Source organism: Chromobacterium sp. LK11 (assembly GCF_001043705.1).
Taxonomy (GTDB): Bacteria; Pseudomonadota; Gammaproteobacteria; order Burkholderiales; family Chromobacteriaceae; genus Chromobacterium; species Chromobacterium alkanivorans.
In genome coordinates, this window is sequence record NZ_LDUR01000040.1 from 1 (window position 1) to 55247 (window position 55247).

Sequence of the window (55247 nt, forward strand, 5' to 3'; positions counted from 1 at the left end):
AAGGCGAGACAAGGCGAAAACGGCTAAGAAAGCGGAATGTACACACGGTACATGAGCATTTCGAAGGCGTTTTCAACGCCGTATCGCCAACGCGCAGCAGATCGTAAACAGGTTCTTCATTCCGGCACCGAGGACAGCGGCAGTTTCATCGTCTGTTTGATCGCGTTCAAGGCGATGGTGGATTTGACGCTGCGCACCAGGGACAGCCGCATCAGCCGGTTCATCACGAAGGTGGACAGCGAGGGCAGGTCCGGCACCACGATGCGCAGCAGATAGTCCGCCTCGCCGGCGGCGGCGTAGCATTCCAGCACCTCCGGCAGCTCGTTGATGGCCTGGGCGAATTCCTGCAAGGCGCTTTCGCTGTGGCGCTCCAGGCTGACGTGGGCGAAAGCCATCACCGACAGTCCCACCTGTTCCGGCTTCAGCGCCACCTGATAGCCCTGGATCACGCCGACGTCCTCCATGCGCTGGATGCGGCGGCCGATCTGCGACGCGGACAAGGCCACTTGCTGCGCCAACTTCTGATGGGTGCTGCGGGCGTCGTGCTGCAGCGCGTCCAGAATCTGGTAATCGAAGCGGTCCAATTCAATTTTGCGCATGATGAGCATTCGGATGGGTTTATATGCGGCAAGTGTGCAAAAAAAATCGCTGACAGGCAAATTTTGCGGTCTTCCCGCATGGCTACGGGCCTAAACTAGAGTTACCCACCTAAATATCCGGACCCACCGCCATGAACGACCGAGCCGATTTCGTCGTGCCCGACATCACCACCCGCAAGAATGTCGGACTCAGCCACGACAGCGCGGACTTCACCCTGCCGCAGCCGCTGGAACGCTACACCGCCGCCGACCACGCCACCTGGGCCACGCTGTACCGCCGCCAGAGCGAGATGCTGCCGGGCCGCGCCTGCGACGAGTTCCTGGAAGGCCTGGAGCGCCTGGGCGTGGACGCGGACCGGGTGCCGGACTTCGCTAAGCTGAACGAACAGCTGATGGCCGCCACCGACTGGAAAATCGTGGCGGTGCCGGGCCTGATTCCGGACGACGTGTTCTTCGAACACCTGGCCAACCGCCGCTTCCCGGTCACCTGGTGGCTGCGCGAGCCGCATCAGCTGGACTATCTGCAAGAGCCGGACGTGTTCCATGATCTGTTCGGCCACGTGCCGCTGCTGATCAATCCGGTGTTCGCCGACTACCTGGAGGCTTACGGCAAGGGCGGCATGAAGGCCAAGGCGCTGGGCGCCTTGCCGATGCTGGCGCGTCTGTACTGGTACACGGTGGAGTTCGGCCTGATCGACACTCCGAAGGGCATGCGCATCTACGGCGCCGGCATCGTGTCCAGCAAGGGCGAGTCGGTGTACTGCCTGGACAGCGCCAGCCCCAACCGCGTCGGTTTCGATCTGGAGCGCATCATGCGCACCCGCTACCGCATCGACACCTTCCAGAAAACCTATTTCGTCATCGACAGCTTCCAGCAGCTGTTCGACGCCACCGCGCCGGACTTCGCGCCCATCTACGCGCGGCTGGCGGCGGCGCCGACGCTGGGCGCCGGCGACGTGGCCCCGGACGACAAGGTGTTCAATGTCGGCGACCGCAGCGGCTGGGGCGATTCCGAGGATGTGTGAGGCCTGGGCGCGGTAGCGCCTGGATGCAGCAAGTGGACCCGCCGCGGCGGGTCTTTTTATTTGTTCCGATTAAAACAAAAATGTGAGCGTTTGCTAGATTGATAAGCATTCTCATTTTTGTTAGAGTCCGTTTACGATCTCGCGAGCAAGAGCGAGACAAGGCGAAAACGGCTGAGAAAGCGGAATGTACACACGGTACATGAGCATTTCGAAGCCGTACTCACCGTGTGATGCTCCACGCAGCGCAGCAGATCGTAAACAGGTTCTTAGATTGAGACTCCGATTCTGATCGCTCACCCAACAGGGGACACACCTTGAAAACGCACCTGATGCTTGCCGCCGTCCTGGCGGGTTTCGCCGGCCACGCCATGGCGGAAGACGTAGTGGTTTACAGCGCGCGCGCCGAGCAACTGCTCAAGCCCATCATCGAGGTTTACAAGAAGGAAACCGGCGTCAACATCAAGCTGGTGTCGGACAAGGAAGGTCCGCTGATGGAGCGCCTGCGCGCCGAGGGCAGCAACAGCCCGGCCGATCTGCTGCTGACCGTGGACGCCGGCAATCTGTGGCAGGCGGCCAAGATGGGCCTGTTCAAGCCGGTGAAGTCGCCGTTGCTGGACGCCAACATCCCGTCCTATCTGCGCGACCCGGGCAATGAGTGGTACGGCCTGTCCATCCGCGCGCGCACCATTTTCTACAACACCCAGAAAGTGAAGCCGGGCCAGCTGTCCAGCTACGCCGACCTGGCCGATCCCAAGTGGAAGGGCAAGCTGTGTCTGCGCACCTCTAAGAAGGTCTACAACCAGTCGCTGGTGGCGATGATGTTGTCCGATCTGGGCCCGGTGAAGACCGAGAAAGTGGTCAAGGGCTGGGTGGATAATCTGGCCACCCGCGAATTCCCGGACGACACCAAGATGCTGGAGGCCATCGCCGCCGGCCAGTGCGAGGTGGGCATCGCCAACACCTATTACTACGGCCGGCTGATGGAAAAATCGCCGAACCTGCCGGTGGGCATTTTCTGGGCGGATCAGGCGGGCAAGGGCACCCATGTGAACATTTCCGGCGCCGGCGTGGTCAAGCACGCCAAGAACGAGAAGGGCGCGCTGAAGTTCCTGGAATGGCTGTCCAGCGCCAAGGCGCAGAATATGTTCGCCGACGTGAACATGGAATTCCCGGTCAACCCCAAGGTCAAGCCTGACGCGCGCGTGGCCGCCTGGGGCGATTTCAAGCACAGCTACATCAATGTGGCCAACGCCGGTTCGCGCCAGGCGGAGGCGGTGAAGCTGATGGACCGCGTCGGTTACAAATAAACCGCGACGGGCCGGCGACGGCCCGCATTTTTTTACAGCCTGTCGGGCACCAAAGCCCCGGCAGGCTGTCTTTGCTTGTTTCCCCGCGTTTTTGACATGGTTTCTCCGCCGATGATCCGTTCTCTGTCGCCCTGGCGCGGCCTGGCCTTTGGCGTCAGCCTGCTGACCGTCGCGCCCTTGCTGGTGATTTTGTGGTCGCTGCTGGCGCCGGACTGGGAGGTGTGGCGGCATCTGTACGATTACACGCTGCCGGAGCTGCTGCTCAACACCGCGTATCTGACGCTGGGCGTCGGCGCCGGCGTGCTGCTGCTGGGCGTGCCGCTGGCCTGGCTGACCGCGGTGCACGACTTTCCCGGCCGCCGCTTCTTCCACTGGGCGCTGATGCTGCCGCTGGCGATGCCGGCCTATGTGCTGGCGTTTTCGCAACTGGGCCTGTTCGACTTCACCGGGCCGGTGCAGACCTGGCTGCGCGAGCGCTTCGGCGATTCGTCCTGGGTGCCCAATATCCGCTCCACGCCGGGCGTGATCCTGGTGATGTCGCTGGCCTTCTATCCCTATGTCTATCTGCTGGCGCGCAACGCCTTCGCCACCATGGGCCGGCGCGCGCTGGAAGTGGGGCAGTCGCTGGGCCTGTCGCGCTGGCAGGGCTTCCGCCGCGTGGCCTTGCCGATGGCGCGGCCGTGGATCGCCGGCGGCCTGATGCTGGCGCTGATGGAGACGCTGGCGGATTTCGGCACCGTGGCCATTTTCAATTTCGACGCCTTCACCTCGGCCATCTACAAGGCCTGGTTCAGCCTGTTCTCCTTGCCGGCGGCCAAACAGCTGGCGTCCTTGCTGGTGTTGATGGTGCTGCTGCTGCTGTGGCTGGAGCAGCGCTCGCGCGGCCGCCGCGCCTATACCCAGGCCGGCAAGGCGGCGCCGCAGCCGCGCTTGCAGCTGGGCGGAGCGGCCGGCTGGCTGGCCGCCGCCGCCTGCTCGCTGGTGCTGATCCTGGCCTTCGCGCTGCCCTTCGGCCAGCTGCTGGTCTGGGCCGGCGCGCACCTGGCCGAGGACCTGGACGCGGATTTCCTCGGCCATGTGGCCAACTCGCTGCTGCTGGCCTCGCTGGCCGCCGTGCTGGTGGCCTTGACCGCCTTGCTGCTCAGCTACGCGACGCGGCGCGACCCGACGCGCTGGACCCGGCTGTGGAGCCGGCTGGCGACGCTGGGCTACGCGGTGCCGGGCACGGTGCTGGCGGTGGGGGTGTTCGTGCCGGTGGCCTGGTTCGACAATCTGTTGCTGGACTGGCTGCGGCCCTGGCTGGCGCCGGACGCCAGCGCGGTGATCAAGGGCACTTTGCTGGTGCTGATGCTGGCCTATGTGGCGCGCTTCCTGGCGGTGGGCCACTCCGCGGTGGACGCGGCCATGCACCGCATCAGCCGCAGCCAGGAGGAGGCGGCGCGCAATATGGGCTATAGCGGCCTGCGGCTGCTGGCGCGGCTGCATCTGCCGCTGCTGCGCGGCGGCTTGTTCACCGCGGCGCTGATGGTGTTCGTCGACGTGATGAAGGAAATGCCGATCACGCTGATGACCCGGCCATACGGTTGGGACACGCTGGCGGTGAGGATTTTCAATTTGACCACCGAGGGCGAATGGGAGCGCGCGGCCTTGCCGGCGGTGGCCATCGTGCTGGCCGGCCTGCTGCCGGTATGGGTGTTGTCGCGGCAGAAGGATGCGGCCTGAGATGAAGCGGATGGATATGCAAGCTTTGCTGGAGTTCGACCTGGTCAGCCAGAAGTACGGCGAGACCCGCGTGGTCGACAATATGAGTTTCGAGTTGCAGGCGGGCGAGATCGCCTGCCTGTTGGGCAGCTCCGGCTGCGGCAAGACCACGGTGTTGCGCTGCATCGCCGGTTTCGAGAGTCTGCTGGGCGGCGAGATCCGGCTCAACGGCCAGGTGATCAGCTCCATTCGCGAGCAGACGCCGGCGCACCAGCGCCGCATCGGCATGGTGTTCCAGGACTACGCGCTGTTTCCGCACCTGACCGTGGCCGGCAACGTCGGCTTCGGCCTGGACGCCCTGCCCAAGGGCCAGCGCGCGGCGCGGGTGGCCGAGATGCTGGAGGTGGTGGGGCTGGCGGAGTGGGCGCGGCGTTATCCGCACGAGTTGTCCGGCGGCCAGCAGCAGCGGGTGGCGCTGGCGCGCGCGCTGGCGCCCAAGCCCAGCCTGTTGTTGCTGGACGAGCCGTTTTCCAATCTGGACGTGGATTTGCGCGAGCGCCTGTCGCGCGAGGTGCGCGAGATCCTGAAAAGCCAGGGCGCCACCGCCATCATGGTGACCCACGATCAGCACGAGGCCTTCGCTATCGCCGACCGCGTCGGGGTGATGCAGCAGGGCCGGCTATTGCAGTGGGACACGCCGTACCGGCTTTATCACGAGCCGGCCACTCGCTATATCGCCGACTTCATCGGCCAGGGCGTGTTCCTGGCCGGCAAGGTGACCGGGCCGCGCTGCGTGGCGCTGGAGATAGGCGAATTCTGCGGCATCGTGCCCCTGCAGTTCGAGACCGGGGACGAGGTGGACGTGCTGGTGCGGCCCGACGATGTGCAGCACGACGACGCCAGCCCGACGCGGGCGCTGGTCTGCGCCAAGGTGTTCCGCGGCGCGGAGTTCCATTACACGCTGGCGCTGCCGTCCGGCCAGCGGGTGCTGGCCCAGGTGCCCAGCCATCACGACCACGCGGTGGGCGAGGCGATAGGCATCCGGCTGGAGCTGGATCATTTGATCGCCTTTCCGCGTCAGGGCTAAGAACCTGTTTACGATCTTTTGTCTGTGCTTTGAAACATGGTTTTGCGCACAGGAAGCTGCGTATCCGACGCGCCCTGGGTCCCTTCAGGCCTGCCGTCGGGTGGCAGGTCCGAGGTCTTAAGCGGCTGCCTGTTCGAGCAGCGCGACGGTAGCGCGCCATCACTGAGCGAATCAAAGATTCGCACGTAGAGAGTTCAGCCGCGCCTCGGACCTGACGGGAACCGGCGGGAAGCCGTAGGCCTGGCTTGCAGGGTGGCCTTTAGGGGTGGAGGGGATATTTGGCCAAGCAAATATTCCCTCCCTGCTCGCCGGGCAGCCCCGGCAATGAAAATCATTATCCGCGCAGCGGATTCCATGGCTTGGAGCCATCACTCGGAAAGATGGTGAACACGCTCTTAGCGTTCCAGTATCGCCTTGCGGTGGCGGCGGAACACCCATTTTTCCCACAGCTGGCGGGTGGCGTCGTCGAAGGCGCAGCCGATGTCGGCGCAGATCAGGTAATTGCCGTTTTCGCCCGGCGTCACCGTGGTGATGCGGGCGGCGAGGAAGAGCAGCAGCGCGGAATCGGGATTGGGGCACAAGGCTACCAGCACCGGTTCGCTGCCGTGGTTGGCGTGGTCCGAAATCCAGGCGATGCAGTCCAGGCCCAGCCGGCACGGCGTCAGCGGCGGGCGCTCCGGATGGCGCGACAGCAGCGATACTTCCAGCGCCAGGTCCAGCTTGGCCTCCAGCCTGACCAGCATCGGGTCGGCTTCGGCCAGGGTTTCGGTAGGCGCGGCCAGCACCCGCAGCGCCAGCCGGGTTTCGCGCTCCTGGCGCGCCGGACAGATCCCGCCCGGCAGGGGCTGGACCGAGAACGGCAGTTCGGCGTCGAAGCTGGCGCTGCCCAGTTCGGGAAATAAGCTCATCGGTCGGCTCCCGCGGCGTGGCCGTTCAGTGATACAGGTTCAGGATGCGGTCCAGGCCGCCGTGGTTGACGGCGATGTCGGCCTGGGCGCGCACCACCGGCTTGGCGTGCACGGCGACGCCGACGCCGGCCTCGGCCAGCATCTGCAAATCGTTGGCGCCGTCGCCCATCGCCAGCACTTGTTCCGGCTTCAGTCCCAGCGCCTCGCGTTGCTGGATCAGCAAGCGCTTCTTGGCGGCGGCGTCGACGATGGGGCCGCGCACCCGGCCGGTCAAGGCGCCGTTTTCGATCTCCAGCTGATTGGCGTAGGCGAAGTCCAGGCCCAGCTCGGCTTTCAGCCTTTCGGTGAAGAAAGTGAAGCCGCCGGACACCAGCATGAACTTGACGCCGTGGCGCTTGCAGGCGGCCAGCAGCGCCTCGGCGCCCGGCATCAGCCTGACTCTCTCACGATAGACCTGTTCCAGCGCGCTTTCCGGCAAGCCGCGCAGCAGCGCCACCCGCTCGGCCAGCGAGGCGGCGAAATCCAGCTCGCCGCGCATCGAGCGCTCGGTGATGGCCGCCACCTGCGGCTTGAGGCCGTTCATGTCGGCGATTTCGTCTATGCACTCGATGGTGATCAGCGTGGAGTCCATGTCCGACACCAGCAGGCCGAAATCGGCGAAGCCGCGGCCGGCTTCGACATAGGCGCCGTCGTAGCCCCATTGCTCGCACAGCGCCAGCGCCGCGGTCCGTTGCGTCGGCGCCGCGCCGCGCAGCCGCGCCACGCTGGGGCTGGGATGGTCCATATGGGTGGCCTCGACGAGGTGGGCCAGTTCATGCAGATGGTGCGGGTCCAGCGCGTCGGCTTGGATCACCAGGGTGTAGGCGAGGCTCATGGCGTGGCGGGTCAATGCGTGTCGGAACCGGCATTATGCCACGCCGCGTCGGCGGCCGGCTCAGTCCCTTGCCGCGCAGCGCCGGGCCCAGCGCCGCAGCAGCGCGTCCACGGACAGCAGGCCGGGGCCGAAGGCGAGCACCACGGCGATCAGCATGCCCCAGTAGTAGTGGAATTCGCGGGTGGCCTCGGTCAGGCCGGGGTAGCTGATCACCGCCACCGCGTTGAGGATGAACAGGCCGGCGGCGGCGAAGCGCCCGCCCAGGCCCAGCGCCAGCAGCGCGGACAGGCCCAGTTCGCCGGCGGCGGCCAGGGCCGCGGCGACGGCGGGCGGCAGCAGCGGCACGTGGTATTCCTCGGTGAACAGCAGGAGGGTGGTGTCCCAGTCGTCTATCTTGGTCAGGCCGGACTTGAAGAACACATTGGCGATCCACAGCCGGAACAGCAGCAAGAGCAGCGGCTGCAGCAGGTCGCCGCCGCGGATCAGCCAGCGGTAGGGCGCGGTGAAGCGAAAGCAGGTCAAGGGGTTCATGGTGGGTGTCTCCTGTGTGTTGAGTATGGTTCAGCGGCGACGGATGGCAAATCGAGGGCGTACGGGTCCCCGCCGGGCGCGCGCCAGGCATGGAACTTGAGGGTCAGGGTCTAATAAGGGCTTAGAACGTGTTTACGATCTCGCGAGCTAAGGCGAGACAAGGCGAAAACGGCTGAGAAAGCGGAATGTACACACGGTACATGAGCATTTCGAAGGCGTTTTCAACGCCGTATCGCCGACGCGCAGCAGATCGTAAGCACGTTCTTAAAGCTCGATGTTCTGGATCAGCTTCTGCTGGAACAATCGCAGCAGGCCGGCCTGCAGGTCGAAGCCCGCTTCGGCGGCCAGCGCCTGTTCCACCGCGGCTTCCAGCGTCGCGCCGTCGCCGAAGGCCCGCAGCAGCGCGGCCAGGCCGGCGCCGACGATGTCGACCTCAACCCGGCCCTGGAGGCGGCGGACCAGCATCGCTTCCGGCTGCCGGTGCAGGTCCACGTTCAGCTCCACCGGCTGGCGCTGGTGGGCCAGCCAGATCGACGCCGCCGGCCAGGGGCTGAGCAGGGCGGCGACATCGGGCAGCGGCCGCAGCCTGAGTTCGCCCCAGCGCGCTTGCGGGAAGGCGGCCAGCGCGGCGCTGTCGGCGGGCGCGGCGTCGGCGGCGTAGTAGGCGCGGTGGACCCGCCATTCCAGCCGCACGACGTCGGCCAGATAGGGCAGTTCGCGCGCGTGTTCGAAGCCGGCGACGAAGTCGCCGAAGCCGGCGCCGTACAGGTGCAGATTGCCGCTTTGCGACGGATGGCCGCCGATGAAGACGCGGGCCAGGCCGGTGAAGAAGTCTTCGCCCACCAGTTGGCGGCAGACCGGATAGATGAAGGCCAGGGTGTCGATCAAGCCCACCCGGTAGTTGTTGCGGTAGACCGCGAGTCCGGCCGGGTCCAGCGCCACCGCCGCGCGCGCCGGGTCGGCGATCTGCTCCAGCAGCTCCGCCTGCCAATCAGACCAGTTCATGCGCGGCCTCCAGAATGGCCTGGGCCTTGGCGGCCTCGCCGCGCAGGGTGGCCAGCGGCGGAATCTCCAGGTCCCATTCGATCAGCGTGGGGCGCGGCCCCAGCCGGGCGATGGCCTCGCGGTACAGCTGCCAGACGCCGTCGTGCACCGGCTGGCTGTGGGTGTCCACCAGCATGCCTTCGCGTTCGCTATAGCCGGCCAGGTGGATTTCGCCTATCGCCGCCGCCGGCAGCGCGTCCAGCACCGCGTCGGTGTCCACGCCCAGATTGACGCGGTTGACGTAGAGATTGTTGATGTCCAGCAGGATGCCGCAGCCGGTGCGGCGCGCCAGTTCGGCCAGGAACTCGCCCTCGTGCATCTCGTTGCCGGGAAACTCCAGATAGCTGGACAGGTTTTCCAGCAAGATGGGGCGGCCCAGCGCGTCCTGGGTCTCCGCGACGTGGCCGGCGATCACCGCCAGCGATTCGCGGGTGTAGGGGATGGGCAGCAGATCGTTGACGAAACGGCGCTCGGAATGGTTGAAGGACAGGTGCTCCGACACCGCCGCCGGCTGCACCGCGTCCACCAGCCGCTTGAGCGAGGCCAGATGGGCCGGGTCCGGGCGCGCGGCCGAGCCCAGGCCCAGGCCGACGCCGTGCAGGGACAGCGGCCAACAGGCGGCCACTTCCTGCAGCATGCTCCAGGGCATGCCGCCGTCGAAGAAGTTCTCGCTGTGCACTTCCACCCAGCCCAGGTCCGGGCGGCTGTCCAGCGCTTCGCGGTAATGCGGGGCGCGCAGGCCGATGCCGCAGACCGCGGGAAGCTTGGTTTCCATCGTCATTCACCTCGGGTCGCCCGGCCGGGCTGCCCGGCGGTGCGATTAGGATTGTTTGGGCGGCGGCGCGGTGCGGCCGCCCAGTTTCTCGCAAGTGCCCTTGGGCACGTAGTGCCACTCGTTGGGATCGTTGTCCACCTTGGCCTCGCCGGCGCAGTAATGGGCGCCGTCGGCGGACGCGCAGTCGTTCTTGCCGGCCGGGGTGGCGCCATAGCATTTTTCCTTGGGCTGCGGCGCGTCTTCGGCCTGGGCCGAGGCGGCCACGCCCAGCGCGATGGCGGCGCCGACGGCGGTGGCAAGCAGTTTGCGGGTGGCGTTCATATCAGTCTCCTGTGGGATGTGCGACCGCCCTCGGACGGGCGGTTCGGCGAACCCCGCTGAGACTACATGGATTTGAAATTCGTTCTTTCAGATTTCGTTCAGACTTCAGCCGGAGCGCGACGGCGACGGCCGCGCTCCGGCCGGGTCCGGCTTACTTCTTGGGCGCGGTGCTGCCGCCCATTTTCTCGCAGCTGCCCTTGGCCACGTATTTCCAGTCGCCCGGGTCCTTGTCCATCTTGGCCTGGCCGGCGCAGGAATGGGCGCCGGTGGCGGACGCGCAGTCGTTCTTGCCGGCCTGGGCGATGCCGTAGCACTTCTCTTTGTCGGCGGCGGCCGCCGGAGCGGAGGCCAGCGCGCCGAGGGCTACGACGGCGCCGAGGGCGGAGGCGATCAGGGTTTTGCTGGTGCTCATGGTGTTTCTCCTGTTTAACGGCCGGTGGCCGAATCATGATGAGGGGGATTATAAACGAGCCAGTCTGCCGGACTTCCGCATTGCGAAAGTTTGCCGGGCCGGACATCCATTGAGTCGCGGCGGTTTCCGGCTTCTTACACTGTAGCCGCGATTTTTTTGATTGCGGCGCCGGATGTGCTCGACAGTCCTTGCTGCCCATGAGTCGGCGGCAAGGCGGCCTCATTACGGCGAGATGCGATTTTTTTTGGGGAGGGAAGAAGGGGGAGCGAGGGGGCGGATAAGGATTGGGCCCCGCGGGGCCCGGCAAGTTCAGCGGATATTGGTAACTTTATGTGTCTGCACCGATAGCCGCCAGCGCGGATGCGCCATGCAGTAGGCGATGGCGGCGCGGGTGTTGGCGGCAAGGTCCGGGCCGTCCATCGGTTGCAGATAGAAGGTGTCGAAGTCCAGCTGCTCGACGGTTTCCGGCAGCTGCGTCGCCTGCGGATAGACCAGCTTCAGCTCGTCGCCGCTGCGCAGCAGCAGCTCCGCTCCGGCCTTGGGGCTGACGCAGATCCAGTCCAGCCCCGGCGGCGCGGCCATGGTGCCGTTGGTTTCCACCGCCACTTCGAAACCGAGCCGGTGCAGCGCGGCGATCAACTCGGCGTCCAGCTGCAGCAGCGGCTCGCCGCCGGTGCACACCACATAGGGCGTGCCGCCGGCGCCGGCCGGCCATTCGGCGGCGATGCGCTCGGCCAGCGCCGCCGCGCTCTTGAATTTGCCGCCGTCCGGGCCGACGCCGACGAAGTCGGTGTCGCAGAACTGGCAGACCGCCTTGGCGCGGTCCTCCTCGCGGCCGGACCACAGATTGCAGCCGGCGAAGCGGCAGAACACCGCGGCGCGGCCGGCCTGGCGGCCCTCGCCCTGCAGCGTGTAGAAGATTTCCTTGACCGTGTAAGTCGTCACAGCGCGTTCTCTAAATGTAATGAAGGGACAGGCTTAGAACGTGTTTACGATCTCGCGAGCTAAGGCGAGACAAGGCGAAAACTAGCGAAAAAGCGGAATGTACAAGTGGTACATGAGCATTTCGAAGCCGGTTTCAACGCCGTATCGCCGACGCGCAGCAGATCGTAAACAGGTTCTTACAGCAGGGGCCAGCGCATATCGTCGCGGAACATCAGCGACACGCCGCGCTGTTCCTGCTCCATCAGATCGATGCGCGCCAGTTCCGGCACCAGCGGGGACAGGTGGGCGTGCACCCATTCCGCCACCGAGGCGCTGTCGCCGCCGCGCACGCCGCTGAGCTGGTCCAGCGGATTGTGGTCCAGTTGGCGGTAGATGGGCTTGAAGCGGTCCTTGACGTCGCCGAAGTCCAGCAGCCAGCCCATGGTCTGATCCAGTTCGCCGCTGAGCATCAGCCGCACCAGATAGCTGTGGCCGGTGTAGCCGCCCTGATCGTCGAAGGGCCGGGCGCTTTCGAAGCGCTGCTCCTTCCAGATGCGGAAGCGCCGGCCGTCGAACTGGCTGCCGGCGCTATGGGTTTCGCGCACTTCCACCCAGGCCAGGCCCGGCAGCGCGTCGGCCAGCTTCTGGTGCAGCCACTGCGCCAGCACTTCGCTGGTGGGGTTGTCCAGGCCGGCGATGTCGTTGAGGTAGCGGTGGTTGAGCGCGAGGAACAGCGGCCGCCAGGCGGCTTCCAGCTCAGGGTGGCCGCTGAGCCTGGCGTCGGCGGCCAGGCGCACGCCGAAACCGTGGCCGTGCAGACGGCCGCATTTGTGGCCAGCCGGCACATGGGGCAGTTGATGGGCGGCTTCGAACTGCACCTGTATCCAGTTGAGGGCGAGCTCGCCGTCCAGGGTCACGCCGCGCTGCGGCGAGCTTTGCAGGCTCAGCGCCGCCGGGCAGGGCAGGGCGGCGGCGAGATGGGCGGCCAGCGCCAGGTCGTCGCATTGGGCCAGTTGCCGGCTCAGGTCGGCGTAGTCCAGCGGCGCGACGGCGGCGTCCAGCGCTGTTTGCAGCCGCTCGTGGCCGGGATATTGGGCGTCGGCGCGGGCGATGACGCGGAAGCTGTGGCCGTGGGGGCGGGCGGTGAGATCGGACGCGCCGCTCACCTGCCGGGCGGCTTCGAAGCGGGCGCCGGCGATCAGGTTGGAGCTGTGCATCTCAGTCCTCCCGGCGGGTTTGGCAGCGGACGATCAGCGGGTCGGGCACGCCGGCTTCGGCGAAACCCTTGGCGCGCAACTCGCAGGACGCGCAATGGCCGCAAGGCGGCACCTGTCCGTTATAACAGGTGTGGCTCCAGGATAATGCGTCCATGGCGCCAACTTGTTGTGCCAAAGCCACGGTTTCCGCCTTGGACAAATACATCAGCGGCGCGTGCAGCTCCACCCGGCTGTCCATGCCCAGCCGCAGCGCCACTTCCAGCGCCTTGAGGGTGTTTTCGCGGCAATCGGGGTAGCCGGAATAGTCGGTCTGGGCGACGCCGGCGACCAGGTGGCGCGCGCCGCGGGTGTAGGCCAGCGCGGCGGCGAAGGTCAGGAAGATCAGGTTGCGTCCCGGCACGAAGGTGTTGGGCAGCGCGTCGTCGTCGCGGGCGCCGTCTTCCGGCGCGATGTCGGCGTCGGTCAGCGCGTTGCCGCCGATGGCGGCGAAGGTGTCGATGGGCAGCACCGTCTGGCGCACGCCCGCCAGTTGGGCGATCTTGCGCGCGCAGTCCAGCTCCACGCGGTGGCGCTGGCCGTAGTCGAAGGTCACCGCCTCGACATTGCCGCGGCCGAAGGTTTGCAAGGCCCAATACAGGCAGGTGGTGGAGTCCTGGCCGCCGGAAAGGACGACCAGAGCCTTTTCAGGAGTCTGATTCATTGTGTTCGCCATTCGATAAACAGTCGAAGGTTGTGGATGCGGAGCCGGGCGCGGCGCGGGCCTGCCGGCATGTCGCCTGCCTGGATCGGTCTCACCAAGCAGGGCAACCCGACACTTTAACCTAGAACAGGCTGTTTGATGAAGCGTGCCAAAAAACAGACAGCCGCCGATTTCGTGTCGGCAAGGGCGCTTTTCTTGATTGAAATCATGTCTTCGTCATGTAATTAATGACTTTCGCATTCGAAATATGTTTGCGATCCATTTTAATAAACACGTGATGACAAAGGGGTTGGAAGGGCTGGGACAGCCTTGCCGGGCCACAAGCGCGGCGGGACTGGCCGGTGTTTCCACCAGGAGAAGATCAATGAAAAAATTGTTGCCGATTCCGTTGTTCGTGATGGCTTTGGGGGGCGGTTTCGCCCAGGCGCATGATCTGCAAGTGAGCGTGGCCAAGCAGCAGGCCGCGGTGGCGGCGGATCAGGACGTCGAGGTGGTGCTGAATTACCGCAATACCGGCAAGGAGACGCTGCACATCTACAAGTGGTATGTGCCGGGTCAGGATTTGCAGGAACAGATTTTCGAGGTCAGCCGCGACGGCAAGCCGGTCAGCTATCTGGGGCCGCGCTACAAGCGCGCGGTGCCCACCATCAAGGACACCGTGGCGCTGGCGCCGGGGGCTTCGCTGAGCGTCAAGGTCAAGGTGTCCGACTACTACGATATGTCGAAGAGCGGCCGTTTCGACGTGCGCTTCCAGGCGGCCAGCTCCCGCGTGCTGAACCGCGCCGCGCCGCAGCTGAACGCCAAGATCGCCTCCGGCGCGGACGCCGCCGTCGCCGCCGACGAGGTGCTGAGCTCCAACACCGCCAGCGTGTCGGTGGCCGGCCGCAGCAGCAAGCTGTTGAAGCAGTCTTTGGACGCGCAGCGCGAATGGTCCATCCTCAGCCGCAAGGCCGCCGCCTCCAGCGTCACTTACGCGGCCAATTGCTCGGTGACCCAGCAAAGCCAGACCAACGGCGGCGTCAGCGCGGCCATCAATATGACCAACGATTCGGTCAGCTATCTGTCCGGCTCGCCGTCCGGCACTCCGCGCTACACCACTTGGTTCGGCAAGTACGCGCTGGCCAACTGGAACACCGCCAAATCCCACTACGTCAGCATCAAGGACGCGTTGGACACCAAGCCGATCAGCATCGATTGCGGTTGCACCCAGGCCGGCACCTACGCCTACGTCTACCCGGCGCAGCCGTACAAGATCTATCTGTGCGGCGCTTTCTGGAACGCGCCGACCAGCGGCACCGACTCCAAGGGCGGCACCCTGGTGCATGAGCTGTCCCACTTCACCGTGGTGGCGGGCACCGACGACCACGTTTATGGTCAGGCCGGCGCCAAGAACCTGGCGAAAACCAATCCCGCCCAGGCTTTGAACAACGCCGACAACCACGAATACTTCGCCGAGAACACCCCGGCGCAGCAGTGAGCGCTTCCCCTCGCCATGAGAAACGGCCGCCGGAGGGCGGCCGTTTTCTCTTCGGCGGAAGCCGGGTTTAGCGGCGTTTCCATCCATTCCGCCGACGCGCGGCAGACCTTGAACGGGTTCTCAGGCCGGCACCAGCGCCAGCGTGCCCAGCACCACAATCACCAGGCCGACGATCACCGGCACCGAGGTGCGCTTGACGATCTCGAACGGCGACACCTGGCCCATGCCGGCGCAGGCCACCACCACGCCGGACACCGGCGACACGGTGCGGCCCAGGTTGGACGCCTGCAGCATGGGGATGGCGAGGAAGGCCGGGTTGATGCCGGCTTCGGCCGCCAGCTTGGGGATCAGCTCCACGAAGGCGTAGAAGGGCGCGTTGCCGGAACCGGTGGTCAGCGCCGCCAGCGTGGTGATCGCCACCAGCACCAGCATCAGCACCATGGCGCCGGAGCCGAAGGACTGCGCCAGGCCGATCAGCTGGTTGATGAAGCCCAGCGCGGACAGGCCGTGGGCGAACACGCCGGCGGCCACGATCAGCATCACCACGCTGCTGAAGGCGTCGCCCATGCCCTTGTAGGCCACTTCCAGGCCGGCGAACACCGGCGCGGCGCGGCGATGGCGCAGGAATTCCACCACCGCGGCCAGCGCGATGCACAGGATCAGTACGGTGACGATGTGCAGTTCCGGCGCCAGCTTGCCGTTGAACACCAGCACGCCGGCGATCGGGGTGAAGGGCAGCAGGCAGTACAAGGCCGGCGCGTCGGTGACGATCTCGTGCACGTCCTGGCGCGTCAGCGGCAGGTTTTCCTTGCGGTCCAGGTAGCGCTGCCAGAAGAAGTGGGCGCAGCCGATGCCGGCGATGGCCAGCAGCGAGATGGGCAGCGTGGTCTTGAAGGCGAAGTCGATCAGCGGCATGCCCGAGGCCTGGGCGGCGATCACCACGTCGCCGGAGGTGGGCGACAGGATCAGCGCCGCCGGCGACGCGCAGATGGCCGCCGCCGCGCCGCGGCTGATGCCCATATTCACCATCAGCGGGAACAGCGTGGCCATCAGCAGCACGCCCAGGCCGGTGGCGGAGGACACCGCCAGCGACAGCAGACAGGCGACGAAATAAGCCGCCACCATCAGCACATACGGCGATTTGATGCGGCTGAGCGGCTTGGAGGCCAGTTTGACCACCATGTCGTTGGCGCCGATGTGGGTCATGTAGCCGGCGAAGCCGCACAGCGCCATCACCATCAGGCCCAGGTCCGCGGCGCGGCTGCTGAGCAGCGATTTGACGAACTCGGCGATGTCGGTGGCCGCGTGGCCGGTGGCGGCCACGTTCTTGGGCAGCACCGGCAAGCCTTGCAAGGCGGTGGCGATCAGCAGGGCCAGCCCGCCCAGCATCAGCACGCCGGTGGCGGAGTAGCCTTTGAAGATAGCCCGGCCCACCAGCAGCGTGATTATCGTGCCTATCAGTAATTCCATATCCAGCTCAATGTAAATAATGAAATTATAATTTACTAAAAAATACGAATGAGCATATTTTTAGATGAATCAAAATTGATATGGGGCAAGAACGCGGCGCGCGGCCGCGTTTGGAAAGTGGGGGGAAGGGCGCAGCGGGGAAGCCGCGCCGTCTCGCGGGCAAGAGCGCGAGCGTTTGGCTAGGCCGGCGGCTGGCCGAAGTTGATCAGCGCCACCGTCACCTGTTCCTTGGCCGAGACCAGCTCGTGGTAGGCGAGGTGCAGCATGTTCAGGCTTTCCAGCACCTGGTGGGTTTCATTGAAGCCGCAGTCCAGGCTTTGCCGCGCGACGGCCAGGAAGATGAACAGCTGCTGCATCGGCGATTGCTTGGGGTGTTGCTGGCGGTAGAGGGCGAACAGCTGGTAGAAGTCGCGCACGATCCGTTCCGCCGCGTAGCCGGGATTGTGTTCCAGGCCCAGGCCGGTCAGCGGGTCCTTGCCCATCAGCGGCAGGTCCAGCGCGCAGCTGAGCGGGTCCATCACCGCGTGGTGGAACAGGTCCAGGAATTGCTTGTCGGCGGAAAAGCGGCTGTCGGCGGCGGGTTGGACGGCGGCGGCGGCGGGCTCGCGCTGGCGGTCTTGTTTGCCGCCGCGCTCCTGATGCGAGAGCTGGTGTCCGGCGGCGCGGCCGGCCTGGGTCAGGGTAACGGGCAGGATGGGCATGACGGTCTCCTTGCGAGCGTGCCGCCGGTCTGGCTGGCGGCGTTCGGCCGGAAACGCGGTCTGTATCGGTTTCGCTTCCCCGGCCATGCCCTATTTTCGGCACGGCCGGCGGAAACTTTATTTTTAATTTATCGTTTTATGAAGTTTAAACAAAATTTGATGCAAGGGCCGATAGCCGTCAACTGGCGGCGGTGGCGGCGTCGCTCTGCTGCTGGGGCTTCATGCTGGCGACGAAATCGTCGAAGCCCTTGTTGACCAGATCTCGGGTCTTCTTGATTTCGTCGGCGATATTGCCGTTGAACACCTTGAGGCCGTTGAGGATGTCCACGGCCTCGGCATAGCCTTTTTCGAAGCCGCCGCGCACGATGTCGACGAAATTCTTGGCCTGATCTTCCTGGCTCAGCTCCGGATGCTGCTTGGCGTAGGTGCTGAAGAAGCTGAGCGCGCCGGACAGGATGCGCTGGGAGGTGCCTTCCGGTGAATTGTCCTCGCTCAACTTCTGCTGCAGGATATTGGGCGTTTGCTGCGCGCCCTGGGCGCCTTGCGCGTCGTCGGCGGCGCCGCCGCCGCTGGCGTTCAGCTGGTCGGACAGGATCTGATTGATGCTGTCGATCGCGGTGCGGTAGAGCAGGGACAGCGATTTGCCGTCGGTGTTGGTGGAGACGTCCAGATTGGCCACCAGCTGCGCGTTCAATTGATTGCGCGCGGTGACGGTGCTGCTGCCGGTTTGCGCGGCGGCGCCGCTCTGGCCGCTTTGTTTCAGCGGAAGGTCGGCGCCGACCTGGCTATTCACGGGATTGACGGACATGTTGCGCTCCTAAGCGATAAAGGGCGTGTAGGCACGGAAGCCATGCATGCTTGTGGTTGGTCGCGCCTATGGGCGCAACAATGCGGAGGGATGCCAGTCCCTCAGTATGGCCATATTTTCGGCGCGCTCGGCGGAAACTTGAGGCTTGATTCCGCGCTGGCGCGAAATGAGCGAGGAGATTGGGGTGGCGGTGACGACAAAGCATTATCAGGGGGGATGCCTGTGCGGCTGGATCCGGTTTCGGGCGGCCGCGCCGGCGGACAATCCGCATGCCTGTTCCTGCAAGAACTGCCAGCGGCACACCGGGGCGTTGAGCGCGGTCTGGCTGGAGTTCCCGCGCGATCGCGTCGAGTGGACCGGGCCGGGGGGCGCGCCCGCCGTGTATCGTTCGTCGGCGTATTCCAGCCGGGCTTTCTGCGCGCGTTGCGGCAGCTCCGTCGGCGCGATTGACGACGCGCCGACGATAGCCTTGCTGCTGGGCGGGCTGGACGATTGCCGCCCGGCCGAGCTGGCGCCGGCCGCCCATGCTTTCGCGGACGGCAAGCCGGCGTGGTGGCGGGAGCAAGTGGATGAGGCCGGCGACGGGCAAGACTAACCCGCGCCGGCCCGACGGCGGGCTTAGCGGTGCTGTTTCCGAGCGCGCAGGAAGTTCACCGCCAGGTCCGGGAAGTCGCTGAAGGCGCCGTCCACCTGGGCGCGGTTGTACACCGCGTCCAGCAGCTGGTCCATATTCTTGGCGTAGGCCGGCAGCGCGTCCTTGCGTAGGGTGTAGGGGTGGATCGCCAGGCCGCTGGCGTGCGCGGCGCGGCTCATGCCGGTGAGCTTGATCTTGCCCGGCGTCGAGGTTTTGTCTATCAGCATCGGGTACTGCGGGCCGATGCCGTCGGCGTACTTGGCGATCTCCTTCATGCCTTCCGGACGGAACATCCAGTCATAGCTGTAGTTCACCCATTGGCCGGCGGCGTTCTGCTCGAAGGTTTCCTGCCAGTCGGTGTAGGCGATCAGCTGCACCAGCTTGAGGTCCATGCCGGCCTTGGGCATCAGCTCGGTCTTGATGCGCTTCAGTTCGTTGAAGTCGAAGCATTGCAGATAGACCTTGTCGTTCTTGCCGGTGTAGCCGTAGCGCTTGAGCACTTCCAGCGCCTTCACCGTGATGTCCTTGCCTTCCTGACGGTGGAACCACGGCGCCTTGATTTCCGGGTAGATGCCGATGTCGCGGCCGGTGGAGTGGTTCAGGCCCTGGATGAATTCGATTTCCTCTTCGAAGGTGTGGATGCGGAAATCGGATTTGCCCATCGGGAAGCGGCCGGGGTAGCTCTGACGCTTGACGCCCTTGTCGATGTCGAAGCCTTCGGTGAAGCGCAGCGATTTGATCTCGGCCAGGGTGAAGTCGATCGCGTAATAGCGGCCGTCCTTGCGCGCGCGCTCGGGAAAGCGTTCGGCCACGTCGGTGACGCGGTCCAGGTAATGGTCGTGCAGCACGATCAGCCTGTCGTCCTTGCTCATCACCAGGTCCTGCTCCAGGTAGTCCGCGCCCTGAGCGTAGGCCAGCGCCTTGGACGGCAGCGTGTGTTCCGGCAGATAACCGCTGGCGCCGCGGTGGGCGATGACGATTTTGTCGGCGGCCTGGGCGGACGCGGCCAGGCCGATGGCCAGCGCGACGGCGGCGAGCAGGGGTTTGCAAGCGAATGACATGGGTTCTCCTTTTATATGAGTTCGCAACGGGCGTTGGCGTGACGCCATGATCGAATGCGCGGATGTCGGGGTGATGAAAGCCGGCCAGTTCATCGGCATCGCCATGGTTTTGTTTTGGCTGAAAGGAGTAGGACGATAGGGTATCGCCGCGCCGGCGGCAAGCCCCCCGGCGCGGTAGTTTTGACGGTGGTCTCGCTCGCGAGCCAAGAACGTGCATACGATCTCGCGAGCAAGAGCGAGACAAGGCGGAAACGAGCGAAAAAGCGGAATGTACTCGTGGTACATGAGCATTTTGAGCTCGGTTTCAACGCCGTATCGCCGAAGCGCAGCAGATCGTAAACAGGTTCTTACAACTCCACCGCCTGCCGGGTCCTCAAGGCCTCGGTAATGGCCAGGCCGATGCGGGTGGCTTCGCGGGCGTCGGCCAGGCTCAAGGCCAGCGGCTGGTCCAGGCGCGCGGCGTCGACGAAGTGCTGCAGCTCCAGCGCGAAGGCTTCGGCAAAGCGCTGGTAGAAGTCCGTCACGCACTCATTGCGCACGCCGTGGCGGTCGCTGATCTCCACCCGGTTGGCGCGCGGATTGACGCCCACGCTCAGCCGGCCCTGGGTGGCGAAGATCTCGGTCAGCGTCTCATGGCCGTGTGCCTGGGTGCGCGAGGCGTAGAAGCAGGCCAGCTTGCCGCCTTCGAACTCGCACATCGCCACGCCGTTGTCCACGTCGCCGTATTGCGCCAGCGCGCCGTGCACCGCGTTGACGCCGCTGGCCCATACCCGCACTGGACGCGGCGCGCCCAGCAGCCAGCGCGCCAGGTCGATGTCGTGGATGCTGCAATCCATGAAGATGCCGCCGCTGCTGGGCGCGAACTGCACAAAGAAGCCGCTGTCGTCGTTGAGGTCGCAAGTCTGCGAACGCACCAAATAGGGCTGACCCACCAGGCCCTGCGCCAGCTTGGCGGCGGCGTCCTGGTAGCTGGGGTCGAAACGGCGGACGAAACCCACCATGGCCTTGAGCTCCGGGCGGCGGGCGGCGGCGCGCTCCACCCGCAGGCAATCGTCCAGGTTCAGCGCCAGCGGTTTTTCGCAGAACACGTGCTTGCCGGCGTCCAGGCAGGCGATGATCTGATCGGCGTGCAGCGCGGTGGGCGTGGCCAGCAGCACCGCGTCCAGTCCCGGTTCGGCCAGCAGACTCTCCAGCGCGGCGTGGCCGGCGGCGTCGGGCAGCTCCCGCCGCGCCCAGTCCCGCTCTTCCTGTAGCGGCGAGCAGGCGGCGGTCACGCGCGCGCCGGCGATGCGGTCGCGCAGATTGAGCGCGTGGCGGCGGCCCAGCCGGCCCAGGCCGGCGACGCCGAGGTTCAATGTAGACATATAAAGCCTCCTGGCTCTGCTTGATCTAACAGCCTGTTCAAAATCTGTTCAGCTAAAGCTAGGCCCGAGGCGCGGCTGAACTCTCTACGTGCGAATCTTTGATTCGCTCAGTGATGGCGCGCTAACGTCGCGCTGCTCGAACAAGCAGCCGCTTAAGACCTCGGGCCTGCCACCCGACGGCAGTCTTGAAGGGACCCGGGGCGCATCGAATACGCGGTTTCCTTTGTATTAACGATGCTGCAACCCGCTGATAACAAGCCCGTTACAGGCTCTACCCCAATTCGACAACCTGACCCAGCCGCCAGGAGCGGGTGGCGGCGTCGGCCAGTTCCAGCGCGCGCACGCCGTCCTCCACCGTGGTGAGCGGCGCGGCGCCGTCGCGGATGACTTCCAGAAAGTGCGCCATCTCGGCGGCGTAGGCCTGGCGGTAGCGTTCGAGGAAGAAGGGCTCGGGCAGGTCGGCGGCCACCGCGCGCTCGCCGTAGGCGGTCACCTCGGTGGGGCGGTGGTTGCCCGCCTGCAGCATGCCGCGGCTGCCCAGCACTTCGAAGCGCTGGTCGTAGCCGTAGGCGGCGCGGCGGCTGGTGTTGATCTGGCACAGCCGGCCCTGGCGGGTGCGCAGCGTCACCGCCGCGCTGTCGGCGTCGCCGGCGGCGGCGATGGCCGGGTCGCTGAGCGCGCTGGCGCTGGCGTGCACGCTGAGGACTTCGTCGTCCAGAATCCAGCGGCAGATGTCGAAGTCGTGGATCAGCATGTCCTTGAAGATGCCGCCGGAGCGGCGGATATAGTCCAGCGGCGGCGCGCCGGGGTCGCGGCTGGTGACGATCAGCATTTCCGGCGCGCCGATCTCGCCGGCGGCCAGCCTGGCCTTGAGCGCGGCGAAGGTGGGGTCGTAGCGGCGCTGGAAGCCGATCAGGCACGGCACGCCGGCCGCGGCCACCGCTTGCGCGCATTGGCGCGCGCGTTCCAGCTCCAGGTCCACCGGCTTTTCGCAGAAGATGGCCTTGCCGCGCGCGGCGGCGGCCAGGATCAGTTCGGCGTGGGTGTCGGTGCTGGCGGCGATGACAACGGCGCGCACCGCCGGATCGTCCAGCGCCTGTTCCGCGGAGCAGGCTTCGGCGCCGTGGGCGGCGGCCAGCTCCCGCGCCGCCGGCGCGTGGCTGTCCACCACGTATTTGAGCCGCATGCCCGGCAGGCGGGCAAGGTTGGCGGCGTGGATCTTGCCGATGCGGCCGGCCCCGAACAGCGCTGTGTCAATCATCGTATCCTCCAGTCTCCTTGGTTTCTTCTATGTTCAGCTCCAGCCGGCAGGCCAGCGCGATGAACAGCGCCTGGCACAGACAGATGGTGCTGGTCAGCGAACGGAAGGCGAAGGCGGAGCCTTCCCTGACCGTCAATACCGCGTCGGCCCCGCGCGCCAGCGGGCTGAGCTGGCTGTCGGTGATCACCAGTTGCTTGGCCTTGTGCTGCGCCGCCACCCGCGCGCAATAGCGGCTTTCCTTGCCGTAGGGCTGGAAGCTGATGGCGATCAGCACGTCTTGTTCTCCAATGCTGCGGATCTGCTGCGGAAACATGCCGCCCAGGCCGGACAGCAGATGCACTTTCTTGGCGGTGTGCTGCAAGGCGTAGGCGATGTAGGAGGCGATGGGAAACATGCGCCGCACCCCGGCCACGTAGATGTTGTCGGCGTTCAACAGCAGCTCCACCGCCGCGTCCAGCTGCGCCTCGTCCAGCGCGGCGTCCAGCTCGTGCAGGCCGTGCTGGCAGGCGGCGATGAAGTCGCGGGTCACGCCGGCGGCGGAGCGCTGTTCGTCGCGGTTGGCGATCAGGCTCTGGATGCGCTGCCGGTAATTGGGCTGCGGCGCGCCCTGTGGCGTAAATGCGTCACGGAACACGGCCTGCATCTCGGAAAAGCCGGCGAAGCCGAAGCGCTGGGCGAAGCGGACGATGGCCGAGGGCTGCACCTCGCAGGCCTGGGCGATGTCGGTAATGCGTTGCAGCATCAGCGTGCCGCGGTGCTGCTCCACATAGCCGGCAATCACTTTCAGCTGCTTGCTCAGCGTGTCGTATTCGGCGGCGATGCGCTGCATCAATTCTTCGGCGGAGGCGGTGTTGGCCATGGACGGGCTTCCCTAAGGTTTTGGCCAGTATACGTTTTGTCCCGATATTCGAAAATAATTTTCTATTGAAAAACAATTTTGGAAAATTATTTGCAGAGTAGAGCGAAAGCTCTTAAGGTGATTTCACGCCCGGCGCCGACAGCGGCCGCGGCCGACACCATAGCGGGCTCCTCGATGGGCCGGCGGAGAATAAGGAGGAGAGAGATGCAGCAGCGATCCTGGAAGTGCAAGTGGAAGCGGGCTCTGCCCGCGGCGGCGCTGGCGCTCTGCGCGCTGGCCCAGCCGGCGCTGGCGGCCGACGCCCGTTTCGTGCTGGTCAGCCACGCGCCGGATTCCGACGCCTGGTGGAACACCATCAAGAACGCCATCAAGCAGGCCGGTGAGGATTTCAACGTGCAGGTGGATTACCGCAATCCGCCCAACGGCGATCTGGCCGACATGGCGCGGCTGATCGAGCAGGCGGCGGCGCGGCGCTACGACGGCGTGATCGCCAGCATCGCCGACTACGACGTGCTGAAGCGGCCGCTGGGCCAGGTGGTGGCCAAGAAGATTCCGCTGATCACCATCAATTCCGGCACCGTCAAGCAAAGCGAGAGCCTGGGCGCGGCCTTGCACGTCGGCCAGCCGGAGTACGACGCCGGCTTCGATTCCGGCAAGCAGGCCAAGGCCGCCGGCATCAAGACCTTTCTCTGCGTCAACCACTACGCCACCAATCCTGCCTCCTTCGAGCGCTGCAAGGGCTTCGCCGACGCCATCGGCGCCGATGTGCGCAAGTCCACGCTGGACGCCGGCGACGACCCCACCGGCATCGAAAGCAAGGTCAGCGCCTATCTGCGCAACAACCCCGGCACCCAGGCGCTGCTGACGCTGGGGCCGACTTCGGCCAGCCCCACGATCAAGGCGGTGAAGAAGATGGGCCTGGCCGGCAAGCTCTACTTCGCCACCTTCGACCTGTCCGAGGACATTTCCAAGGCGATCAAGGACGGCACCGTCAAGTTCGCCATCGACCAGCAGCCCTATCTGCAGGGCTATATCCCGGTGGCGGCGCTGGCCATCATGAAACGCGACAAGACCACGGACCCGGCCAAGGTGGAGGCCGCGCTCAAGGCCAATCCCAAATTCCAGGCCAGGCTGAAGGAGTACGGGCTGGCGCCCCTCTACAAGGGCCGCCACATCAACTCCGGCCCCGGCTTTGTCACCAAGGACAATATCGCCAAGGTGGAGAAGTACGCCGGGCAGTACCGCTAGCCGCCGTTTTCCGATGGATCTGACGCCCGGCGCGGAATTATCGGCCGCCCGGGGCGAGGAGCAGAGCAATGAGCATGAGCAAGGCCAGTCCGGGCAAGGCCGCGGGCATCCGCATGGCGCCGCCCGGCGACGATGAAAGAGTACGGCGGCTGTCGCTGTTCGACCGGCTGATGGGACGGCCGGAATTCGCCGCCGTCGCCGGCGCGGTTTTGGTGTTCGCGGTGTTCGGCGTCGGGGCCGGCGGTTCCGGCATGTTCGCGGTGGACGGCATCGTCAACTGGTCGCAGGTGGCGGCCTATCTCGGCATCATCGCCATCGGCGCCTGCCTGCTGATGATTGCCGGAGAGTTCGATCTGAGCCTGGGCTCGATGATAGGCTTCGCCGGCATGATGGTGGCGATCCCGCCGCTGTATTTCGGTTGGCCGTTCTGGCTGGCCATCCTGTTCGCCTTCGCCGGCTCGCTGGCGGTGGGCTGGCTCAACGGCTACCTGGTGCTCAAGACCCGGCTGCCGTCCTTCATCGTCACCCTGGCCTTTCTGTTCATCCTGCGCGGCCTGACGCTGGCTTTGTCCATCCTATTCGCCAACCGCACCATCGTCAGCGGCGTCGGCGACCTGGCGGCGGCGGACCCGCTGGCGCAATGGCTGTTCGTCGGCCACGTCGGCGGCGGCCTGTTCCACTGGCTGGCCGGCATCGGCGCCATCGCCTCCCTGCCGGACGGCGGCGCGGCGGCGGCCGGCGTGCCCAAGGTGCTGCTGTGGTGGCTGGCGTTGGCGGCGATCGCGGCCTTCGTGCTGGCGCGCACCCGGATCGGCAACTGGATCTTCGCCGCCGGCGGCGACGCCAACGCCGCCAAGAACGTGGGGGTGCCGGTCAAGCAGGTGAAGATAGGCCTGTTCATGTTCACCGCCTTCTGCGCCTGCCTGTTCGCGGTGCTGCAAGTGTGCGACGTAGGCTCCGCCGCCGCCGACCGCGGCCTGCAAAAGGAGTTCGAGGCCATCATCGCCGCGGTGATAGGCGGCTGTCTGCTCACCGGCGGCTACGGCTCGGTGGTGGGCGCCTGCGTCGGCGCGCTGATCTTCGGCGTGGTGCAGATCGGCATCACCTACACCAATATCAACTCCGACTGGTTCCGCGTCTTCCTCGGCCTGATGCTGCTGATGGCGGTGTTGTTCAATCACTATGTCAGACGCCGCGTCACGGAGGCCAAATGATGGTCACGACCGGCAAAATCCCTGCGGCCGCGTTGCGCCTCCTTGCCGTACTCAATGTACTGTCCGCGTCGGCGCGCCTTGCCGCAGCCGCTGCGCTGAATTTTTCCGGCCGTGACGGGCTGAGGTCGAGCTGGCAAAACGATGCGGCGGCCTTGCGCCTCCTTGCCGTACTCAATGCATTGTCCGCGTCGGCGCGTTTTGCCGCGGCCACCGCGCCGAACAAGCCCGGCCGCGGGCCGCAAGGAGTCGAATATGAAACCGTGTGACGACTACATCCTGGAGCTGGACCAGGTCAGCAAGACCTTTGGCTCGGTGATTGCCTTGCAGAAGGTGGACCTGCAACTGCGCCGCGGCGAGGTGCATTGCCTGCTGGGCGACAACGGCGCCGGCAAGTCCACGCTGATTAAGACCCTGGCCGGCGTGCACCGGCCCAGCGGCGGCGAATACCGGGTGGACGGACAGCCGGTGCGCTTCGAATCGCCGCGCCAGGCGCTGGACCTGGGCATCGCCACCGTCTACCAGGACCTGGCCCTGGTGCCGCTGATGTCGGTGGCGCGCAATTTCTTTCTGGGCCGCGAGCCGATGAAGAAATGGCTGGGCCTGCTGCCGGTGCTGGACCTGGAGCTGGCCGGCGAGGTGGCGCGTGACAAGCTGGCGGAAATGGGCATCCACATCCGCGATCCGCACCAGGCGATAGGCACGCTGTCCGGCGGCGAGAAGCAGTGTCTGGCCATCGCCCGCGCCATTTACTTCGGCGCGCGGGTGCTGATCCTGGACGAACCCACCGCCGCGCTGGGCGTCAAGCAGAGCGTCAATGTGCTCAAGCTGATTTCCAAGGCGCGCGACAAGGGCATCTCGGTGATCTTCATCACCCACAACGTCAACCACGCCTATCCGATAGGCGACCGCTTCACCTTGCTCAATCGCGGCCGTTCGCTCGGCACCTACGCCAAGGACGCGGTCAGCAAGGAGGAGGTGCTGGACATGATGGCCGGCGGCGCGGAAATGCAGAAACTGATGGCCGAGCTGGACGGCGTCCATATCTGAAAGGTAGATCTAGCATGCAAAACACCACCCGTTTCGCCAGCGGCCGCGACCGCGACCTGGTCTGCCTGGGCCGGCTGGCGGTGGACCTGTACGCGCAGCAACTGGGCGCGCCGCTGGAAGACGCGGCCAGCTTCGCCAAATATCTGGGCGGCTCCTCCGCCAACATCGCCTTCGGCGCGGCCCGGCTGGGCTTGAAGTCGGCGATGCTGTCCCGCGTCGGCGACGAGCAGATGGGCCGTTTCCTGCTCAACACCCTGCGCGCCGAAGGCTGCGACGTCAGCCAGGTGAAGGTGGACCCGGAGCGGCTGACGGGTCTGACCCTGCTGGGCATCAAGGACCGCGACAGCTTTCCCTTGCTGTTCTACCGCGAAAACTGCGCCGACATGGCGCTCAGCGCCGACGACATAGACGAGGACTTCATCGCCGGCAGCCAGGCCTTGCTGATCACCGGCACTCATCTGTCCCGGCCCGGGGTGGAGGCGGCCAGCCGCCGCGCGCTGCAATACGCGCGCCGCCACGACGCGCGCACGGTGCTGGACATCGATTACCGGCCCGTGCTGTGGGGCCTGGCCGGCCGCGGCGACGGCGAAACCCGCTACATCGCCAGCGCCGAGGTCAGCGCCCATTTGCAGAGCCTGCTCTCCGAGTTCGACCTCATCGTCGGCACCGAGGAAGAATTCCTGATCGCCGGCGGCGCGGCCGAACTGATGCCGGCGCTGGCCCGAGTGCGCGCGCTGAGCCGGGCGGTGCTGGTGGTCAAGCTGGGCCCCCTGGGTTGCGCGGTGATTCCCGGCACGGTGCCGGCGCGGATCGAGGACGCCTTCAGCGTGGCCGGCGCGGAGGTGGAGGTGATGAATGTGCTGGGCGCCGGCGACGCCTTCCTGGCCGGCTTCCTGTCCGCCTGGCTGCGCGGCGGCGACTACGCCGAATGCTGCCGCCGCGCCAATGCCTGCGGCGCGCTGGTGGTGTCGCGCCACGGCTGCGCGCCGGCGATGCCGACCCCGGCCGAACTGGAACGTTTTTTGGCCGCGCCGACGCGGCGGCCGGGCGAGGACGCGGCCCTGAGCCGGCTGCACCGGGTCAGCGCGGCGCGGCCGCGTTGGGACGAGTTGTGCGTGTTCGCCTTCGACCACCGCAGCCAGTTCTTCGAGCTGGCGCGCGAGGCGGGCGCGGACGAGGCGCGGCTGCCGCGTTTGAAACAGCTGCTGGTGCAAGCGGTGGCCGGCGTCGAGCAGCGGCTGGGCCTGCACGGGCGGGTGGGGGTGCTGATCGACGAGCGCTACGGCGCCGACGCGTTGTACGCCGCTACCGGCCGCGGCTGGTGGGTGGGCCGGCCGGTGGAGCTGCCCGGCTCCAATCCGCTGGTGTTCGAGCAGGGACGTGCGATGGCCGGCGCGCTGGCGGCCTGGCCGCGCGAGCACGTCATCAAGTGCCTGGTGCAGTACCACCCGGACGACGCGCTGGACAACCGGTTGGAGCAGGAGGCGCAAATCCGCGCGCTCTACGACGCCGCCCAGGCCAGCGGCCATGAACTGCTGCTGGAAATCATCCCGTCCAAGGATTTGCCGCGCGCGGACGACACCGTCTACCGCGCGCTCAAGCGCCTGTACAACCTGGGCATTTACCCGGATTGGTGGAAGCTGGAGCCTCCCGCCGCCGCGCAATGGCCGGCGCTGGACGCGCTGATCGCCGAGCGCGACCCCTATTGCCGCGGCGTGGTGCTGCTGGGCTTGAACGCGCCGCTGGACACGCTGCGCCGCGGTTTCGCCGCCGCGCGCGCCAGCCGCAGCTGCCGCGGCTTCATGGTGGGACGCAGCCTGTTCCAGCGGCCGGCCGAACGTTGGCTGGCTGGCGAGATCGACGACGCCGGCCTGGTGGCCGAGGCCGGCGCGCGTTTCGCCGAGCTGGTGGCGGTGTGGCGCGAGGAACGCGGCGCGGCCGGCCGCGCGCTCAGCGAGGAGGGCGCGCGATGAGCACGATTCGCTTGACCATGGCCCAGGCGCTGGTGCGCTACCTGGCCGCGCAGCGGGTGGAGCTGGACGGCGAGGAAGTACCGCTGTTCGCCGGCGTGTGGGCGATCTTCGGCCATGGCAATGTCGCCGGCCTGGGCGAGGCGCTGCAGCAGGCCGGCGACAGCCTGCCCACCTGGCGCGCCCACAATGAACAGGGCATGGCCCACGCCGCCATCGCCTACGCCAAAGCCCAGTTCCGCCGCCGCATGATGGCGGTGACCAGCTCCATCGGCCCCGGCGCCACCAATCTGGTCACCGCCGCGGCGCTGGCCCACGTCAACCGGCTGCCGCTGCTGCTCTTGCCCGGCGACGTGTTCGTGTCGCGCGCGCCGGACCCGGTGCTGCAGCAACTGGAAGCGCCGCAGGACGGCACGCTGTCGGTCAACGACTGCCTGCGGCCGGTGTCGCGCTATTTCGACCGCATCGTCCACCCGGCGCAGCTGCTCACGGCGCTGCCGCGCGCGCTGGCAGTGCTGACCGATCCGGCGCAATGTGGGCCGGCCACGCTGGCGCTGCCGCAGGACGTGCAGACCATGGCCTGGGACTATCCGGCCGACTGGTTCCGGCCGCGGCGGTGGCGCATCGCCGCGCCGCCGCCGGAAGCGGAAGCGCTGGAGCGAGCGGCCCAGGCGCTGGCCGCCGCGCGGCGGCCGTTGATCGTGGCCGGCGGCGGCGTGCTGTACAGCGCCGGCGGCGCGGCGGCGCTGCGCGCCTTCGCCGAGCGCCACGGCGCGCCGGTGGCCGAAACCCAGGCCGGCAAGAGCGCCTTGCCCTGGGACCACCCGCTGCAACTGGGCGCGATCGGCGTCACCGGTTCGCCGGCGGCCAACCGGCTGGCGGAACAGGCCGATCTGGTGCTGGCGCTGGGCAGCCGCTTGCAGGACTTCAGCACCGGCTCCCAGCAATTGTTCCGCCAGGCGCGGCTGCTCAGCGTCAACGTCAACGCGTTGGACGGGATCAAGGCCGACGCCGTGGCGCTGACCGGCGACGCCGCGCTATGCCTGGACGCGCTGTCGGCGCGTCTGGACGGCTGGCGCGCCGACGCCGGCTGGAGCGCCGAGGCGCGCGCGCTGGCCGAGGACTGGCGCGCGGAGACGGCGCGCGTCACCGGTCAGCGCCAGCCTCACGGCCTGCCATATGACGGCGAGGTGATAGGCGCGGTGCAGCGCCACCCCGGCTCCGAGCGCGACGACATCGTGGTCTGCGCCGCCGGCACCCTGCCGGCCGAGCTGCACAAGCTGTGGCGCGCGGCGACGCCGGGCGGCTATCACCTGGAATACGGCTATTCCTGCATGGGTTATGAAATCGCCGGCGGCCTGGGCGTGAAGATGGCGCGGCCGGAGCGCGAAGTCATCGTGATGGTGGGCGACGGCAGTTATCTGATGATGAACAGCGAGCTGGCCACCTCGGTGATGCTGGACCGTAAGCTGATCGTGGTGCTGCTGGACAACCGCGGCTACGGCTGCATCAACCGCTTGCAGCAGGCCTGCGGCGGCGCGCCGTTCAACAATTTGCTGGAAGACTGCCGCCAGGGCCGCCACGGCGCGCCGCGGGTGGATTTCGCCGCCCATGCGCGCGCGCTGGGCGCCGAGGCCGAGCACGTGGCCGACATCGCCGGCCTGGAGGCGGCGCTGGTTCGCGCCCGCGCCGCCGAGCGCAGCTATCTGATCGTGATCGACACCGACCCGGCGCGCACTACCGAGGCCGGCGGCTGCTGGTGGGAGGTGGCGGTGCCGGAAGTGTCGGAACGGGCCGAGGTGCGCGCCGCGCGTCAGGCATACCAAGACCGGCTGCGCCGGCGTCAATACGAATAGCGGGGAACAGCGCAATGCATGCATTCGACGTGAAAATCGGCATCAACCCGATCTCCTGGAGCAATGACGACCTGCCGTCGCTGGGCGGCGAAATCCCGCTGCAGCAGGCGCTGGCCGAAGGCGCGGCCATAGGCTACCGCGGTTTCGAGCTGGGCAATAAATTCCCGCGCCAGCCGGAGGCGCTGGCGGCGGCGCTGGCGCCGCACGGCCTGCAATGCGTGTCCGGCTGGCATTCCGGCCGGCTGGCCGAGCATAGTGTGGACGCGGAAATCGCCGCCGTGGAGCCGCATTTGCGGCTGCTGGCCGCCAGCGGCTGCCGGGTGATGGTCTACGGCGAGGTGGCCCAGGCGATACAGGGCCAGCCGCGGCCGCTGAGCCAGCGGCCGCGCTTCCGCACGGAGCGGCAATGGCGCGATTACGGCGAGCGGCTGAACGCCTTCGGCCGCCATCTGCAAAGCCACGGCCTGACGCTGGCCTACCACCATCACATGGGCGCTTACGTTGAAACCCCGGACGACGTGGACGCGCTGATGGCGGCCACCGGGCCGGAAGTGGGCCTGCTGTTCGACAGCGGCCACATCGCCTTCGCCGGCGGCGAACCGCTGACGGTGCTGCGCCGCCATATCGGCCGCGTGGTCCACGTCCATTGCAAGGACATCCGCCCGCAGGTGGCGCGGCTGGCGCGCAACCGCGGCTGGAGCTTCCTGGAGTCGGTGCTCAACGGCGTGTTCACCGTGCCCGGCGACGGCGCCATCGATTTCGAAGCCTTGCTGCGCGCGCTGGCCGAACATGATTATCGCGGCTGGCTGGTGGTGGAGGCGGAACAGGACCCGGTGGTGGCGCCCAGCTACCGCTACGCCGAGCTGGGCTTCCGCACCCTGGCCGGCCTGGTGGCCAGCATCCGCGCCGGCGCACCGGAAAGGAGCTGCGCATGAGCCAGCCTGATCTGCGCGTCAGAGCGGCGGCCGGTCGCGTCGCCGCCGAGGTGACGCCGGCCTCCGCCGGCTGGCGCCACGTGGGATTCCGCGCCTTGCGCCTGGCCGACGGCGAGGCCGAGGACTGGCTGCAAGCGGAGCGGGAATGCTGCGTGGTGGTACTGGCCGGCGTCGTTGATATCGTCGCCGGCGAGCAGCGCTGGCCGGGCGTGGGCGGCCGCGCCGGGGTGTTTGACGGGCAAGCGCCGTGGGCGGCTTATATTCCCGCCGGCTGCCCGCTGCGCGTCGTCGCCCGCGGCGCGGCCGAAGTGGCGCTGTGCTCGGCGCCGGGCCGGCCGCTCAGCCGGCCGCCGCGGCTGATCCGGCCGCAGGACATGGCGCAAAGCGTGCGCGGGCAGGGCGCCAACACCCGCTACGTCACCGACATCCTGCCGCAGCAGGCGGAGGCGGACAGCCTGCTGGTGGTGGAAGTGCGCACCCCGTCCGGCCATTCGTCCAGCTATCCGCCGCACAAGCACGACCGCGACGCGCTGCCGGCGGAAAGCCTGCTGGAGGAAACCTATTACCACCGGGTGAGCCCGGCGCAGGGCTTCGTGTTCCAGCGCGTCTACACCGACGAGCGCGACCTGGACCAGTCGCACGCGGTGGAGGACGGCGACGTGGTGCTGGTGCCGCGCGGCTACCACCCGGTGTGCGTGCCGCATGGCTACGAATCCTACTACCTCAACGTGATGGCCGGGCCGCACCGCGAATGGCGCTTCCACAACGACCCGGCGCATGAGTGGCTGTTGTCCGGCAAGCCTTAAAAGCCTGTTCAAAGTCTGCTGCGCTTCGGCGGGTTGTTTAGACAAGGGCGTTAAAAACCAGCTCAAAATGCTCATGTACCACGTGTACATTCCGCTTTTTCGCTCGTTTTCGCCTTGTCTCGCCCTTGCTCGCGAGATTTTGAACAGGTTCTAAGACCCCGCCGCAGCGTACTTATTTCCTTGTTCTCACTCATAGTTTTTTGATCCGCGGCAGCCATTTATGGCTGTTGCGGCCTGCGGCCATGCGCTGCTCGGGCTTTGACGGCTTGTTTGCCCTGGCATTAAGAACAGTCGTCAGCCGTTTCCTGCTTTTTCAGACCATTGCGGCTCGCTTGCCGCGGCCTTAGATGCTTAAGCTCTTAATTTTCATAAGGCTGCCGCACTTCCTCGATCTTCCTCCAGACAGTCGCTTGGGCTGCCTGCTGCGGCCTTGGCACCGTATCCGGAAAGGAGTTGACCATGTCTGAGTTCGCCGCCTGGCGGTCCTCCCAAGCCAGCCTGGCCCTGCTGGCCTTCGCCATACTGTTGCCGGTCCAGGCCATGGGCACCAACCCGGCCACGGAGATGGTCCCCGCCGGCGTCGAGGGCTACAACCACACCTCGGCCGCCATCAACCGCTTCAGCGTCAACCGCGCCGGCGGGCACAACATCGGCCCATTCAACAATGGCGGCGGCTCACAATCCTGCTGCGCCTCGCTGCCGCGCCAGTGGCGACCCGGACTGATGGCCACCGTCGAGTGGGAAAAAGACCCCAATCCAAGGGCTCCGATAAAGCGGGATAAAACCGGCCAATACGATATGGATGACTATGATCGTCACGCAGCCAACTACACCCAACACCGCGCCGTCGTCGAAATCCCGCGCTATGAGAAGTCCTGCGGCGTGCAAGTCCACTTCCTGCCCTGCGATGAGGTCCGCGTGGTCAGTTCCTGCCGTACTCCAGACCATCCCGACTACCCCTACAAGTCGTTCTACCAAATCAGGGAGCCAAAAACATGTCCCAAGTAGAGCAGCGACCCGCCCCCGAAGCCGTTCAAATCCGTACAGCCCCCTTTCCGGAGAACGGCCTGCTGCCGCTCAATTATCCACAGCGGCTGAACAATGAGCAGTTGAAGGAGCGGGACCTCAGCGACGAGAAATACCGCCGCCGCAAGGCCGCCGCCGAGGGCGGGCCGGTCTATGCCTCGCCCACCTGCACCAAGAGCATGACTATTTCGCTGTTCTTCGACGGCACCAATAAGCACGAGGAATCCGATAGCCAGGCCAAACCGCGCGCTACCTCGAATATCGCCCGGCTGCTCCATGCCGTTTTTGCCACGGAAACACACGGAAGGACACGGACAACACCCCCAAAGCCCGCGCCGCGTTTTTCCCTGTGTTTCCGTGCTGAGCAGCTTGTGCCGTTTCCCATCACCGCAAGAAAGGAGTTGACCATGTCTGAGTTCGCCGCCTGGCGGTCCTCCCAAGCCAGCCTGGCCCTGCTGGCCTGCGCCATGCTGTTGCCGGCCCAGGCCATGGGCACCAACCCGGCCACGGAAATGGTCCCCGCCGGCGTCGAGGGCTACAACCATACCTCGGCCGCCATCAACCGCTTCAGCGTCAACCGCGCCGGCGGACCCAATGTCGGTCCCTACCAGGGCGGAGGCAAACAATCCTGCTGCGCCTCGCTGCCGCGTCAGTGGCGGCCCGGACTGATGGCCACCGTCGAATGGGAAAAAGACCCCAATCCCAACTCACCGATTAAGCGGGATAAAAATGGGCAGATTCTCCCATCAGAAGCGATACGCATCCGTTCGGAATTCACCCAACACCGCGCCGTCGTCGAAATCCCGCGCTACGAGAAGTCCTGCGGCCTCAATGTCCACTTCCTGCCCTGTGATCAGGTCAAGGTTGTCAGTTATTGCGGCGGTTATTACGGCGACCCTGGCTACCCGGTACAAGAGCCCCTCAAGATGAAGGAACCCAAGACATGTCCCAAGTAGAGCAGCGGCCCGCCCCCGAAACCGTCCAAATCCGTACAGACCCCTTTCCGGAGAACGGCCTGCTGCCGCTCAATTACCGGCAGCGGCTGAACAATGAGCAGTTGAAGGAGCGCGACCTTAGCGATGAGAAATACCGCCGCCGCAAGGCCGCCGCCGAGGGCGGGCCGGTTTACGCCTCGCCCACTTGCACCAAGAGTCTGACTATTTCGCTGTTCTTCGATGGCACCAATAACCATGAGGAATCCGATAGCCAGGCCAAGCCGCGTGCTACCTCGAATATCGCCAGGCTGCCCCATGCCGTTTTTGCCACGGAAACACACGGAAGGACACGGACAGAACCCCCAAAGCCCGCGCCGTGTTTTTCCCTGTGTTTTCGTGCTGACCAGCTTGTGCCGTTTCCCATCACCGCAAGAAAGGAGTTGACCATGTCTGAGTTCGCCGCCTGGCGGTTCTCCCAAGCCAGCCTGGCCCTGCTGGCCTGCGCCATGCTGTTGCCGGCCCAAGCCATGGGCACCAACCCAGCCACGGAAATGGTCCCCGCCGGCGTCGAGGGCTACAACCACACCTCGGCCGCCATCAACCGCTTCAGCGTCAACCGCGCGGGCGGACCCAATGTTGGTCCCTACCAGGGTGGCGGCAAACAATCCTGCTGCGCCTCGCTGCCGCGCCAGTGGCGACCCGGACTGATGGCCACCGTCGAGTGGGAAAAAGACCCCAATCCAAGGGCTCCGATAAAGCGGGATAAAACCGGCCAGTACGATATGGATGACTATGATCGCCATGCGGCCAACTACACCCAACACCGCGCCGTCGTCGAAATCCCGCGCTACGAGAAGTCCTGCGGCCTCAATGTCCACTTCCTGCCCTGTGATCAGGTCAAGGTTGTCAGCTATTGCGGCGGCTATTACGGCGACCCTGGCTACCCGGTACAAGAGCCCCTCAAGATGAAGGAACCCAAGACATGTCCCAAGTAGACCAGCGTCCCGCCCCCGAAGCCGTTCAAATCCGTGCCAAACCCTTTCCGGAGAACGGCCTGCTGCCGCTCAATTACCGGCAGCGGCTGAATAATGAGCAGTTGAAGGAGCGCGACCTCAGCGATGAGAAATACCGCCGCCGCAAGGCCGCCGCCGAGGGCGGGCCGGTTTACGCCTCGCCCACCTGCACCAAGAGCATTAGCATTTCGCTGTTCTTCGATGGCACCAATAACCATGAGGAATCCGATAGCCAGGCCAAGCCGCGCTCTACCTCGAACATCGCCCGGCTCTACCACGCCACCCTGGGCAGCAAGCAGGGCGGCAGCGGTCAGGCTGACAACAAACTGGCCGAGCAGGGCTGGTACGCCTACTACATCCCCGGCGTCGGCACCCGCTTCCCCGAGATCGGCGAGCTGAAGCCGATGAGCAGTGGCCTGATCTTCGCCAATGGCGGCGAGGACCGCATCAACTGGGGGCTGACGCGACTGATCCACGCTTTACGCCAAAATTACGGCATGCCGCCATTGCCTGACGAGGATGCCAAAGAACTGGTGATCAAGCGAATGCGCAATCCGGTGTCGCAGCCGGACGGCTATATCCAGCGCGCCGACGCGCTGCGCCAGCAGCTGGAGGCGCTGGCCGAGGCCCGCTATGCGCGGCCGATGCCGCAGGTGCTCGGCATCCGCCTGTTCGTCTACGGTTTCTCGCGCGGCGCCGCCGAGGCCAGGGTGTTCACCCGCTGGCTGGAGGCGCTGACCCGGCCCGAGGACGCGCCGGCCGACGCGGTGGACGTCCAGCACACGCTGATCGGCATCCCGATCTCGATCCGCTTTATGGGCCTGTTCGACACCGTCGCCACCGTTGGCCTGGCCAATAGCCTGCCGATGGCCGACGGCCATATGGCCTGGGCCAGCGACAGTCAGTTGCGCCTGTCCGACAACCCTCAGTTTCTGGAGCAGTGCCAGCACTTCGTCGCCGCCCATGAGCAGCGCGCCAGCTTTCCATTGGATAGCATCCGCCGCCGCGACGACCCCAAGCAGAGCAACGCCCAGTCGCGCTACCGCGCCGGCTGCGTCGAAACCCTGTACCCCGGCATGCACAGCGATGTCGGCGGCGGCTATCCGCCCGGTGAACAGGGCAAGAGCGTTGACCCCAAGAACCCAGAACGGCAGTGGCTGCTGCTGTCGCAGATTCCCTTACACGATATGTACCGCGCCGCCTTCGAGGCCGGCGCGCCCTTGCAGGTGCCGGAGATTGCGCTGGCCGAGAACGAGCGCCTGGACAAGCGCTGGCTGGTGATGGATCCCCAAACTGAGGCCGAGTATCGGGTCGCCCCGGAAGTCATTACTCGCTTCAACGCCTGGCTGGAGCAAGCCCAGCCTGGCGGGCTGGAAGACGTGTTGCGCAGCCAGATCGCCTGGATCACCGGCTGGCGCATCCACCGCTGGATCCCCGGGTCGCGCTGTTATTACGAATCCGCGCACAGCCAGCCGCAGCAGGACTATTTCAAACGCTGCGACGACAAGGACCAGCCAAAACCCTTGCGCCAGGCGCTGGAACGCGAGCATGAGCGGCAGTTGCAGGAGGACCTGGCCCAGCGCGACAACAAGCCGCCGCCGCAGCTGTCGCCGGAGCAGCAGGAGCAGCGCGACAAGGACCTGGCCTTGATCGCGTCGGCCCAGCAGCGAGTCAATATCGACAAGGGCTTTGAGCCGGTGCTGGACCAGCAGCAGATGGAGCACGGCGCCAAGGACTTCCGCAAGGACTATGTGCCGGAGTGGCAGTTGTCCGGCGACCCCAGCAGCCTCATCGACGGCGTGTTCGATCTGCTGCTGGGCGGCACCGTCTACCTGCTCAACAGCGACGACGAGGCCGCCGAGTACGCCAGCATCCGCGAGGGCGGCCAGGCCAAGGAAAAAACCTTGTTCGGTCAACGCGAGCTGCGCGATCTGGTGCTGCTGTACGACGAGCACATCCACGACTCCCGCGCCTGGTTCATGTATTCCAGCGCGTTGGGCACCCGCGAACCGTGGACCGACTACTTCCGCTACCGCACGGTGTTCTACGACGACGAATCCAACAAGCCGCTGTCGCCGCTGATGATCGCCGGCCGGGTGGTGGGGCTGGCGGTGACGCTGGGCAGCGTCGGTTTCGCGATCAAGCGCAAGGACCCGCGCTATCTGCTGGGTCTGATGCTGCCGTCGCTGGGCTTGCCGGTGCTTAGCGGGCGCGGCTGGCCGCAGTGGCCGGCCGGGGCGCTGCCGGAGTTGAGCTTCACCGACCCGCAGAGCGGGGCGGCCCTGCCGATGGCGGAGCTGGACCCGGCGCTGCGGGCCTTCAGCCAGCGGCCGGCGGCGGCGGAAGCGGCACTCAGGCAGCTGTGGCGCTCCGAACCGCGGCTGCCGGTGTTCGGCGCCGAGCCGTGGCAGCCGACGCCGCTGATGCTGAGGGCCTGGGAGGCGCGTAAGCAGGACGTGGCGGAACTGGAGGCCTGGCTCGCCTTGACGCCACCGCACCCCAACGACCCGGACGCGCCGCCGTTCCCGCCGCGGCCGTGGTCATGGTGAGCCGCGCCTTGCGCGGCTTGGGCCTTGCCACCCCCGCCGCAGCGGGGCCTTGAACGGCGGCGGGGCTTGGGTTGGCGCGGGCGGCGGTGTAAACTGCCGCTTTTACGACCGCGCCGGTCTCTTGCCTGGATTCCGCCATGCCCACGCCTCATGCCGCACGCCGCGCCCGCCTGCTGTCCGCCCTGGGCGACGCCGTCGCGGTGCTGCCCACCGCGCCGGAAGCGGTGCGCAACGCCGATAATTTCTATCCCTATCGCCCGGACAGCCATTTCCTCTACCTGACCGGCTTCGCCGAGCCGGAAGCGGTGCTGGTGCTGGACGGCCGCAGCGGCAAGTCCATCCTGTTCTGTCGCGACAAGAATCCGGACATGGAAATCTGGGAAGGCTTCCGCCACGGCCCGCAGGCGGCGGCCGAGGCTTTCGGTTTCGACGAGGCCTATCCCGTCGCCGAGCTGGACGCGCGGATGCTGGAACTGCTGTCCGGCTGCGGCCGGCTGTGCTGGAGCCTGGGCCGCGACGCCAAGTTCGACGCGCGCGTCAACGGCTGGCTGGACAGCCTGCGCCAGCGCGCCTACCACGGCGCGCCGGCGCCCAGCTGCTACGGCGACGTGCACGCGCTGCTGGACGAGATGCGGCTGATCAAGGACGACAGCGAGATCGCGCTGCTGCGCCGCGCCGGCGAGATTTCCGCCGCCGGCCACGTGCAGGCGATGCGCGCCACCCGGCCCGGCCTGCATGAATACCAGATCGAGGCGGAAATTCTGCACGCCTTCGTCAGCCGCGGCGCGCGCCAGCCTTCCTATGAGAGCATCGTCGCCGGCGGCGCCAATGCCTGCACCCTGCATTACTGCGCCAACAACGGCCTGCTGCGCGACGGCGAGATGCTGTTGATCGACGCCGGCTGCGAGCTGGAAGGCTACGCCGGCGACATCACCCGCAGCTTTCCGATCAACGGTCGCTTCAGCGGCCCGCAGCGCGACGTTTACGAAGTGGTGCTGGCGGCGCAGGCGGCGGCCATCGCCGCGCTGGGGCCCAAGGTGCCCTGGAACGCGTCCGGCGACGCCGCGCTGGCGGTGCTGGCCCAGGGCATGCTGGACCTGGGGCTGCTGCGGGGCAGCGTGGACGGGGTGATCGAATCCGGCGCCTACCGCCAGTTCTATATGCACGGCATCGGCCATTTGATCGGCCTGGACGTGCACGACGTCGGCGCGCGCAAGCGCAACGGCCTGTGGCGCGCTTATCAGCCCGGCATGTGCGTGACGGTGGAGCCGGGCTTGTACATCCGCCCGGCCGACGGGGTGCCGGCCGCGCTGCACCATATCGGCGTGCGCATCGAGGACGATGTGCTGATCACCGAGCAGGGCTGCGAGGTCTATACCGGCGGCGTGCCCAAGCGCATCGACGAGATCGAAGCGCTGATGAACGAGAATTGAGTGTCCGGAGCCTGGGTCCCGAGGGAACAGGAGGAAACAGAATGCAGCAACAGACGAATGAACATGCGGACGTGGTGATCATAGGCGGCGGCCCGGTCGGGGCGCTGGCCGCGCTGCGGCTGGCGCGCGCCGGTCGCGAGGTGACGCTGGTGGAAGCGCGCGGCCGCGACGAGGCGGTGCGCGACGCGCGCGCGCTGGCGCTGTCCTGGCACAGCCGCGAGCTGCTGCGCGAAGCCGGCGCCTGGCCCGAGGACTTGCCGGCCTCGCTGATCGACAGCGTGCACGTGTCGCAGCAAGGCGCTTGCGGCCGCACCCTGTTGCAGGGCGAGGACGTTGGCCTGCCGCACCTGGGCGCGGTGGTGGACTATCCGGCGCTGGTGGCGGCGCTGGGCGGCGCGCTGGAGCGCGCCGGCGTGCGCGTGCTGTGGCGGCGCCGGGTGCGGGCGGTTAAGAGTCTCAGCCATTACGCGGTGGTGACGGTGGACTCCGACGCCGGCTCCAGCCTGCTGAGCTGCCGGCTGGCGGTGATGGCCGAGGGCGGCGCGCTGGCGGAAAGCCTGCCTGGCGTCAAACGCCTGAGCCACGATTACCGGCAGTGCGCGGTGCTGGCCGAGGTGCGCACCGAATTGCCGCCCCAGGGCGTGGCCTATGAGCGCTTCGCCCACGACGGGCCGCTGGCCCTGCTGCCGCACGGCGACGCTTATATGTTGGTGTGGACCCGCAGCGCCGAGGACGCCGCCCGCCTGCAGGCGGCCGACGAAGCCGAGGTGGCCGCCGCCTTGCAGCAGGCCTTCGGCGAACGTCAGGGCCGTATTCTGAGCGTGGGGCCGCGCGCGGCGTTCCCGCTGGCGCTGAAGCAGCTCAACCGCGTGGTCAGCGGCCGGGTGGCGATGATAGGCAACGCCGCGCAGACCATGCATCCGGTGGCGGCTCAGGGCCTGAACCTGGGCCTGCGCGACGCGGCCGGCCTCAGCGCGGCGCTGGCCGGCGCGGCCGACCCCGGCGACGCCGCCGCGCTGGCGGCCTACGCGGCGGCGCGGCGGGTGGACAGTCACGCGGTGGTGGGCTTCACCCATGGTTTGATCAAATTGTTCGACGGCCACCACCCGGTGGTCAGCGCGATGCGCAGCGTCGGCCTCAGCGCGCTGGACGCGCTGCCGCCGCTGCGGCGCAAGTTCGCCAGCCATCTGGTGTTCGGCGTTTGACGGGGGAGCGAGCGTGAAGGCATTGCAGTACGACGTGATCGTGGTGGGCGGCGGCCTGGTGGGGGCCAGCCTGGCGCTGGCGCTGGACCGCGCCGGCAAGCGGGTGGCCTTGCTCGAGGGGCGGCCGCCGCGGTTGGAGGGCCTGGACCAGGGCTGGGACGCGCGCATTTACGCGGTGAGCCCGGCCAACCGCCGCTTCCTGGAGAGCCTGGACGCCTGGCCCGGCGCCGAGCGCCTGGGCGCGATCGAAGCGATGGACGTGCGCGGCGACGCCGGCGGCCGCATCGAGTTCGCCGCCAGCGACGCCGGCGAGCCGGCGCTGGCCTGGATCGCCGAGAACCGCTGGCTGCTGGCCGCGCTGTGGCGGCGGCTGGCGGCGTCCGGCGTCGATTGCCTGGCCGGCGTCAAGCCGCTGACGCTGCGCGCCGACGCGCTCGGCGCGGAACTGGAGCTGGAAGACGGCCGCCGGCTGAGCGCGGCCTTGCTGGCCGGCGCCGACGGCGCCAACTCCTGGGTGCGCGAGCAGGCCGGCCTGGACGCCAGCGTCAAGCCTTACGGCCAGAGCGGAGTGGTGGCCAATTTCGACTGCGAGCGCCCGCACGGCGGCGTGGCGCGGCAATGGTTCACCGGCGACAGCATCCTGGCCTGGCTGCCCATGGCCGGGAACCGAATTTCCATGGTGTGGTCAACTTCTGATCCCGAGCGCTTGCTGGCGCTGCCGCCGGAGCAATTGGCGGCGACGGTGGCCGCTGCCGGAGGACGGGCCTTGGGCGAGTTGGCCGTCCTCACTCCCGCTGCGGCGTTTCCGCTGCGGCTGATCCAGCCGGAGCGGGTGGCGGCGGAGCGCGTGGTGCTGGTGGGCGACGCCGCCCATACCGTGCACCCCTTGGCCGGCCAGGGCGTGAACCTGGGCTTCCAGGACGCGGCGCAATTGGCGGCCTTGCTGGCCGGCGAGCGCGACGCCGGCGACTGGATGCTGCTGCGCCGTTACGAGCGTCAGCGGCGCGAAGCGGTGAAAACCATGCAGCTGGGCTGCGACGGCCTGTTCCAATTGTTCCAGGCCAAGGCGCCGGGCCTGCCGTGGCTGCGCAACGCCGGTTTGAATCTGACCAATTGCCTGAAGCCTTTGAAGCGGCAATTCGCTCGCCAGGCGATTGGTTACTGAACCTCCTTTTTTAAGGGTAAAGATTGATGAAGAAAAACCTGAAGTCCCTGGCGCTGGGCGCCTCCCTGATGATGGCGCTGGCCGCTTGCTCGCAAGCCGCCGGTAGCGGCAACGCCGGCGACGTGAAGAAAGCGTTTGAAGGCCGCTTCCCGGGCAAGCCGGTCAAGGCGGTGACCGCCACGCCGGTGAAGGGCATTTACGAGGTGGTGGTGGACAATAAGCAGGTGGTGTACACCAACGCCGACGCCAGCTATCTCTTCGTCGGCGATCTGATCGACGCGGTGAAGAAGGAAAGCCTGACCGAGAAGAAAATGGCCGAGCTGAACAAGGTGGACTTCAAGTCGCTGCCGTTCGAGTACGCGCTGAAGGAAGTGCGCGGTAAGGGCGAGCGCAAGCTGGCGGTGTTCTCCGATCCGGACTGCCCGTTCTGCAAGAAGCTGGAGCGCGAAGGCCTGAAGAACCTGGACAACGTCACCATCTACACCTTCCTCTACCCGCTGAGCCAGCTGCACCCGGACGCGATGCGCAAGTCCAAGCAGATCTGGTGCTCGCCGGACAAAGTGGCGGCCTGGTCCGGCTTCATGCTTGACGGCAAGCCGCTGACCGGTCCGGACAATTGCGACACTCCGTTGGAGAAGATTCAGCAACTGGGCGAGAAGCTGGGCATCACCGGCACCCCGGGCCTGATCTTCGCCAACGGCCAGCTGGTGCCGGGCGCGATCGATGGCGACGATATCGAGAAGCTGCTCAACGCCAAGTGAGCGCATGAAGACATGCGCCGCTAAGCCGGTTTTCACGGCCTGTTCCTGCGTCCGCGCGACGCCGGGGCAGGCCGTTGTCGCGCCGGGCGGGCGGCGATGACGGCGCGGCCGGGCCGGCGCTTGTCCGACGGCGACCGCCTGTTGCTGGGCCTGTCGCTGTCGCTGGCGGTGCATGGGCTGGCGGTGTTCGCGCCGTGGCCGGCCGGCGGCGCTCAGGGTTCGGCGTCCGGTCTGAGCGTGCGTCTGTCCGCCGCCGCGCCGTCTAGCGCGGCGCGGGACGCCGCTCGGCCCGCGGCCCGCCCCGCGCCTGCCGTCGCCGAGCCGGCCGCCGGAACGCCGGCGCTGACCGCGCCCGGGGCTTCGCGCGCCTTGCCGGAGGCGGAGACGCCGCGGACGGAAACGCCGCCCGCCGCCGCCTCCGTTCCGGCTCCGGAGGCTTCCGCGCCGGCGGCCGCCGGCGGCGAGCCGGCCTTGGCCTACGACGAGGGGCTGCCGCAGCGGCTGGGCCTGGACGTTTATTATCCGGCCGGGCAGCTGGAGCGCCTGGCGGAGCCCTTGGCGCCTATCGTGCCGCCGATACTGGCCGATATGCCTGGGGATCCGCCGGCGTTCGAACTGCGCGTCTATATCAATGAGCAGGGCGGGGTGGACGCCGCGCAGTGGGTGGGGGCGGCGCCGGCGGACGGCGACGCGCAGCTGGAGCCGTTCCGGCGGGCGCGCTTCTTGCCAGCGCGCAAAGACGGCATCGCGGTGAAGAGCTATAAACGAATTCTGCTGGAGACGACGCCGCTGGACGCGACGGCGACGCCGGCCTCGCCTTGAACAAAATTAAGGCCGGACGCCGGGCCGGCGGCTGACCTCGGACGCGGGTTCGTGGTAAATTCCGCTCTCCGGCACTGGCTGCCGGCGGCTAACATCTCCAATCAGGGGCGTACGAACGTCCCGGCCTTCAACAAAGGAATTCCCATGTCTGATCTGCAGACTCTGTTCACCCAGGCCCAGGCCGACGTCAAGACCCTGTCCGAGCGTCCGGACAACCAGACCCTGTTGCAACTGTACGCGCTGTTCAAGCAGGCGACCGAAGGCGACGCCGCCGGCGAGCGCCCGGGCATGATGGACTTCATCAACCGCGCCAAGTTCGATGCTTGGGAAAAGCTGAAAGGCAAGGGCAGCGACGAGGCGAAGCAGGACTACGTGGACGTGGTGAAGCGCCTGCTGGAAGAGTAAGCCGGCCGAGGCGGAACCCGGCCGCCGAAACGGAGCGCCCGCGGGCGGCGCCGTTTCCGGCGGCTAAGCGGCACCGGTTCAGCGTGCCGATTTTTTTTGGAGCCTGTTCGCAAGCCCGCGGGACAGCCCGCGCGGCTGGTCGCCGCGGCCGGGACGGCGCGCGGATCGCGAACGGGTTCTCCGCTGTGGCGGCGTGTCCGCGCAGCGCATGGCGGTATGGTTTTTCAATCAAGTGAAGCGTTGGCCAAGATGAAGAGAGTCTTTTGCTTGCTGGTTTTCGCCCTGCTGGCGCAAGCGTGCCGGGCCGGCGACGACCCGGTTTTGCTGGTGGTGTCGGGCAAGATCAGCCATTTCACCGATTCGGCGCGCGGCGTGTACGAGTTCCGCGAGAGCGCGTTGATGGCCTTGCCGCAAACTTCGCTGGTCACCGCCACCAGCTGGACGCCCAAGGCCACCTTCAGCGGGCCGCTGGTGCGCGACATTCTGAATAAAGTGGGCGCCTACGGCCACCAGGCCCAGTTCGTGGCGCTCAACGACTACACCTATTCCATTCCGATCAGCGAACTGGTCAAGTACCGCGCCATCCTGGCGCGCCGCTTCAACCAGCAGCCGATGAACGTGGCCCGTTACGGCCCGCTGTGGCTGATGTATCCGCTGGAGCAAATGCCGGATTCCGCCAAGGGGCCGGCGCTGGACGCCAAGCTGATCTGGCAGATAGACGGTCTGGTGGTGAACTGATGAACCAGGACAATCAAGCGCCGTCCGGCGTCGCGCCGGGCTGGGCCGGCCGCCTGCGGCGGCTGATGTCGGGCTGGGGCGGCTGGCCGGAGGGCCGGCGCATGCTGTGGGTGGGCCTGCTGGTGCTGATCACCGCCGCCGGCGGCATGTATTACAGCATCAGCCAGCTGGGCAAGGTCAACTCGGTGGCCAACAGCAGCGAGGATCTGTATTGGTCGGTGGCGCAGTTCCAGCTGGAAATGGAGCGCGCCAAGTCCGCGCTGGTGGGCTTCCAGGCCGGCCGCATCAAGCAGGACGAATTGCTGCGGCGGCTGGAAGTGGCCAGCAGCCGCTTCCATGTGTTCGCCGAACCGGCGCCGGTGCGGGTGCAGATGTTGCTGCGCCAGGTGAAGGGCTTCGACACCCTGGTGGCGGATTACCAGCAATTGTTCAACGACCCGGCCTTCGGCCATCCGACGCTGGCCGCGGCGCCGGCGCTGCTGGAGCGCATCGACCTGCTGCGGCCGCAGCTGATGGCCTTCGCCGTGGAGGCGAGGGTGGCCGAGGTCAAGAGCCGCACCGAGCGGCTGGAGGACTTGGACCGCCAGCGCAGCAATGTGCTGTATCTGCAGTCGGTGTTGTGGGGCGTGATCTGCGCGGTGATCCTGCTGCTGTCGCGCTACAGCTCGGTCAAGCGCCTGGCCAGCGCCAAGCAGGCCTTGCTGGAGAAGGAGCAGTCCGCTCACCAGGCCACGGTGGCGATGGAGCTGGACCGCACCACCTTCCTGGCCACGCTGAGCCACGAGATCCGCTCGCCCTTGCAGTCGATGCAGGTGTGCATCGAATTGCTGGAGCCGGTGGCGGACGGCCAGAAGACCGCGCGCACCGCCTTGCAGCGTTTGAAGACCAGCGTGTCGCATTTGTCGGCCCAGGTGCACGACATCATGGACATCAGCGCCATCCGCAATATGAAGCTGAGGATGAATCCGCAGCCCATGCCGCTGGCCGAGGTGCTGCAAGCCACCATGGACGTGATGCGGCCGCTGGCCGACGCCAAGGGCCTGGCGCTGAACTACCAGGCCGGACCGCTGCCGGAGACGGTGGTGCTGGACGAGGTCAGGCTGCGCCAGGTGGTGGGCAATCTGGTGTCCAACGCCATCCGCTACACCGATAGCGGCGCGGTCACGGTCAGCGTGTCCTGCCTGCGCGCCACCGGCCACCACGAGCTGGTGCTGCAGGTGCGGGACACCGGGGTGGGGATTCCGCTGGAGTACCAGCAGCGCATCTTCCAGCCCTTCATCCAGGGCAAGCACCGACGCGCCGGCAGTTGCGGCCTGGGCCTGTCCATCGTCAAGGAGCTGGTCAATCTGTTCGGCGGCTGCATCGAGCTGGACAGCGCCGAGGGCAAGGGCGCCTGCTTCACCGTGCGTCTGCCGGTGCAGGCGCTGGAGACGCCCGGCCCGCAGTCGGTGCTGATCGTCGACGACGACGCCGACATCCGCGACGCCCTGGCCGAGTTGCTGCAGCGCGACGGCTATCAGGTGGCCGTCGCGGAGACGGCGGCCTTGGCGGAGCGGGCGCTGGAGCAGGCCGATTTCGACACCGTGCTGCTGGACATGCATCTGGGCGCGGACAGCGGCTATCAGGTGGCGGAGCGGGCCTGGAACGGCCAGCGCGCGGAACAGACCGCCGTCGTCGGCATGAGCGCCTATCCGGAGGCTTTCGAGGACCCGCGCGCCAGCCGCTTCGCCGGCATCCTGGCCAAGCCCTTCGACGCCGGCCAGCTGCGGCGAATGCTGGAGACTGTGGCCAAGCGGGCGTGATCCCCGTCGCGCAAAAAAAGCCCTGGAGCGTCTCCAGGGCTTTTTCATGCCGCGGCGCGGCGATAGTGAAGCGCTTCTCGGAGCCTATTCAACATCTCGCGAGCCAGAGCGAGACCAGGCCTTGCGGCTGAGAAAGCGGAATGTACAGGTGCTACATGAGCATTCCGAAGCGGCGCTCACCGTGTCGCGCCTCACGACGCGCAGCAGATCATCGACAGGTTCTCAGGTCTCCAGATCGTGGGCGGCGGTCACCACATTGGTGATCTGCAGCGCCAGGATGGAGCCGGGCGTCGGCTTGCCGATGTAGTAGACCCCCTGGATGCGCAAGGCCTGCTGCAGCGCGGACTCGTATTCCTCGGCGTGGCCGGTCAGCACGATGATGGGCACGGTGGCCGAGCGCTGGCGTATGGTCTCTATCACTTTCATGCAATCGTCGTCGCCCAGCACCCAGTCCAGCACGAAGGCGTCGAACTCTTCGTGCGGCAGCGCGGCCAGCAGTTCGGACGGTGATTCGTAGGGCAGGGCGAACAGGCCCTGGCGCACCAGCACCGCGGCCAGGATGTCGGCGTCCATATCGTCCAGCACCGCCACCAGCAGGCGCTTGTTGTTGGCGCGCTTGGGCGGCTGCACCGCCAGATAGGTGACTTCGTGGCCGTTGATGCAGCGGTCGTGGCTGCCGGGATACACGTGCCAGCTGTCGCCCTGGCGGCGCGCCAGCAGCAGCGGCGAGATCGAATCGTCCTGCACCACGTCGCCCAGCTGTATCCAGCAATGGGCTTCCTCGGTGTGGTCGGTCAGGTGCAGGATGGCCGGGATCAGGTCGGCGTCCGGCACCCGCACCGGCCGCCGGTTGTCCTGGGACACCAGCAGTTCGGAAGTGGGCAGGCCCAGGAATTGCGCCAGCTTCTCCAATTGACCCAGCTGCCACTGGCTGCTGCCGTTGAGCTTGCGGTAGGTTTGCGACGCGCTCAGGCCCAGCACTTCCTCGATCAGGCTGACCTGTTGCGACTCCGCCAGGCCGCGCTGTTCCAGATGAGTGCGGATATTGGCGTTGATGATTTCAGTGGTTGGCTTGTTCTGTGTCATTTGCATGTCTTTGGAGTAGGGCGACTATCGGGTCGTTCTGGTCCGCAGCTTGCCGCCGGCGCGGGCGGAGGGCTGCTGTCTTTCTTCATTATCGGCGGCGGCGAGCGGAGGGCGGATGGCCGTCCGGGCAGGGGCGGGCACGTCGACGCTTTGGTTTATGGTTAGCCGATATTAGTCAGGTTTTGCAAAACTTGCGAAAAATTTTCGCCGAAAATGCAAAAAAAGGCTTTCATTCTAAAATTGGGCATACAGATTGAAACCTGTTCCTTGGTACAGATTCACACTGGATTATGCCTGCGCGCTAGCGGAGCTGGGCGGTGAAGTCGTCGTTAGCCGCTTGATTCTATTGGAAATGAAGGAGGCCGGACGATGCCGGCCTCCGTTGGAGCGTGGGTGTTGTAATTTCGCATATCATGCGAAGAGCGTGCGGGCCCGCTCCGCCCGGCGAAGTTCCGAGCCGGGGCTCAGCCCAGGGTGCCGGTCAGGCTGACTTCGCGGGTTTCCGGCACCTCGTTGTAGGACAGCACGTGCAGGCCGGGGGCGAACAAGCGCGCGTAGCGCGCCAGCAGCGGGCGGATCTGCGGCATCACCAGCAGGATGGGCGCGTGGCCCAGCTGCTTCATCTGGTCGCGCACCACCGGCATATTGGCTTGCAGCTGCTGCAGCACATTGGGGTCGATGGGGAAGCTGTCCAGCTGCGGCTTGCCGGTCTGCTGCGCCTGGCTCAGCGCGCCCAGCAGCAGGTTTTCCAGGTCGGCGGACAGGTTGAAGGCCCTCATCTCGCCGCGCGGGCCCAGGATGGACTGCACGATCTGGCGCTTCAGCGCGCAGCGCACTTCGGCCGCCAGCATGATGGGGTCCTTGCTGCTTTCGCTGGCGTCCAGCAGGGCGTTGGCGATGGGAACGATGTCTTTCAGCGACACATTGTCGGTCAGCAGCTGGCGATAGGCCTTGAGCTGCAGCGGCGCCGGCAGCGCCTGGTTCAGCGCGGAGGCCAGCTTGGGCGCCAGCGCCGACAGCCGCTCGTTGATGGCGGCCACGTCGTCGTGGCGGAACAGCTCGGCCAGATGCTCGCGCATCACCTTGTTCAGATGGGTGGCCACCACGCTGGCGCAGTCCACCACCTGGTAGCCCAGGCCCAGCGCCTTGCTCTTGTCGTCCGGCAGGATCCAGGTCACCGGCATCGCGTAGGCCGGGTCCACGCCGGGCATGCCGTCCACTTCGCCGTACAGCTCCGGCGACGGGATCGCCATCAGCCGGTCGGCGTAGACCTCGCCCTCGGCCACGGTGTTGCCGCTGAGCAGGATGGCGTATTGCGAGGGTTTGAGGCGCAGGTCGTCGCGCAGGTTGGCCGGCGGCATCAGCACGCCCAGGCTCTCGCTCAGGCTCTGGCGCACGCCGCGCACGCGCTTGGCCAGCGGCGCGCCCTGGCTCTTGTCCAGCAGCGACACCAGCTTGTAGCCCAGGTTGACGCCCAGGGTGTCGACATAGGGCAGGGCGCTCCATTCCAGTTCGATGTCGGCGTCGCCGGCCAGCGCGCTTTTGGCCAGCGCCGGGTCCGGCTGGTTGGGCAGCACCCGCTGGCGCTGGTGCAGACGCCAGGCGACGAAGCCCAGCAGCAGCGCGAAGCCGAGGAAGGTTGGCCAGGGCATGCCGGGGATGGCGGCCAGCACCAGCATCATGCCGGCCGCGCTCATCAGCACGGTGGGGGAGGCCAGCATCTGCTTGCCCACCTGTTCCTGCATGTCGCCGTCGTCGTCGTCGCTGATGCGGGTGACGATGATGGCGGCGGCGGCGGACAGCAGCAGGGCCGGGATCTGAGCGACCAGGCCGTCGCCTATGGTCATCAGCGCGTACTGGCGGAAGGCGTCGCCGGCGGACAGGCCGTGCATCAGCGCGCCGATGGCCACGCCGCCGAACAGATTGATGATCAGGATCAGGATGCCGGCGATGGCGTCGCCGCGCACGAATTTGGAGGCGCCGTCCATCGCGCCGTAGAAATCGGCCTCGGTGGCGATGTCGCGGCGGCGCTGCTGCGCCTGCTCCTGGTTGATCAGGCCGGCGTTGAGGTCGGCGTCGATGGCCATCTGCTTGCCGGGCAGCGCGTCCAGGGTGAAGCGGGCGGACACTTCCGAGATCCGTTCCGCGCCCTTGGTCACCACCATGAAGTTGATGATCATCAGGATGACGAACACCACCATGCCGACGACGAAGTTGCCGCCTATCACCACCTGGCCGAAGGCCTCGATCACCCGGCCGGCGGCGTGGGTGCCCTCATGGCCGTGCAGCAGCACCACCCGGGTGGAGGCCACGTTCAGCGACAGCCTGAGCAGGGTGGTGGCCAGGATGATGGTGGGGAAGGCGGAGAAGTCCAGCGGCCGCTTGGCGGAGACGCTGACCAGGATGACGATGATGGCCAGCACGATGTTGAAGGTGAACAGCACGTCCAGCGCTATCGGCGGCAGCGGCAGCATCACCATGGCCAGTATGGCCAGCAAAAACAGCGGGGCGGCGATCTTGTGGCGGCCGATGTCGGCCAGCAGTCGGGTGAAAGCGTTCATGATGCGGTTCTGGGATCGGCCATGTCGCGCGGGATCGGCAAATCGTCCGGCAGCCGCGGCAGGCTGCGGCGCGATCCGTTGCGGAAGGCCTTGAGTTGCATGACATAGGTCAGGACTTGCGCCACCGCTCGGTACAGCGGCGCGGGAATCTGCTGGTTGACCTGGGTGGTGTGGTAGACGGCGCGCGCCAGCGGCGGCAGCGGCACGACGTCCACCTGGTGCTCCTGGGCCACTTGGCGGATGTACAGCGCCATCTCGTCCAGGCCCTTGGCGATGATGAACGGCGCTTCGGCGCGCTCCTCATCGTATTTCAACGCCACCGCGTAGTGCTCCGGGTTGACGATGACCACGTCGGCGGTGGGCACCGCCTTGCGCACGACGCGCTGGGCCATCTGCATTTGAATCTGGCGGATGCGCTGCTTGATCTCCGGCCGGCCCTCGGTGGTCTTGTACTCTTCCTTGATCTCCTGCTTGCTCATTTTCTGCTGCTTCATGAACAATAGGATCTGCAAGGGCAGGTCGATCAGCGCGAACAGCATGAACACCATGGTCAGGGACAGCAAGGCGTTGATCAGCAGCTCGGCGCTGCCGGCCAGCGCGGTGGCGAAGGGCGCGCCCTGTAAGGCGAAGAAGTTCTCCAGCGCGCTCTGGCTCAGCCGGTACAGCACCCAGCCCAGCAGCAGCGCCTTGGCGATGGATTTGCCGATTTCGCTGGCGTGGCGCGCCGAGGCGATGCGGCCGAAGTGGGCCAGCGGGTTGAAGCGCTCCAGCTTGGGCTGCAGGTGGTTGAAGCTGAAGATCCAGCCGCCGGGGTAGAGCGAAACCACGATCATGCACAGCGGGATCACCGCCAGCGGCAGCACCATCTTGACCAGCAGCAGCAAGGTGCCGGCGAACAGCTTGGACCAGCTGTTGTCCAGCGCGCCGTTGCCGGAGAGCGGGGCGAAGGCCAGCGCGAACAGCTCCCGGAATTCGTCCAGCCACTGCGGCATCAGCCAGAAGGCCAGCTTCAGCGCCAGCAGCAGGCCCAGCGCGGCGGCCAGATCGCGCGAGCGCGGCACCTGGCCCTGCTTGCGCGCCTGCCGCAGCTTGTGCGGCGTGGCCTTTTCGGTTTTGTCGCCGCCGCGCCCCTCAGCCATGGCCGGCCCTCAGCATGCCGCCCAGCAGGCGCAGCATCTGTTCGTTCAGGTTCAGGTATTGCTGCGGGATGAAGCGCGCCACCAGGCCCAGCGTGCCCAGGCCGAACAGGGTGATCAGCGGGAAGCCCAGCGAGAACAGGTTCAGCGACGGCGCCACCCGGTTGATCATGCCGACGCCGGCCTGCACCACGAAGGTGGCGAACACCGCCGGCAGCGCCAGCAGCATGGCGGCGGACAGCACCCAGGCCACGCCGCCGGCCAGCATGGACAGCGAGGCGGCCGGCACGCCGCCGCCCACCGGCCAGGCCTGGAAGCTGGCGTAAACCACCTGGATCAGCAGCAAATGGCCGTCCAGCGAGAAGAAGATCATGGCGCCCAGCAGATAGAGCAGGCTGGACACCACGTCGGAAGAGTTGCCGTTGCCGGGATCGTTCATCACCGCCATCGACAGCGCCATCTGCGAGGACACCAGGAAGCCGAGCACCGCCAGCACCGCCAGCACCAGTTGGAAGGCGAGGCCGAACAGCAGGCCGATCACCGCCTGCTCGATGCTGGCGGCGACGCCGGCCAGCGAGAACAGGTCCAGCTTGGGCAAGGGCAGGGTGGCCGGCAGCGTGGCGGCGGACAGCGCCAGCGCCAGGCCGATGCGCACCCTCACCGGCACCATGCCCTCGCCGATGAAGGGCGCGACGCTGAAGGCGGCCATCAGCCGGCAGAACGGCCACCAGAAGGCCGGGATCAGGTCCAGCAGCTGGGCGTAGAGGCCGGTCACGGCTATCCGACCAGGCCGGCGGCGCGCTGGAACATGGCCACGCAGAAATCCATCAGGAAGCCGGTGATCCAGTGGCCGGCGATGGCGATGGTCAGCAGGGTCACCAGCAGCCGCGGCAGAAAGGACAGCGTCTGCTCGTTGATCTGGGTGGCGGCCTGGATCAGGCTGACGATGACGCCGACGATCAGGCTGGGCAGGATCAGCAGCACCACCAGGGTGACGACGACGCGCAGGCTGTCGTTGACGATGTCGACGGCGATGTCGGGAGTCAGCATGGCAAGTCCATTCTCAAGGGCGCGGTCAATAAGCCTGTATCGAGGTGACCAGGGTGTTCACCGTCAGCGACCAGCCGTCCACCAGCACGAACAGCAGCAGCTTGAGCGGCAGCGAAATCACCAGCGGCGACAGCATCATCATGCCCATCGCCATCAGCACGCTGGACACCACCAGGTCTATCACCAGGAAGGGGATGAACAGCATGCAGCCGATCTGGAACGCGGTTTTCAATTCCGACAGCACGAAGGCGGCCAGCTTGACCGCGAAGGCGTGGTCCTGCGGATTGGCGACGTTTTCCTCGCCGGACAGCTTGGCGATCTGGGTCAGCGCGGTCTTGCTGGTCTGCGCCAGCATGAAGCGGCTGATCGGCTTCTGCGCGATCTCCAGCGCCTGCTGCATGGTGATCTTGTCCTGATCGAAGGGCTGCAGCGCCTGGTTCCACACCTCCAGCCCCACCGGCCGCATCACCAGCAGGGTCAGGATCAGCGCCACCCCGGTGACGATGCGGTTGGGCAGGCCCTGCTGCAGGCCCAGCGCCTGGCGCAGCAGGGACAGCACGATGACGAAGCGGGTGAAGCTGGTCATCATCAGCACCAGCACGGGCAAGAGCCCGAGCAGGGTCATCAGGATCAGGATCTGGGTCTTGATGGTGAAGTCCACCGGCGTGCCGCCGGCGTTGGCCGACAACAGCTTCAGCGGCTCGGCCTGGCAGGCGGCGGCCAGCGCCCAAAGCCCGGCAGCGAGCAGGCTGGGGTGGAGGGACCTCGAAAAACCTGCTGCGCGGTCCGATAGCGGCGTTGCTCCGTGCTCGCTCCCTCGCTGTACGGTTTGTACTATCTCGGTCGCTGCGCGCGGTGCGCCTTGCTCTCGAACCGCTCGCGACGGTTTTTCGAGGTCCCTCAATTTCTTCAAGGCTTCCATCAGGTCAGGCTGTCCAGTTCCAGATCGTTCAGCTCCACCACCCGCAGGCCGTAGTTCTCGCCGGCCACCACCACCTCGCCGCGGCCGATCACGGTGCCGTTGACCTTGATGTCCAGCGGTTCGCCGGCCAGCTTGTCCAATTCCACCACCGAGCCGTTCTCGATATTGACCAGATCGGCCAGCGAGATGTCGGCGCCGCCCACTTCCAGCGTCAGCCGGACCGGGATCTTGCGCAGGAACTGGGTCATGTCGCGCTGCGGCCGCCGCGCCGCGGCGTCGTCCGCCTGCTTGGCGTCCGCGTCGCTCTGGCCGTCCAGGCCGTCCAGCACGCCGGCCAGATCGAAATCGTCGTTCAAGTCCATGCTCAATCCTTGCTTTTTCTATGTTTTCGGAGGGTTATTCACTGGCGACAAAACCGGTCAGGCACAGCTTGCCGTGCTGTTCGGCCACCTCGGCGTCGAACAGCCGCGAAGCGCCGACCAGCACTTCGCTCCTGGCTTGCAGCGTCACCGGCAGCACGCTGCCGGGGCGCAGGTCCATGATGTCGCCCAGCGCCATTTCGCGGTCCAGCAGCCGCGCTTGCAGCCGCACCCGCAGCCGGTCGCGGAAGGTCTCCGCCGGCGCGGCCTGGGCGTCGGCGCTGTCGCGGCGGCCGGACAGATTCTTCAACAGCCGCTCGAAGCAGGCGGCGTCCAATTGCAGGCGCAGCGCGCCGACGGCGTGTTCGCCGTCGCCGATGTCCAGGCGGATCTCCCAGACCCCGGTGCCGGGCGGCACGAAGGGCAGTTGCGCGCAGTCGGCCGGGCCGGGCGGCAGGCCGCCGGCCTGGCGGTCCAGCCGCAACACGCATTGCAGCAGCCGCGGCAGCAGCCGTTCGGCCAGGCTGCGCGCCAGCCGGCGCTCGGTTTCGGTTTCCGCCGGCGCGGCGGCGTCGGCGTCCGGCTGCGCCGCCGGCGCGCCGAAGCGGTAATCCAGCAAGCGCAGCAACAGCGGCCGTTCGATATGGCTGCCCAGCTGGCAGCCGTCCAGCGCGTGCCACAGCCAGCGGCGCTCGTCGGCGGCCGGCTGCGCCTGCTCCAGCGCGCGGATGTGGAAACGCGCGTGGTAGCGGCGGTTCAGTTCTTGCTGCAGGAAATCCGCCAGCTCTTCTTGCAGGGCTTTGCCGAAGACGGGCAGCAGATGGAACGGCCGTCCCAGCGTGCGCAGGTCGAGAGCCGGCAATTGGGCGCCGTCATGCTGCGAAATGATTCTGGCTCTTGGCATCTCGATTCTCGGTGAAGGCGTGGGCGAGGCGCCGCCGGCGTCCGCGCGTCCGGCCGGCGCGCGCGGGCGACGGAAGGGGCGCGGCGCTTAAACCGCGGCGGCCTGGTGCTTATCAAGGCCGGCCGGCCGTCTGAGGCGCCGCATGCGAAATGTACTAGAAGGTACTAAATTCGCGGCTCGCGGGCGGAGGCAAACGGCAGGCTAATCCTTATGGAGTGTGCATCTTACTGGCTGCCGCCGCTGGGTAAAGGGGGAAAATTCACGTCAGAGTTTGTGAAAATTCACGGCTGTTGGTTTAAGCATAAAGTTTAAAATCGCCGCTCGTATCCTGGCGTCAGGATGATGGCATGGTTACAAGTCCTCATCTCGGGGCTGCCGCTTCGATACGCTCGCCGCTCCCGGGCGGCGGGCCGCAGACGTGAAACCGGCCTTGATTGGCCACTCAATAATAACGGGCTCCGCCCGACAAGGATTTCCGATGGCGACCAACCTGGGTTTGATGATTCATGCCGACCGCAAGCAGATGCTCGGCGAAATGGCCGGGATGGCGCGCAGCGCGCCGATTGCGCCGCCGCAGCACAGCGAAGAGCCGGCTTCCGCCGCCAGCTTCTCCGACGCCATGGGCGCCGCCGTCCGCGACGTGGACGCGCAGAACCGCATCGCCTCCGAAAAAATGGCCGACGTGGACAGCGGCAAGAGCGACGACCTGGTCGGCGCCATGCTGATGAGCCAGGAAGCCAGCCTGTCGTTCTCCATGCTGATGCAAGTGCGCAATAAGGTGGTGGGCGCCGTGGACGACTTGATCAAGATGCAGCTGTAAGCCGCGAGGACCATGCCCGTGTTGAATCGTTTCCGCAGTGGCGTCGCGGCCGTGCAAACCCGTCTGGGCGGCCGTTGGCCCGTTTCCGGACCTTCCCTGCGCCTGGCGCTGCCCATCGTCGCGCTGGCCATCGGCGTCACCGTGATGATCAGCCTGTGGCTGTGGCGCGACGACGCCAGCTACAAGCCGGTGTTCGGCGCCCAGGAAAAAGTGGTGGCCGCCGACATGATGGCGGTGCTCGACGCCGAGAAAATTCCCTATCGCATCCATCCGCAAACCGGCCAGGTGCTGGTGCCGGACAGCCAGCTGGGCCGCGTGCGCATGCAGCTGGCGGCCAAGGGCGTGGTGGCGCAGCTGCCGTCCGGCCTGGAGCTGCTGGACAAGAACGACCCGCTGGGCGTCAGCCAGTTCGTCCAGGA

Annotated in this window: 54 protein-coding genes and 1 pseudogene (1 of these 55 running past the window's edge); 28 read left to right on the top strand and 27 right to left on the bottom strand. The window is 66.7% G+C overall.

What is annotated here, in order from left to right; all coding sequences use genetic code 11:
• Nucleotides 1-116 precede the first annotated feature (116 nt).
• On the bottom strand, nucleotides 117-599 hold the full coding sequence (locus VK98_RS19980) for an Lrp/AsnC family transcriptional regulator (RefSeq protein ID WP_231589332.1): 483 nt from the start codon (nucleotides 597-599) through the stop codon (nucleotides 117-119).
• Between the two features lie 131 nt (nucleotides 600-730).
• On the opposite strand from VK98_RS19980, the gene phhA reads away from it, so the two are divergent.
• The 4 genes from phhA (at nucleotide 731) to VK98_RS20000 (ending at nucleotide 5719) form a co-directional block, all read left to right on the top strand.
• The gene (gene phhA / locus VK98_RS19985) at nucleotides 731-1624 is read left to right on the top strand and encodes a phenylalanine 4-monooxygenase (RefSeq protein ID WP_082159148.1); all 894 of its coding nucleotides are present in this window, start codon (nucleotides 731-733) and stop codon (nucleotides 1622-1624) included.
• A gap of 314 nt (nucleotides 1625-1938) precedes the next feature.
• Nucleotides 1939-2931, top strand: coding sequence for an extracellular solute-binding protein (locus VK98_RS19990; RefSeq protein WP_048415721.1), 993 nt, complete (start codon nucleotides 1939-1941; stop codon nucleotides 2929-2931).
• Between the two features lie 111 nt (nucleotides 2932-3042).
• Nucleotides 3043-4653 (top strand): iron ABC transporter permease, encoded by a 1611-nt coding sequence (locus VK98_RS19995; RefSeq protein WP_048415722.1) that lies wholly within the window; start codon nucleotides 3043-3045, stop codon nucleotides 4651-4653.
• A gap of 1 nt (nucleotide 4654) precedes the next feature.
• Nucleotides 4655-5719 carry an ABC transporter ATP-binding protein gene (locus VK98_RS20000; protein ID WP_231589333.1) on the top strand — a complete coding sequence of 355 codons (1065 nt, stop codon included), beginning with the start codon at nucleotides 4655-4657 and terminating at the stop codon, nucleotides 5717-5719.
• Nucleotides 5720-6114: 395 nt separating this feature from the next.
• Here the strand turns inward: VK98_RS20000 and VK98_RS20005 are convergent, their stop codons facing one another.
• From VK98_RS20005 to queC, 11 genes and pseudogenes are all read right to left on the bottom strand, one after another.
• The gene (locus VK98_RS20005) at nucleotides 6115-6627 is read right to left on the bottom strand and encodes a hypothetical protein (protein WP_048415723.1); all 513 of its coding nucleotides are present in this window, start codon (nucleotides 6625-6627) and stop codon (nucleotides 6115-6117) included.
• Nucleotides 6628-6652: 25 nt separating this feature from the next.
• Nucleotides 6653-7501, bottom strand: coding sequence for a phosphoserine phosphatase SerB (gene serB, locus VK98_RS20010; RefSeq protein WP_048415771.1), 849 nt, complete (start codon nucleotides 7499-7501; stop codon nucleotides 6653-6655).
• A 60-nt stretch (nucleotides 7502-7561) separates the two neighbouring features.
• On the bottom strand, nucleotides 7562-8032 hold the full coding sequence (locus VK98_RS20015; RefSeq protein ID WP_048415724.1) for a DoxX family membrane protein: 471 nt from the start codon (nucleotides 8030-8032) through the stop codon (nucleotides 7562-7564).
• A gap of 264 nt (nucleotides 8033-8296) precedes the next feature.
• Nucleotides 8297-9037, bottom strand: a complete 741-nt coding sequence (locus VK98_RS20020; RefSeq protein ID WP_053077500.1) for a DNA-binding domain-containing protein — start codon at nucleotides 9035-9037, stop codon at nucleotides 8297-8299.
• A complete protein-coding gene (locus tag VK98_RS20025; protein ID WP_231589334.1) occupies nucleotides 9024-9851 on the bottom strand; it encodes a DUF692 domain-containing protein in 828 nt (275 codons plus the stop codon). The genes VK98_RS20020 and VK98_RS20025 overlap by 14 nt, the downstream gene beginning before the upstream one ends.
• Before the next feature lie 45 nt (nucleotides 9852-9896).
• Nucleotides 9897-10172, bottom strand: coding sequence for a DUF2282 domain-containing protein (locus VK98_RS20030; RefSeq protein WP_048415726.1), 276 nt, complete (start codon nucleotides 10170-10172; stop codon nucleotides 9897-9899).
• Nucleotides 10173-10323: 151 nt separating this feature from the next.
• The gene (locus VK98_RS20035; protein ID WP_043590359.1) at nucleotides 10324-10584 is read right to left on the bottom strand and encodes a DUF2282 domain-containing protein; all 261 of its coding nucleotides are present in this window, start codon (nucleotides 10582-10584) and stop codon (nucleotides 10324-10326) included.
• A gap of 309 nt (nucleotides 10585-10893) precedes the next feature.
• Nucleotides 10894-11529, bottom strand: coding sequence for a 7-carboxy-7-deazaguanine synthase (queE, locus tag VK98_RS20040; protein WP_048415727.1), 636 nt, complete (start codon nucleotides 11527-11529; stop codon nucleotides 10894-10896).
• A 176-nt stretch (nucleotides 11530-11705) separates the two neighbouring features.
• The gene (locus VK98_RS24465) at nucleotides 11706-12062 is read right to left on the bottom strand and encodes a 6-pyruvoyl tetrahydropterin synthase family protein (protein ID WP_369700249.1); all 357 of its coding nucleotides are present in this window, start codon (nucleotides 12060-12062) and stop codon (nucleotides 11706-11708) included.
• A 12-nt stretch (nucleotides 12063-12074) separates the two neighbouring features.
• Nucleotides 12075-12392: pseudogene (locus tag VK98_RS24470) on the bottom strand (6-pyruvoyl tetrahydropterin synthase family protein); the annotation flags it as partial.
• Between the two features lie 334 nt (nucleotides 12393-12726).
• Complete coding sequence (queC, locus tag VK98_RS20050) at nucleotides 12727-13425, bottom strand: 7-cyano-7-deazaguanine synthase QueC (protein ID WP_048415729.1); 699 nt, start codon at nucleotides 13423-13425, stop codon at nucleotides 12727-12729.
• Between the two features lie 364 nt (nucleotides 13426-13789).
• On the opposite strand from queC, the gene VK98_RS20055 reads away from it, so the two are divergent.
• Nucleotides 13790-14902, top strand: a complete 1113-nt coding sequence (locus tag VK98_RS20055; protein ID WP_197083113.1) for a M35 family metallo-endopeptidase — start codon at nucleotides 13790-13792, stop codon at nucleotides 14900-14902.
• A 120-nt stretch (nucleotides 14903-15022) separates the two neighbouring features.
• Here the strand turns inward: VK98_RS20055 and dcuC are convergent, their stop codons facing one another.
• The 3 genes from dcuC to VK98_RS20070 form a co-directional block, all read right to left on the bottom strand.
• Nucleotides 15023-16372: an anaerobic C4-dicarboxylate transporter DcuC gene (dcuC, locus tag VK98_RS20060; protein ID WP_048415730.1), complete on the bottom strand. Its 1350-nt coding sequence runs from the start codon at nucleotides 16370-16372 to the stop codon at nucleotides 15023-15025.
• Nucleotides 16373-16551: 179 nt separating this feature from the next.
• Nucleotides 16552-17073: a DUF5610 domain-containing protein gene (locus tag VK98_RS20065; protein WP_048415731.1), complete on the bottom strand. Its 522-nt coding sequence runs from the start codon at nucleotides 17071-17073 to the stop codon at nucleotides 16552-16554.
• Nucleotides 17074-17251: 178 nt separating this feature from the next.
• Nucleotides 17252-17881: a DUF5610 domain-containing protein gene (locus tag VK98_RS20070; protein WP_053077501.1), complete on the bottom strand. Its 630-nt coding sequence runs from the start codon at nucleotides 17879-17881 to the stop codon at nucleotides 17252-17254.
• A gap of 166 nt (nucleotides 17882-18047) precedes the next feature.
• Between VK98_RS20070 and VK98_RS20075 the strand changes: the two genes are divergently transcribed.
• Nucleotides 18048-18476 carry a GFA family protein gene (locus VK98_RS20075; RefSeq protein ID WP_197083114.1) on the top strand — a complete coding sequence of 143 codons (429 nt, stop codon included), beginning with the start codon at nucleotides 18048-18050 and terminating at the stop codon, nucleotides 18474-18476.
• 23 nt (nucleotides 18477-18499) lie between these two features.
• Here VK98_RS20075 and glpQ read toward each other — a convergent pair whose 3' ends face one another.
• From glpQ to VK98_RS20095, 4 genes are all read right to left on the bottom strand, one after another.
• Nucleotides 18500-19576, bottom strand: coding sequence for a glycerophosphodiester phosphodiesterase (gene glpQ / locus VK98_RS20080; protein ID WP_048415732.1), 1077 nt, complete (start codon nucleotides 19574-19576; stop codon nucleotides 18500-18502).
• 347 nt (nucleotides 19577-19923) lie between these two features.
• Nucleotides 19924-20940 (bottom strand): Gfo/Idh/MocA family oxidoreductase, encoded by a 1017-nt coding sequence (locus VK98_RS20085; protein WP_048415733.1) that lies wholly within the window; start codon nucleotides 20938-20940, stop codon nucleotides 19924-19926.
• 271 nt (nucleotides 20941-21211) lie between these two features.
• Nucleotides 21212-22201, bottom strand: coding sequence for an inositol 2-dehydrogenase (gene iolG / locus VK98_RS20090; RefSeq protein WP_048415734.1), 990 nt, complete (start codon nucleotides 22199-22201; stop codon nucleotides 21212-21214).
• Nucleotides 22194-23060 carry a MurR/RpiR family transcriptional regulator gene (locus VK98_RS20095; protein ID WP_048415735.1) on the bottom strand — a complete coding sequence of 289 codons (867 nt, stop codon included), beginning with the start codon at nucleotides 23058-23060 and terminating at the stop codon, nucleotides 22194-22196. The genes iolG and VK98_RS20095 overlap by 8 nt, the downstream gene beginning before the upstream one ends.
• Nucleotides 23061-23264: 204 nt before the next feature.
• Here VK98_RS20095 and VK98_RS20100 point away from each other — a divergent pair, with 204 nt between their 5' ends.
• The 20 genes from VK98_RS20100 (at nucleotide 23265) to VK98_RS20200 (ending at nucleotide 45990) form a co-directional block, all read left to right on the top strand.
• On the top strand, nucleotides 23265-24308 hold the full coding sequence (locus VK98_RS20100) for a sugar ABC transporter substrate-binding protein (RefSeq protein ID WP_048415736.1): 1044 nt from the start codon (nucleotides 23265-23267) through the stop codon (nucleotides 24306-24308).
• A 68-nt stretch (nucleotides 24309-24376) separates the two neighbouring features.
• A complete protein-coding gene (locus VK98_RS20105; protein ID WP_082159150.1) occupies nucleotides 24377-25522 on the top strand; it encodes an ABC transporter permease in 1146 nt (381 codons plus the stop codon).
• On the top strand, nucleotides 25519-25788 hold the full coding sequence (locus VK98_RS20110; RefSeq protein ID WP_048415737.1) for a hypothetical protein: 270 nt from the start codon (nucleotides 25519-25521) through the stop codon (nucleotides 25786-25788). Before VK98_RS20105 ends, VK98_RS20110 begins: the two co-directional genes overlap by 4 nt.
• A complete protein-coding gene (locus VK98_RS20115) occupies nucleotides 25775-26569 on the top strand; it encodes an ATP-binding cassette domain-containing protein (protein ID WP_048415738.1) in 795 nt (264 codons plus the stop codon). Before VK98_RS20110 ends, VK98_RS20115 begins: the two co-directional genes overlap by 14 nt.
• Before the next feature lie 14 nt (nucleotides 26570-26583).
• Entirely contained in the window at nucleotides 26584-28542 is a 1959-nt protein-coding gene (iolC, locus tag VK98_RS20120) for a 5-dehydro-2-deoxygluconokinase (RefSeq protein ID WP_048415739.1), read from the top strand.
• Nucleotides 28539-30395, top strand: coding sequence for a 3D-(3,5/4)-trihydroxycyclohexane-1,2-dione acylhydrolase (decyclizing) (gene iolD / locus VK98_RS20125; protein ID WP_048415740.1), 1857 nt, complete (start codon nucleotides 28539-28541; stop codon nucleotides 30393-30395). The genes iolC and iolD overlap by 4 nt, the downstream gene beginning before the upstream one ends.
• 14 nt (nucleotides 30396-30409) lie before the next feature.
• On the top strand, nucleotides 30410-31330 hold the full coding sequence (iolE, locus tag VK98_RS20130; RefSeq protein ID WP_048415741.1) for a myo-inosose-2 dehydratase: 921 nt from the start codon (nucleotides 30410-30412) through the stop codon (nucleotides 31328-31330).
• Nucleotides 31327-32136, top strand: coding sequence for a 5-deoxy-glucuronate isomerase (gene iolB, locus VK98_RS20135; protein ID WP_048415742.1), 810 nt, complete (start codon nucleotides 31327-31329; stop codon nucleotides 32134-32136). The genes iolE and iolB overlap by 4 nt, the downstream gene beginning before the upstream one ends.
• Before the next feature lie 459 nt (nucleotides 32137-32595).
• Nucleotides 32596-33144 carry a DUF3304 domain-containing protein gene (locus VK98_RS20140; RefSeq protein WP_053077509.1) on the top strand — a complete coding sequence of 183 codons (549 nt, stop codon included), beginning with the start codon at nucleotides 32596-32598 and terminating at the stop codon, nucleotides 33142-33144.
• Nucleotides 33132-34118 carry a DUF3304 domain-containing protein gene (locus tag VK98_RS24050; protein ID WP_197083115.1) on the top strand — a complete coding sequence of 329 codons (987 nt, stop codon included), beginning with the start codon at nucleotides 33132-33134 and terminating at the stop codon, nucleotides 34116-34118. The genes VK98_RS20140 and VK98_RS24050 overlap by 13 nt, the downstream gene beginning before the upstream one ends.
• Nucleotides 34106-35092 carry a DUF3304 domain-containing protein gene (locus tag VK98_RS24055; RefSeq protein WP_197083116.1) on the top strand — a complete coding sequence of 329 codons (987 nt, stop codon included), beginning with the start codon at nucleotides 34106-34108 and terminating at the stop codon, nucleotides 35090-35092. The genes VK98_RS24050 and VK98_RS24055 overlap by 13 nt, the downstream gene beginning before the upstream one ends.
• Nucleotides 35080-37659, top strand: coding sequence for a DUF2235 domain-containing protein (locus VK98_RS20160; protein WP_053077503.1), 2580 nt, complete (start codon nucleotides 35080-35082; stop codon nucleotides 37657-37659). Before VK98_RS24055 ends, VK98_RS20160 begins: the two co-directional genes overlap by 13 nt.
• A 137-nt stretch (nucleotides 37660-37796) precedes the next feature.
• On the top strand, nucleotides 37797-39092 hold the full coding sequence (locus VK98_RS20165; protein ID WP_048415744.1) for an aminopeptidase P N-terminal domain-containing protein: 1296 nt from the start codon (nucleotides 37797-37799) through the stop codon (nucleotides 39090-39092).
• Between the two features lie 41 nt (nucleotides 39093-39133).
• Nucleotides 39134-40297 carry an FAD-dependent oxidoreductase gene (locus VK98_RS20170; protein WP_048415745.1) on the top strand — a complete coding sequence of 388 codons (1164 nt, stop codon included), beginning with the start codon at nucleotides 39134-39136 and terminating at the stop codon, nucleotides 40295-40297.
• 13 nt (nucleotides 40298-40310) lie between these two features.
• Nucleotides 40311-41462, top strand: a complete 1152-nt coding sequence (locus VK98_RS20175) for a UbiH/UbiF family hydroxylase (protein ID WP_048415746.1) — start codon at nucleotides 40311-40313, stop codon at nucleotides 41460-41462.
• 26 nt (nucleotides 41463-41488) lie between these two features.
• A complete protein-coding gene (locus VK98_RS20180) occupies nucleotides 41489-42223 on the top strand; it encodes a DsbC family protein (RefSeq protein WP_048415747.1) in 735 nt (244 codons plus the stop codon).
• A 96-nt stretch (nucleotides 42224-42319) separates the two neighbouring features.
• Nucleotides 42320-43045, top strand: coding sequence for a hypothetical protein (locus VK98_RS20185; protein WP_048415748.1), 726 nt, complete (start codon nucleotides 42320-42322; stop codon nucleotides 43043-43045).
• A gap of 144 nt (nucleotides 43046-43189) precedes the next feature.
• Entirely contained in the window at nucleotides 43190-43450 is a 261-nt protein-coding gene (locus tag VK98_RS20190) for an acyl-CoA-binding protein (protein ID WP_048415749.1), read from the top strand.
• A gap of 267 nt (nucleotides 43451-43717) precedes the next feature.
• The gene (locus VK98_RS20195; RefSeq protein WP_197083117.1) at nucleotides 43718-44188 is read left to right on the top strand and encodes a molybdopterin-dependent oxidoreductase; all 471 of its coding nucleotides are present in this window, start codon (nucleotides 43718-43720) and stop codon (nucleotides 44186-44188) included.
• Nucleotides 44188-45990 (top strand): hybrid sensor histidine kinase/response regulator, encoded by a 1803-nt coding sequence (locus VK98_RS20200; RefSeq protein ID WP_048415750.1) that lies wholly within the window; start codon nucleotides 44188-44190, stop codon nucleotides 45988-45990. Before VK98_RS20195 ends, VK98_RS20200 begins: the two co-directional genes overlap by 1 nt.
• A gap of 222 nt (nucleotides 45991-46212) precedes the next feature.
• Here VK98_RS20200 and VK98_RS20205 read toward each other — a convergent pair whose 3' ends face one another.
• From VK98_RS20205 to VK98_RS20240, 8 genes are all read right to left on the bottom strand, one after another.
• Complete coding sequence (locus tag VK98_RS20205; protein ID WP_048415751.1) at nucleotides 46213-47076, bottom strand: helix-turn-helix domain-containing protein; 864 nt, start codon at nucleotides 47074-47076, stop codon at nucleotides 46213-46215.
• A 464-nt stretch (nucleotides 47077-47540) separates the two neighbouring features.
• On the bottom strand, nucleotides 47541-49637 hold the full coding sequence (locus VK98_RS20210; RefSeq protein WP_048415752.1) for a flagellar biosynthesis protein FlhA: 2097 nt from the start codon (nucleotides 49635-49637) through the stop codon (nucleotides 47541-47543).
• The gene (gene flhB / locus VK98_RS20215; protein ID WP_048415753.1) at nucleotides 49634-50776 is read right to left on the bottom strand and encodes a flagellar type III secretion system protein FlhB; all 1143 of its coding nucleotides are present in this window, start codon (nucleotides 50774-50776) and stop codon (nucleotides 49634-49636) included. The genes VK98_RS20210 and flhB overlap by 4 nt, the downstream gene beginning before the upstream one ends.
• Nucleotides 50769-51548: a flagellar biosynthetic protein FliR gene (gene fliR, locus VK98_RS20220; RefSeq protein ID WP_043590307.1), complete on the bottom strand. Its 780-nt coding sequence runs from the start codon at nucleotides 51546-51548 to the stop codon at nucleotides 50769-50771. Before fliR ends, flhB begins: the two co-directional genes overlap by 8 nt.
• 2 nt (nucleotides 51549-51550) lie before the next feature.
• A complete protein-coding gene (gene fliQ / locus VK98_RS20225) occupies nucleotides 51551-51823 on the bottom strand; it encodes a flagellar biosynthesis protein FliQ (protein WP_043590304.1) in 273 nt (90 codons plus the stop codon).
• Between the two features lie 25 nt (nucleotides 51824-51848).
• The gene (gene fliP / locus VK98_RS20230) at nucleotides 51849-52514 is read right to left on the bottom strand and encodes a flagellar type III secretion system pore protein FliP (protein WP_369700250.1); all 666 of its coding nucleotides are present in this window, start codon (nucleotides 52512-52514) and stop codon (nucleotides 51849-51851) included.
• A gap of 230 nt (nucleotides 52515-52744) precedes the next feature.
• On the bottom strand, nucleotides 52745-53107 hold the full coding sequence (fliN, locus tag VK98_RS20235; protein ID WP_048415754.1) for a flagellar motor switch protein FliN: 363 nt from the start codon (nucleotides 53105-53107) through the stop codon (nucleotides 52745-52747).
• A gap of 34 nt (nucleotides 53108-53141) precedes the next feature.
• Nucleotides 53142-54008 carry a FliM/FliN family flagellar motor switch protein gene (locus VK98_RS20240; protein ID WP_048415755.1) on the bottom strand — a complete coding sequence of 289 codons (867 nt, stop codon included), beginning with the start codon at nucleotides 54006-54008 and terminating at the stop codon, nucleotides 53142-53144.
• A gap of 478 nt (nucleotides 54009-54486) precedes the next feature.
• On the opposite strand from VK98_RS20240, the gene VK98_RS20245 reads away from it, so the two are divergent.
• Both VK98_RS20245 and fliF read left to right on the top strand, forming a co-directional pair.
• The gene (locus tag VK98_RS20245) at nucleotides 54487-54828 is read left to right on the top strand and encodes a flagellar hook-basal body complex protein FliE (RefSeq protein ID WP_048415756.1); all 342 of its coding nucleotides are present in this window, start codon (nucleotides 54487-54489) and stop codon (nucleotides 54826-54828) included.
• Nucleotides 54829-54840: 12 nt separating this feature from the next.
• Nucleotides 54841-55247: the start of a flagellar basal-body MS-ring/collar protein FliF gene (fliF, locus tag VK98_RS20250; protein ID WP_053077506.1), read on the top strand. It continues 1300 nt past the right edge of the window; only the first 407 of its 1707 coding nucleotides appear in the window; the start codon lies at nucleotides 54841-54843; its stop codon lies off the right edge, out of view.

Excerpts from the sequence above, each read along its gene's own strand:
- VK98_RS20160 (WP_053077503.1), top strand. The coding sequence starts at position 35,080 with ATGTCCCAAGTAGACCAGCGTCCCGCCCCCGAAGCCGTTCAAATCCGT.
- dcuC (WP_048415730.1), bottom strand. The coding sequence starts at position 16,372 with ATGGAATTACTGATAGGCACGATAATCACGCTGCTGGTGGGCCGGGCT.
- VK98_RS19980 (WP_231589332.1), bottom strand. The coding sequence starts at position 599 with ATGCGCAAAATTGAATTGGACCGCTTCGATTACCAGATTCTGGACGCG.
- VK98_RS20000 (WP_231589333.1), top strand. The coding sequence starts at position 4,655 with ATGAAGCGGATGGATATGCAAGCTTTGCTGGAGTTCGACCTGGTCAGC.
- glpQ (WP_048415732.1), bottom strand. The coding sequence starts at position 19,576 with ATGTCATTCGCTTGCAAACCCCTGCTCGCCGCCGTCGCGCTGGCCATC.
- VK98_RS20180 (WP_048415747.1), top strand. The coding sequence starts at position 41,489 with ATGAAGAAAAACCTGAAGTCCCTGGCGCTGGGCGCCTCCCTGATGATG.
- VK98_RS20065 (WP_048415731.1), bottom strand. The coding sequence starts at position 17,073 with ATGCCCATCCTGCCCGTTACCCTGACCCAGGCCGGCCGCGCCGCCGGA.
- VK98_RS20075 (WP_197083114.1), top strand. The coding sequence starts at position 18,048 with ATGAGCGAGGAGATTGGGGTGGCGGTGACGACAAAGCATTATCAGGGG.
- iolD (WP_048415740.1), top strand. The coding sequence starts at position 28,539 with ATGAGCACGATTCGCTTGACCATGGCCCAGGCGCTGGTGCGCTACCTG.
- VK98_RS20240 (WP_048415755.1), bottom strand. The coding sequence starts at position 54,008 with ATGCCAAGAGCCAGAATCATTTCGCAGCATGACGGCGCCCAATTGCCG.
- VK98_RS24050 (WP_197083115.1), top strand. The coding sequence starts at position 33,132 with ATGTCCCAAGTAGAGCAGCGACCCGCCCCCGAAGCCGTTCAAATCCGT.
- VK98_RS19995 (WP_048415722.1), top strand. The coding sequence starts at position 3,043 with ATGATCCGTTCTCTGTCGCCCTGGCGCGGCCTGGCCTTTGGCGTCAGC.
- fliN (WP_048415754.1), bottom strand. The coding sequence starts at position 53,107 with ATGGACTTGAACGACGATTTCGATCTGGCCGGCGTGCTGGACGGCCTG.
- fliQ (WP_043590304.1), bottom strand. The coding sequence starts at position 51,823 with ATGCTGACTCCCGACATCGCCGTCGACATCGTCAACGACAGCCTGCGC.
- VK98_RS20025 (WP_231589334.1), bottom strand. The coding sequence starts at position 9,851 with ATGGAAACCAAGCTTCCCGCGGTCTGCGGCATCGGCCTGCGCGCCCCG.
- VK98_RS20200 (WP_048415750.1), top strand. The coding sequence starts at position 44,188 with ATGAACCAGGACAATCAAGCGCCGTCCGGCGTCGCGCCGGGCTGGGCC.
- VK98_RS20110 (WP_048415737.1), top strand. The coding sequence starts at position 25,519 with ATGATGGTCACGACCGGCAAAATCCCTGCGGCCGCGTTGCGCCTCCTT.
- VK98_RS20035 (WP_043590359.1), bottom strand. The coding sequence starts at position 10,584 with ATGAGCACCAGCAAAACCCTGATCGCCTCCGCCCTCGGCGCCGTCGTA.
- VK98_RS20190 (WP_048415749.1), top strand. The coding sequence starts at position 43,190 with ATGTCTGATCTGCAGACTCTGTTCACCCAGGCCCAGGCCGACGTCAAG.
- iolC (WP_048415739.1), top strand. The coding sequence starts at position 26,584 with ATGCAAAACACCACCCGTTTCGCCAGCGGCCGCGACCGCGACCTGGTC.
- VK98_RS20030 (WP_048415726.1), bottom strand. The coding sequence starts at position 10,172 with ATGAACGCCACCCGCAAACTGCTTGCCACCGCCGTCGGCGCCGCCATC.
- VK98_RS20245 (WP_048415756.1), top strand. The coding sequence starts at position 54,487 with ATGGCGACCAACCTGGGTTTGATGATTCATGCCGACCGCAAGCAGATG.
- flhB (WP_048415753.1), bottom strand. The coding sequence starts at position 50,776 with ATGGCTGAGGGGCGCGGCGGCGACAAAACCGAAAAGGCCACGCCGCAC.
- VK98_RS20170 (WP_048415745.1), top strand. The coding sequence starts at position 39,134 with ATGCAGCAACAGACGAATGAACATGCGGACGTGGTGATCATAGGCGGC.
- iolB (WP_048415742.1), top strand. The coding sequence starts at position 31,327 with ATGAGCCAGCCTGATCTGCGCGTCAGAGCGGCGGCCGGTCGCGTCGCC.
- VK98_RS20015 (WP_048415724.1), bottom strand. The coding sequence starts at position 8,032 with ATGAACCCCTTGACCTGCTTTCGCTTCACCGCGCCCTACCGCTGGCTG.
- VK98_RS20165 (WP_048415744.1), top strand. The coding sequence starts at position 37,797 with ATGCCCACGCCTCATGCCGCACGCCGCGCCCGCCTGCTGTCCGCCCTG.
- VK98_RS20210 (WP_048415752.1), bottom strand. The coding sequence starts at position 49,637 with ATGAACGCTTTCACCCGACTGCTGGCCGACATCGGCCGCCACAAGATC.
- VK98_RS20070 (WP_053077501.1), bottom strand. The coding sequence starts at position 17,881 with ATGTCCGTCAATCCCGTGAATAGCCAGGTCGGCGCCGACCTTCCGCTG.
- VK98_RS20020 (WP_053077500.1), bottom strand. The coding sequence starts at position 9,037 with ATGAACTGGTCTGATTGGCAGGCGGAGCTGCTGGAGCAGATCGCCGAC.
- VK98_RS20205 (WP_048415751.1), bottom strand. The coding sequence starts at position 47,076 with ATGACACAGAACAAGCCAACCACTGAAATCATCAACGCCAATATCCGC.
- iolE (WP_048415741.1), top strand. The coding sequence starts at position 30,410 with ATGCATGCATTCGACGTGAAAATCGGCATCAACCCGATCTCCTGGAGC.
- VK98_RS20095 (WP_048415735.1), bottom strand. The coding sequence starts at position 23,060 with ATGGCCAACACCGCCTCCGCCGAAGAATTGATGCAGCGCATCGCCGCC.
- queC (WP_048415729.1), bottom strand. The coding sequence starts at position 13,425 with ATGAATCAGACTCCTGAAAAGGCTCTGGTCGTCCTTTCCGGCGGCCAG.
- VK98_RS20100 (WP_048415736.1), top strand. The coding sequence starts at position 23,265 with ATGCAGCAGCGATCCTGGAAGTGCAAGTGGAAGCGGGCTCTGCCCGCG.
- VK98_RS20005 (WP_048415723.1), bottom strand. The coding sequence starts at position 6,627 with ATGAGCTTATTTCCCGAACTGGGCAGCGCCAGCTTCGACGCCGAACTG.
- VK98_RS24055 (WP_197083116.1), top strand. The coding sequence starts at position 34,106 with ATGTCCCAAGTAGAGCAGCGGCCCGCCCCCGAAACCGTCCAAATCCGT.
- VK98_RS20185 (WP_048415748.1), top strand. The coding sequence starts at position 42,320 with ATGACGGCGCGGCCGGGCCGGCGCTTGTCCGACGGCGACCGCCTGTTG.
- iolG (WP_048415734.1), bottom strand. The coding sequence starts at position 22,201 with ATGATTGACACAGCGCTGTTCGGGGCCGGCCGCATCGGCAAGATCCAC.
- serB (WP_048415771.1), bottom strand. The coding sequence starts at position 7,501 with ATGAGCCTCGCCTACACCCTGGTGATCCAAGCCGACGCGCTGGACCCG.
- phhA (WP_082159148.1), top strand. The coding sequence starts at position 731 with ATGAACGACCGAGCCGATTTCGTCGTGCCCGACATCACCACCCGCAAG.
- VK98_RS20105 (WP_082159150.1), top strand. The coding sequence starts at position 24,377 with ATGAGCATGAGCAAGGCCAGTCCGGGCAAGGCCGCGGGCATCCGCATG.
- VK98_RS20115 (WP_048415738.1), top strand. The coding sequence starts at position 25,775 with ATGAAACCGTGTGACGACTACATCCTGGAGCTGGACCAGGTCAGCAAG.
- VK98_RS20140 (WP_053077509.1), top strand. The coding sequence starts at position 32,596 with ATGTCTGAGTTCGCCGCCTGGCGGTCCTCCCAAGCCAGCCTGGCCCTG.
- VK98_RS20055 (WP_197083113.1), top strand. The coding sequence starts at position 13,790 with ATGAAAAAATTGTTGCCGATTCCGTTGTTCGTGATGGCTTTGGGGGGC.
- VK98_RS20085 (WP_048415733.1), bottom strand. The coding sequence starts at position 20,940 with ATGTCTACATTGAACCTCGGCGTCGCCGGCCTGGGCCGGCTGGGCCGC.